General features: G+C 59.7%; 42 protein-coding genes, 1 tRNA gene and 1 pseudogene. 22 read left to right on the plus strand and 22 right to left on the minus strand.

Features of this window, described 5'->3' with window-relative positions; all coding sequences use genetic code 11:
• Window positions 1–1,047, minus strand: a pseudogene (locus QZR30_RS26925) (type IV secretion protein Rhs); the annotation flags it as partial.
• Between the two features lie 237 nt (window positions 1,048–1,284).
• On the opposite strand from QZR30_RS26925, the gene QZR30_RS26930 reads away from it, so the two are divergent.
• Together QZR30_RS26930 and QZR30_RS26935 are read left to right on the plus strand one after the other, a co-directional pair.
• Entirely contained in the window at window positions 1,285–2,370 is a 1,086-nt protein-coding gene (locus QZR30_RS26930) for a DUF1615 domain-containing protein (protein WP_311904672.1), read from the plus strand.
• Window positions 2,371–2,475: 105 nt separating this feature from the next.
• A complete protein-coding gene (locus QZR30_RS26935) occupies window positions 2,476–2,898 on the plus strand; it encodes a PaaI family thioesterase (RefSeq protein WP_311904673.1) in 423 nt (140 codons plus the stop codon).
• 225 nt (window positions 2,899–3,123) lie between these two features.
• Here QZR30_RS26935 and QZR30_RS26940 read toward each other — a convergent pair whose 3' ends face one another.
• Genes QZR30_RS26940 through QZR30_RS26950 form a run of 3 tightly spaced genes read right to left on the minus strand, consistent with a single transcriptional unit; the run spans window position 3,124 to window position 5,706 of the window.
• Window positions 3,124–4,305 (minus strand): acetyl-CoA C-acetyltransferase, encoded by a 1,182-nt coding sequence (locus QZR30_RS26940; RefSeq protein ID WP_311904675.1) that lies wholly within the window; start codon window positions 4,303–4,305, stop codon window positions 3,124–3,126.
• An 11-nt stretch (window positions 4,306–4,316) separates the two neighbouring features.
• On the minus strand, window positions 4,317–4,976 hold the full coding sequence (locus tag QZR30_RS26945; protein WP_311904676.1) for a CoA transferase subunit B: 660 nt from the start codon (window positions 4,974–4,976) through the stop codon (window positions 4,317–4,319).
• A gap of 31 nt (window positions 4,977–5,007) precedes the next feature.
• Window positions 5,008–5,706, minus strand: a complete 699-nt coding sequence (locus QZR30_RS26950; RefSeq protein WP_046071977.1) for a CoA transferase subunit A — start codon at window positions 5,704–5,706, stop codon at window positions 5,008–5,010.
• Between the two features lie 133 nt (window positions 5,707–5,839).
• Here QZR30_RS26950 and QZR30_RS26955 point away from each other — a divergent pair, with 133 nt between their 5' ends.
• On the plus strand, window positions 5,840–6,742 hold the full coding sequence (locus tag QZR30_RS26955) for a LysR family transcriptional regulator (protein ID WP_046071978.1): 903 nt from the start codon (window positions 5,840–5,842) through the stop codon (window positions 6,740–6,742).
• A gap of 63 nt (window positions 6,743–6,805) precedes the next feature.
• On the opposite strand, the gene QZR30_RS26960 is transcribed toward QZR30_RS26955, so the two are convergent.
• The 6 genes from QZR30_RS26960 to QZR30_RS26985 all read right to left on the minus strand — a co-directional run bounded on the left by QZR30_RS26960 (window position 6,806) and on the right by QZR30_RS26985 (window position 14,723).
• Complete coding sequence (locus tag QZR30_RS26960) at window positions 6,806–7,135, minus strand: hypothetical protein (protein ID WP_046071979.1); 330 nt, start codon at window positions 7,133–7,135, stop codon at window positions 6,806–6,808.
• Between the two features lie 572 nt (window positions 7,136–7,707).
• The gene (locus QZR30_RS26965) at window positions 7,708–8,550 is read right to left on the minus strand and encodes an NAD-dependent protein deacetylase (RefSeq protein ID WP_311904677.1); all 843 of its coding nucleotides are present in this window, start codon (window positions 8,548–8,550) and stop codon (window positions 7,708–7,710) included.
• 8 nt (window positions 8,551–8,558) lie between these two features.
• Entirely contained in the window at window positions 8,559–8,999 is a 441-nt protein-coding gene (locus QZR30_RS26970; protein WP_003190337.1) for a CBS domain-containing protein, read from the minus strand.
• Window positions 9,000–9,128: 129 nt separating this feature from the next.
• Entirely contained in the window at window positions 9,129–11,078 is a 1,950-nt protein-coding gene (locus tag QZR30_RS26975; protein WP_311904679.1) for a DNA topoisomerase III, read from the minus strand.
• Window positions 11,079–11,318: 240 nt separating this feature from the next.
• Window positions 11,319–12,941, minus strand: coding sequence for an MFS transporter (locus tag QZR30_RS26980; protein WP_311904680.1), 1,623 nt, complete (start codon window positions 12,939–12,941; stop codon window positions 11,319–11,321).
• A gap of 114 nt (window positions 12,942–13,055) precedes the next feature.
• Complete coding sequence (locus QZR30_RS26985) at window positions 13,056–14,723, minus strand: GMC family oxidoreductase (RefSeq protein ID WP_311904681.1); 1,668 nt, start codon at window positions 14,721–14,723, stop codon at window positions 13,056–13,058.
• Between the two features lie 129 nt (window positions 14,724–14,852).
• Between QZR30_RS26985 and QZR30_RS26990 the strand changes: the two genes are divergently transcribed.
• Window positions 14,853–15,746, plus strand: coding sequence for a LysR family transcriptional regulator (locus QZR30_RS26990; protein ID WP_311904682.1), 894 nt, complete (start codon window positions 14,853–14,855; stop codon window positions 15,744–15,746).
• Between the two features lie 60 nt (window positions 15,747–15,806).
• On the opposite strand, the gene QZR30_RS26995 is transcribed toward QZR30_RS26990, so the two are convergent.
• The 4 genes from QZR30_RS26995 to QZR30_RS27010 form a co-directional block, all read right to left on the minus strand.
• Window positions 15,807–17,666: a DUF3857 domain-containing transglutaminase family protein gene (locus QZR30_RS26995; protein WP_311904683.1), complete on the minus strand. Its 1,860-nt coding sequence runs from the start codon at window positions 17,664–17,666 to the stop codon at window positions 15,807–15,809.
• 147 nt (window positions 17,667–17,813) lie between these two features.
• Window positions 17,814–18,914: a DNA alkylation repair protein gene (locus QZR30_RS27000; RefSeq protein WP_311904684.1), complete on the minus strand. Its 1,101-nt coding sequence runs from the start codon at window positions 18,912–18,914 to the stop codon at window positions 17,814–17,816.
• A 21-nt stretch (window positions 18,915–18,935) separates the two neighbouring features.
• On the minus strand, window positions 18,936–20,282 hold the full coding sequence (locus QZR30_RS27005) for a glutamine synthetase family protein (protein WP_046071986.1): 1,347 nt from the start codon (window positions 20,280–20,282) through the stop codon (window positions 18,936–18,938).
• Window positions 20,283–20,293: 11 nt separating this feature from the next.
• Window positions 20,294–20,851 carry a helix-turn-helix domain-containing protein gene (locus QZR30_RS27010; RefSeq protein WP_046071987.1) on the minus strand — a complete coding sequence of 186 codons (558 nt, stop codon included), beginning with the start codon at window positions 20,849–20,851 and terminating at the stop codon, window positions 20,294–20,296.
• Here QZR30_RS27010 and QZR30_RS27015 point away from each other — a divergent pair.
• Both QZR30_RS27015 and QZR30_RS27020 read left to right on the plus strand, forming a co-directional pair.
• Window positions 20,850–21,260: a nuclear transport factor 2 family protein gene (locus tag QZR30_RS27015; protein ID WP_311904685.1), complete on the plus strand. Its 411-nt coding sequence runs from the start codon at window positions 20,850–20,852 to the stop codon at window positions 21,258–21,260. The two genes, QZR30_RS27010 and QZR30_RS27015, sit on opposite strands and share 2 nt — an antisense overlap.
• A gap of 103 nt (window positions 21,261–21,363) precedes the next feature.
• A complete protein-coding gene (locus tag QZR30_RS27020; protein ID WP_046071989.1) occupies window positions 21,364–21,672 on the plus strand; it encodes an RcnB family protein in 309 nt (102 codons plus the stop codon).
• A 38-nt stretch (window positions 21,673–21,710) separates the two neighbouring features.
• Here the strand turns inward: QZR30_RS27020 and QZR30_RS27025 are convergent, their stop codons facing one another.
• Together QZR30_RS27025 and QZR30_RS27030 are read right to left on the minus strand one after the other, a co-directional pair.
• The gene (locus tag QZR30_RS27025; RefSeq protein ID WP_046071990.1) at window positions 21,711–21,983 is read right to left on the minus strand and encodes a DUF1652 domain-containing protein; all 273 of its coding nucleotides are present in this window, start codon (window positions 21,981–21,983) and stop codon (window positions 21,711–21,713) included.
• Window positions 21,984–22,085: 102 nt separating this feature from the next.
• A complete protein-coding gene (locus QZR30_RS27030; protein ID WP_046071991.1) occupies window positions 22,086–23,582 on the minus strand; it encodes a PAS domain S-box protein in 1,497 nt (498 codons plus the stop codon).
• A gap of 203 nt (window positions 23,583–23,785) precedes the next feature.
• Here QZR30_RS27030 and QZR30_RS27035 point away from each other — a divergent pair, with 203 nt between their 5' ends.
• The 8 genes from QZR30_RS27035 (at window position 23,786) to QZR30_RS27070 (ending at window position 35,335) form a co-directional block, all read left to right on the plus strand.
• Window positions 23,786–24,754 carry a hypothetical protein gene (locus QZR30_RS27035; protein ID WP_046071992.1) on the plus strand — a complete coding sequence of 323 codons (969 nt, stop codon included), beginning with the start codon at window positions 23,786–23,788 and terminating at the stop codon, window positions 24,752–24,754.
• A 78-nt stretch (window positions 24,755–24,832) separates the two neighbouring features.
• Complete coding sequence (locus tag QZR30_RS27040; RefSeq protein ID WP_056846090.1) at window positions 24,833–25,453, plus strand: transglycosylase SLT domain-containing protein; 621 nt, start codon at window positions 24,833–24,835, stop codon at window positions 25,451–25,453.
• 334 nt (window positions 25,454–25,787) lie between these two features.
• A complete protein-coding gene (locus QZR30_RS27045; RefSeq protein WP_311904687.1) occupies window positions 25,788–26,132 on the plus strand; it encodes an FKBP-type peptidyl-prolyl cis-trans isomerase in 345 nt (114 codons plus the stop codon).
• A gap of 562 nt (window positions 26,133–26,694) precedes the next feature.
• Window positions 26,695–29,400, plus strand: a complete 2,706-nt coding sequence (mgtA, locus tag QZR30_RS27050; protein WP_311904689.1) for a magnesium-translocating P-type ATPase — start codon at window positions 26,695–26,697, stop codon at window positions 29,398–29,400.
• Window positions 29,401–29,529: 129 nt separating this feature from the next.
• On the plus strand, window positions 29,530–30,246 hold the full coding sequence (locus QZR30_RS27055; RefSeq protein ID WP_043050227.1) for an MgtC/SapB family protein: 717 nt from the start codon (window positions 29,530–29,532) through the stop codon (window positions 30,244–30,246).
• A gap of 289 nt (window positions 30,247–30,535) precedes the next feature.
• A complete protein-coding gene (locus QZR30_RS27060; protein ID WP_046072000.1) occupies window positions 30,536–31,162 on the plus strand; it encodes a response regulator transcription factor in 627 nt (208 codons plus the stop codon).
• Between the two features lies 1 nt (window position 31,163).
• Entirely contained in the window at window positions 31,164–34,778 is a 3,615-nt protein-coding gene (locus tag QZR30_RS27065) for a transporter substrate-binding domain-containing protein (protein WP_311904690.1), read from the plus strand.
• Between the two features lie 134 nt (window positions 34,779–34,912).
• The gene (locus QZR30_RS27070; RefSeq protein ID WP_046072001.1) at window positions 34,913–35,335 is read left to right on the plus strand and encodes a chemotaxis protein CheY; all 423 of its coding nucleotides are present in this window, start codon (window positions 34,913–34,915) and stop codon (window positions 35,333–35,335) included.
• A gap of 226 nt (window positions 35,336–35,561) precedes the next feature.
• Here the strand turns inward: QZR30_RS27070 and QZR30_RS27075 are convergent, their stop codons facing one another.
• Window positions 35,562–36,644 (minus strand): 3-deoxy-7-phosphoheptulonate synthase, encoded by a 1,083-nt coding sequence (locus QZR30_RS27075; RefSeq protein WP_046072002.1) that lies wholly within the window; start codon window positions 36,642–36,644, stop codon window positions 35,562–35,564.
• Window positions 36,645–37,261: 617 nt separating this feature from the next.
• On the opposite strand from QZR30_RS27075, the gene QZR30_RS27080 reads away from it, so the two are divergent.
• The gene (locus QZR30_RS27080; RefSeq protein ID WP_311904691.1) at window positions 37,262–38,011 is read left to right on the plus strand and encodes a carbon-nitrogen hydrolase family protein; all 750 of its coding nucleotides are present in this window, start codon (window positions 37,262–37,264) and stop codon (window positions 38,009–38,011) included.
• Window positions 38,012–38,458, plus strand: coding sequence for a GNAT family N-acetyltransferase (locus QZR30_RS27085; RefSeq protein ID WP_046072004.1), 447 nt, complete (start codon window positions 38,012–38,014; stop codon window positions 38,456–38,458).
• A gap of 35 nt (window positions 38,459–38,493) precedes the next feature.
• On the opposite strand, the gene QZR30_RS27090 is transcribed toward QZR30_RS27085, so the two are convergent.
• Window positions 38,494–38,733: a DNA-binding protein gene (locus QZR30_RS27090; RefSeq protein ID WP_046072005.1), complete on the minus strand. Its 240-nt coding sequence runs from the start codon at window positions 38,731–38,733 to the stop codon at window positions 38,494–38,496.
• An 82-nt stretch (window positions 38,734–38,815) separates the two neighbouring features.
• Between QZR30_RS27090 and QZR30_RS27095 the strand changes: the two genes are divergently transcribed.
• From QZR30_RS27095 to QZR30_RS27115, 5 genes are all read left to right on the plus strand, one after another.
• Window positions 38,816–39,181 carry a helix-turn-helix domain-containing protein gene (locus QZR30_RS27095; protein ID WP_046072006.1) on the plus strand — a complete coding sequence of 122 codons (366 nt, stop codon included), beginning with the start codon at window positions 38,816–38,818 and terminating at the stop codon, window positions 39,179–39,181.
• A 151-nt stretch (window positions 39,182–39,332) separates the two neighbouring features.
• On the plus strand, window positions 39,333–39,974 hold the full coding sequence (gene gacA / locus QZR30_RS27100) for a response regulator transcription factor GacA (RefSeq protein ID WP_003190387.1): 642 nt from the start codon (window positions 39,333–39,335) through the stop codon (window positions 39,972–39,974).
• 1 nt (window position 39,975) lies between these two features.
• Complete coding sequence (uvrC, locus tag QZR30_RS27105; protein WP_043050236.1) at window positions 39,976–41,799, plus strand: excinuclease ABC subunit UvrC; 1,824 nt, start codon at window positions 39,976–39,978, stop codon at window positions 41,797–41,799.
• A 32-nt stretch (window positions 41,800–41,831) separates the two neighbouring features.
• Window positions 41,832–42,392, plus strand: coding sequence for a CDP-diacylglycerol--glycerol-3-phosphate 3-phosphatidyltransferase (pgsA, locus tag QZR30_RS27110; RefSeq protein WP_034119069.1), 561 nt, complete (start codon window positions 41,832–41,834; stop codon window positions 42,390–42,392).
• A gap of 60 nt (window positions 42,393–42,452) precedes the next feature.
• Window positions 42,453–42,528: transfer RNA gene (locus QZR30_RS27115), tRNA-Gly, on the plus strand.
• A gap of 22 nt (window positions 42,529–42,550) precedes the next feature.
• Here QZR30_RS27115 and QZR30_RS27120 read toward each other — a convergent pair.
• Entirely contained in the window at window positions 42,551–42,772 is a 222-nt protein-coding gene (locus tag QZR30_RS27120; RefSeq protein ID WP_046072007.1) for a hypothetical protein, read from the minus strand.
• Between QZR30_RS27120 and QZR30_RS27125 the strand changes: the two genes are divergently transcribed.
• Entirely contained in the window at window positions 42,681–42,866 is a 186-nt protein-coding gene (locus QZR30_RS27125) for a DUF2165 domain-containing protein (protein WP_233518751.1), read from the plus strand. The two genes, QZR30_RS27120 and QZR30_RS27125, sit on opposite strands and share 92 nt — an antisense overlap.
• Here QZR30_RS27125 and QZR30_RS27130 read toward each other — a convergent pair.
• From QZR30_RS27130 to QZR30_RS27140, 3 genes are all read right to left on the minus strand, one after another.
• Window positions 42,805–43,104, minus strand: a complete 300-nt coding sequence (locus QZR30_RS27130; protein WP_056846083.1) for a hypothetical protein — start codon at window positions 43,102–43,104, stop codon at window positions 42,805–42,807. The two genes, QZR30_RS27125 and QZR30_RS27130, sit on opposite strands and share 62 nt — an antisense overlap.
• 979 nt (window positions 43,105–44,083) lie before the next feature.
• A complete protein-coding gene (locus QZR30_RS27135) occupies window positions 44,084–44,341 on the minus strand; it encodes an RHS repeat domain-containing protein (RefSeq protein WP_068966854.1) in 258 nt (85 codons plus the stop codon).
• 372 nt (window positions 44,342–44,713) lie between these two features.
• On the minus strand, window positions 44,714–45,352 hold the full coding sequence (locus QZR30_RS27140) for a DUF6708 domain-containing protein (RefSeq protein WP_311904695.1): 639 nt from the start codon (window positions 45,350–45,352) through the stop codon (window positions 44,714–44,716).
• Window positions 45,353–45,373 lie beyond the last annotated feature (21 nt).

Consider the following 45,373-nt stretch of genomic DNA (forward strand, 5'->3'; position numbering starts at 1 on the left):
CACATGCGGCCCCAAACCCGGCCCCACAAGCTGCTTGGCCAGCATCTCCAACAACGCCCGCGCTCGCCCGGACCTGATAGGGCTGAGCACCTGAGCCCCCAACCGCGCCGCCACGCCCATCGCCCCCAAGACGCGAATCAGCAGCAACCCGATCAGTACCTCACCGGTGATTTCGCCCCACAGCTCACTCATGTCCGGCGGCGGCAACATGCGCATCCAGCTGACCATCGCCGCCACGTAGATAAACAACAGTGGCTCATCACTGAGCACCAGCAGGCCCTGGGCAATCGCGTCTGTACCCAGCGTCAACAGCTCATCCAATTGCGCTTGAGACAGGTATTGCAGCAGCTTCTCGCTGTTGGGCTTGAGATCGGCCAACAGGTCGTACAGCTGGGTAACGTTGTCCCACAGGCTGTAAAGCGCCTTGCCCATACCACTGAGAAACGCCGTTTCCAGCAACTGACGTCGGTCAAGCGGTGTCGCGTCCGTGTAGCCCTTCCACTGCGCCTGGAACCTGCTGTCCCACGTTTCACGCAGACGCACTTCCAGCCCGCCGATGACTGACTGATAAGACGCATACAGCGCCTTGACGTGATCGCGGGAAACGTTGGGGTAAAAACTGACCCGATATTGCTGGTTGCGATCACACTCGTTGATCTCGAGAATGCCGCTCGGGCCGATGGTCTTGTGGATGGGGTCGCCCAGTGCGCCGCCGTTTGGATCAACGCGTTGCAACATCACCGGCGTGTTGCCGACAGGTACGAACCGGGTGCTCTGGAACATATGCACCAGGGTCAGCGTCCCGCTGGCCGGGCATGTGGCGACGGTGCTGCTGGGAAGCAGGGAACGGTTGATCGGTGCAACGAGCGCCACTTCATCCCCGACCTTGAACACCTGCTCCACATCCAGCGCCGAGAAGCTCCAGAAACTCTCGGCCCAGGCGTCAAACGTATTCAGGCAATCGCGGAAATCGCGCAGAACCCCCTCAGCGTTGGGCGTCTGCACATCCATCGGGGTCAGGGCCAGCCTGCCGATGGCCGGGTTCAAGCAACAGCCCCGACAACCGGGGCTCTAACGAAAAAAGCCATCTGCAATCCCTCGCACTGTTCAATCAGGCGAGGAACTTTGCAGCGGTTCCCGGGGCAGGGGGGTAGAGCTTATCCGGCAGTTATGTGGGATGTTTCAGCTACGACCAGGCAGCCGGTTCTGCACACCGACGAACCCCGGTTAGACTTACCTGTCGATATCTGCACTGTCCGGCCCGTCGTTCATCAAGGAAGCCCCATGTATTCAAGCCGTCTGCTCCTCTGCCTCATGCCTTTGCTGGTGCTCGCCGGTTGTTCCACTTCACGCGGCCCGCAGCAGCCTGAGCGCAGTGAAGCCGAGGTGAAGGCGCAGATCGTGCGCCTGCTGCCGGCCAAGGTGGCGGACCGCAACGGTTGGGCCCAGGACATCTACACCGCCTTCGACACCCAAAAGATCTACCCCAGCACTGAAAACATCTGCGCCGTACTGGCGGTGACCGAGCAGGAGTCCACTTTTCAGGTCGACCCACCAGTGCCCGGCATGGGCAAGATCGCCCAGGATGAAATCCTGCGCCGTGCCGGCAAGGTGCATGTGCCCGCGTTCGTGGTACGCAGCGCGTTGCAATTGCGTTCGCCCACTGGCAAGACCTATGCCGACCGCTTGAATGCCGCCCGCACCGAGAAGGACCTGAGCGCGATCTTCGATGACTTCATCAGCATGGTGCCCCTGGGCAATACGCTGTTTGGCGGCTTCAACCCGGTGCACACCGCAGGCCCGATGCAGGTCAGTATCGACTTCGCACAAAAGCAGGCGCGGGGTTATCCCTACACGGTGGACGGCACGATTCGCCGCGAAGTCTTCACCCGTCGCGGTGGTATGTACTTCGGCATCGCCCATTTGCTCGGCTACCCGGTGAGCTACGACCAGCCGCTGTACCGCTTTGCCGATTTCAATGCCGGTTGGTACGCCAGCCGCAATGCTGCGTTCCAGGCCGCGGTCAGCCGCGTGACGGGCAAAGAGCTGGCGCTGGATGGGGACTTGATCCGCTATGGCTCCCTGCTGCCCGGCACCACCGAACTGGCGGTGCGCTCACTGGGGGCGAAGCTGGATATGCGCAACCCGAGCATCCGCAGCCAGTTGGAGCATGGCGACCAGTTGGACTTCGAGGACACCACGTTATACAAGCGCGTCTTCAGCCTGGCCGATCAGGCCGCGGGCAAGCCGCTGCCACGGGCGATCCTGCCGGGCATTGTGCTCAAGAGCCCGAAGATCACCCGCAACCTGACCACGGCATGGTTCGCCAAGCGCGTGGATGAGCGCTATCAGCGCTGCATGAAACGCTGACGCAGCAACTCGCCACGCATGGCGGGGAATTTGCGCGGATGATGGTAATGGCGGCTGCGTGACGCTTGGCGTACACCTTAACGCTCGTTCGCAGGAAGAGCCGCCATGACCACCCATGCCATTCCTCAAGGCTTTGTTCCATTACCTCGCAGCAGCCCATTACTGGACCTGCTCGGCCCGGCGTACTGCCGGGGCGAAGGCTTGCAGCTTGAAGTCGGCCTGCGCGCCGATAACCGTCACGCCAATGGGCGCGGTACGGTGCACGGTGGGGTGCTGGCAACCCTGGCGGATATCGGCATGGGTTACGCCATGGCGTTTTCCAGCGAGCCGCCGTTACCGTTGATTACCGCCAGCATGACCTTGGATTACCTGGGTGCCGTGCAGGTAGGGGAGTGGATGGTGGTACGCTTGGACAGCCATAAGCGCGGGAGGCACATGGCGTTTGCCACCCTGAGTTTGCAAGTGGATGAGCGCGTTGTGCTGCGGGCGAGTGCGGTGTTTGCGGTGCCACAAAGTGACAGGCAATGAGATCGAATGTGGGAGCAGGCAAGCCACACATTTTGACCGAGTTCATTCAGGGGTATCGATAAAAGAAAAGGCGTGGCTTTTCGTGGAGCCAGGCCTTTTCTGTATTGCTCGTTATGTCTCACCTGTAGGAGCGAGCTTGCTCGCGAAGAACTCGCAGGCAACACGTTCTAACAGGAGCGCTGCGTGATCGTTGACGATTTTCGCGAGCAAGCTCGCTCCTACAGGTCAGCTGCGTTCGAGCGCCAGGGCCACGCCTTGGCCGCCGCCGATGCACAGCGTCGCCAAACCTTTCTTGGCGTCGCGCTTGATCATTTCATGCAGCAGGGTCACCAGCACGCGGCAACCTGAGGCGCCAATCGGGTGGCCGATGGCGATCGCGCCGCCGTTGACGTTGACTTTATCGGCGTCCCATTCCAGCTCTTTGCCCACTGCCAAAGATTGCGCAGCGAAGGCTTCGTTGGCTTCGATCAGGTCCAGGTCTGCCAACTGCCAGCCGGCCTTGTCCAGGCAGCGGCGGGTGGCCGATACCGGACCGATGCCCATGATGGCCGGGTCCACGCCCGCATTGGCGTAGCTGGCGATACGCGCCAGTACTGGCAAGCCGAGGGCGCGGGCTTTGTCGGCGCTCATCAGCAGCACGGCGGCGGCGCCGTCGTTGAGGCTGGAGGCGTTGCCGGCGGTGACGCTGCCGTCTTTCTTGAACGCCGGCTTGAGCTTGGCCAGGGATTCGGCCGTGGTACCGGCGCGGGGTTGTTCGTCCACCGCGAAAGCCACCGGGTCGCCTTTGCGCTGGGGAATCAGGATCGGGGTGATCTCGTCGGCAAAACGTCCGGCCTCAATAGCGGCGGCGGCTTTTTGCTGGGAGGCGGCGGCGAAGGCGTCTTGGGCTTCACGGCTGATGCCGTACTTGTCCACCAGGTTCTCGGCGGTGATACCCATGTGGTAATCGTTGAACGCATCCCACAGGCCGTCGGTGATCATGCTGTCGATCATCTTTGCATGGCCCATGCGCAAACCGGTGCGCGCGGCGGGCAATACGTACGGGGCCAGGCTCATGTTTTCCATGCCGCCGGCAATGATCACCTCGGCGTCGCCGCAACGAATGGCCTGGGCGCCCAGGTGCAGGGCCTTGAGGCCCGAGCCGCAGACCTTGTTCAGGGTCAGGCTCGGCACGGCATGGGGCAGGCCGGCGAGGATCGAAGCCTGGCGCGCCGGGTTCTGGCCTGAACCTGCGGTGAGCACCTGACCGAGGATCACTTCATCGACTTCGACCGGGTCCAGGCCGGTCTGTTCCAGCAGGCGGCGGATCACCGCGGCGCCCAGTTCCGGGGCCGGAATGCTCGCCAGCGAACCTTGGAAGCTGCCCACGGCGGTGCGGGTGGCAGCAACAATCACGACGTCTTGCATGGAATCTGTCCTCACTGGAAGTGCATTTCTGGAACGTGGTCCGGGACGATCAGTTTACCGGCGGTCTTGCTCACAATCTCTTCAACGCTGACGCCAGGTGCGCGTTCCTTGAGGACAAAAGCGCCATTTTCGATTTCCAGGTACGCAAGGTCCGTCAGTACACGCTTGATGCAGTTCGCGCCAGTCAGAGGCAGGCTGCACAGGCTGAGCAATTTGGACTCACCGTCCTTGGATGCGTGGGTCATGATCACGATGATATTTTCCGCGCCGGCCACCAGGTCCATGGCGCCGCCCATGCCCTTGACCAGCTTGCCGGGGATCATCCACGAGGCGATGTTGCCTTGTACGTCCACTTCAAATGCGCCGAGCACGGTGAGGTCGACATGCCCGCCGCGAATCATCGCGAAGGACTCGGCAGAGGAGAAGATTGACGCGCCGATGCGCGCAGTGACGGTTTGCTTGCCGGCGTTGATCATGTCGGCATCGATAGTGTCTTCGGTAGGAAACGGCCCCATGCCGAGCAGGCCGTTTTCCGATTGCAGCATCACTTCCATGCCGTCGGGGATGTAGTTGGCCACCAGGGTCGGAATGCCGATGCCCAGGTTTACGTAATAGCCGTCCTGCATTTCGCGGGCGACGCGTTGAGCCATTTGTTCGCGGGTAAGCGCCATGGTGATTTCCTCTTATTGTTCTGGACGTGGATTATTTGCGGACGGTGCGCTGTTCGATGCGCTTCTCGAAGGTGCCGCAAATGATCCGGTCGACGTAGATGCCAGGGGTGTGGATCTGCGCCGGGTCCAGCTCGCCCGGTTCGACGATTTCCTCGACTTCGACCACGGTGATCTTGCCGGCGGTGGCGGCCAGCGGGTTGAAGTTCTGCGCGGTGTGGCGGTAGATGACGTTGCCGAAGTGGTCGGCCTTCCAGCCTTTGACGATGGCAAAATCGCCGGTGATGGATTCTTCCATCAAGTAGGGGCGGCCATTGAATTCGCGGGTTTCCTTGCCTTCGGCAACCGGGGTGCCGACGCCGGTGGCGGTGAAGAAGGCCGGGATACCGGCGCCGCCTGCGCGCATTTTTTCCGCCAGGGTACCTTGGGGAGTGAGCACCACTTCGATTTCGCCGCTGAGCAGCTGCTTTTCGAACAAGGCGTTTTCACCTACATAGGAGGCGATCACTTTGCTGATCTGTTTTTCTTCCAGCAGCACACCCAGGCCGAAGCCATCGACGCCGCAGTTGTTGGAAACCACCGTGAGGTCGCGGGTGCCTTTGCGCTTGATTTCGGCGATGAGGTTTTCCGGAATGCCACACAGGCCAAAACCGCCGGAGAGCACGGTCATGCCATCTTCCAGGCCTGCCAGCGCTTCTTCATAGGACTCCACGCGTTTATCGAAACCTGCCATATGCACCTCTTTTATTGTTTGTGGTCCAGCCAGTGAACCGAGTGTTGCGCTGATGGATTGATTTGTTAAGTTGTTTTTTAAGGTTGATTGATTTAGAAAACAGCATAGTCGATCCTTCGTCCGGAGCAGCCCCATGACCGTTAAACAGATGCGTGCCTTTCTCGCTGTGGCCCAGAGCCTGAGCTTTGCCGCGGCCTGCGAGCGCCTGCACCTTTCTCAATCGGCGCTGAGCCTGACGATCAAGGGGCTGGAGGAGGGCTTGGGTGGCCGCTTATTCAGCCGTAACACACGCAATGTCGCGCTAACCCCCGAAGGTGAATCGCTGTTGCCCCTGGCACGTCGATTGATTGCTGACTGGGACAATGCCGAGGACGAACTGCGCCAGCGATTCACGCTGCAACGGGGGCGGGTAACGGTAGCGGCGATGCCATCGTTCGCCGGCAACCTGTTACCGCCGATCCTGAAGATATTCCGCGCACGTTACCCCCAGGTGAATGTGACGGTGCATGACTTGATCAACGAGCAAGTGCTGGAGATGGTGCGTGATCGGCAAGTCGAGCTGGGCGTGGCATTCGAGCCGTCCGAAGGTTCGTCATTGGCCTTCACGCCGCTGTACCTGGACCGCTTTATTGCCGTGGTGCCGGGTGATTCGCCCTTGGCGCAATGCGCTGAAGTCGATTGGAAAACCCTGTTGGAGCATCCGTTCATTACCTTGCAGCGGCCATCTACAGTGCGGGTGATGCTGGAAGATCACTTGGGTGCTTTGCAAATGAAGCTGCCCGTGGCGTTGGAAAGCCATCAACTGGCGACGGTGGGCAAGATGGTTGCCAGTGGCTTGGGGGTCAGCGCAGTGCCGGCGTTATGTGCACGGCAAATGGAGGAAGCGGGGGCCCATTGCATTACTTTGAGCGGCCCGGTGATCGAGCGGCCGATAGGAGTATTGACCAAGCCCGGGCATGAACTATCGGCAGCGGCCCAAGTATTGTTTGATATCTTTTGCGATGAGGCGAGGAAGGGCAGGTTTCCAACTTTTTGAACAGGTCACAAAAAAGTGTGGGAGCTGGCAAGCCAACTCCCACACTTGATCGAGTGATGCTTATTAGTAGTAGCGATCGATCACTTTAACCTGCGAGTTATCCTTGAAAGATGCCCAGGCATTGTTAAGGGTATCGAACACCTGCTCGATAAAATTGCGGTCGGCCGCGGCTTTCTTGCCGACATAACCCTGGCCTCGGCGATACATCTTCAGGCGCGCCGCCAGCTCACGGTTATTGCGGTCGAACTCGGCCTCTTTGGTGTTGGGAGCCAGGCAGTCAATTTGCACTTCGCCAGATTTGCCAATCCACAGGATATGGTCGTCGAGTGTGTCTTTCTGCGCTGCGAACATCTCAGCCAATTCATCAATAGTTGGTTGGTTGTTCAGATTCATGTGTAAGCCCCTTGACCAGTTGGCGATCTATCAATTGATTCGTTAAAACGCTTTAGTTGTCTCCGGTTCGGAAAACCGGGCGTCAGTGACGGTCTGCCGAATACGGGCAGGGTCTTGAGCCTGATGCATGTAGTCTTGCTGATGAACTGCTACGCAATGCTTTCATAACGAAGACAAGCAGCGTTCAGGCTCCTTGTACCTGTCCCTTTCGGGGCTGGTCAGCTTCATCAATCCGCCTTGTGGGCAGTGCACATCCGGAAAAACAGCTCGGCGGTCAGACGAGCCTGTTCAAAACGCTTGTTACCAACGCTCCCGATCCGGGAGACGTTTAGATCATGCAAGGACAAAAAGCGTACGTCAACGATTATGTAGTGATTATTTTTGCTCACTACATAAATCGTTGTGGGGGCGGGAGAATGCGGAAAAACGTGACTTGGGCGTCATTTTTGGAGTTGCTGGTCGAGCGTTTAACTCCCTGTAGGAGCGAGCTTGCTCGCGAAAATCGTCAACGATGACTCGGAACACCTGACACCCACGCGGTGCGCTCAGGTTTTTCGCGAGCAAGCTCGCTCCTACATTCGTTCGACAAGCAACGGCAGTAGCTGCTCGCAGGAGGCCTGGATTTTAACCTGCAGCAGTTCGTCCCCTCGGGTCTTGCCCAGGTTGATCGCAATCACCGGCTTACCCTGTTCGACCATCGCCTTGCACAAGCGGAACGCCGAATAGGCCATCAGCGACGACCCCACCACCAGCAAACCGTCAGCATGGTCTACCGCCGTCATCGCCTTAAGCGCAGTTGCCGGTGCAACGTTCTCGCCAAAGAACACCACGTCAGGTTTGAGACGTTCGCCATTGCAATGGGGGCAGCGGGGCACCTGGAAGCGCTGTTCGAGCGCGGTGTCGAGCAAGCTGTCGCCATCCGGCGCCTGCACGGCATGGACTTGTGCCATGTGCGGGTTATCGACCTCCATCTGCCGCTGGATCCCATCACGTGCGCTGCGCAGTTGGCAATCCAGGCACAGCACCCGATGCAGGCTGCCATGCAGCTCAATCACATCGTGGCTGCCGGCCTGGTCATGCAGGGTGTCGACGTTTTGCGTGATCAGCCCACTGATCAGCTCGCGCTGTTGCAGCGTCGCCAGCGCCCGGTGGGCCTTGTTTGGCTGGGCAATGCGCACCCGCGGCCAACCCAGCATCGCCCGCGCCCAGTAACGGCGCCGCGCCTCTGGGGTGGCGAGGAATTCCTGGTACATCATTGGGGCCTTGCCGCGGCGCACACCCTCACTGTCGCGGTAATCAGGGATGCCCGACGAGGTGCTGATCCCTGCACCGGTCAGCACCACAAAGTGTCGTCCGGCCATGGCCCGGTGCAGGGTGTCGAGGTGGTCTTCCTGATGTACCAAGGTGTCGAGCATGGGTTCCCCTATTCGCCGCGGATGTACTGCTCCAACTGCTGGATCAAGGCTGCTTGTTCGGCAATGGCTTCCTTGACCAGGTCGCCGATGGACAGCAGGCCAAGCAGTTTGCCGTCTTCGACCACCGGCAGGTGACGCAGGTGACTGTCGGTCATGATGTTCATGCATTCCTCGACACTTTTATGGGTGTCTACCGTTATGACTGGCGAACTCATCACCTCATGGACCTTGGTGGTGACCGACGACAGGCCCTTGAGCATGATTTTGCGCGCGTAATCACGTTCACTGATGATGCCTACCACCACGTCATCCTTGACCACCGGCAGAGCCCCGACGTTTTTTTCCGACATCCGGACCAAGGCTTCAAAGACGGTGTGATCCCATTTGATCGTGTGGACGTCCTGGTTTTTTTGGTCCTTGGCTTTAAGCAATTGTGCGACGGTCTTCATGGCGGCCACTCCGGTGTTGTTGTAGGTAGTCCAGATCCCCTACAGAATCCTAGACGGCCCACGGCAGGGCAAGACCCAAAGCGGCGTTAAACCCGTCGAAAAACGTCATTTGCCGGATTTTTTCCGGTATTACCCCGCCGTTGTCGGTTTTTTCGCCCGCTTGGGGCTGGCTGCCGTCTTACGTGGGGCGCTCTTGCGTTTCTTCTTCCAGGGTGTGGCGCCTCGGCCTGCGGGGCTGGCTGGGCCAGTGATGGTCATGCGCATGCCGTTGCAGCGCGCCACCTGCTTGCTCATCCACGCCGCTTGCTTGGCGACGAATTCCTCAAGGCTCATTTCGCCGCTTTGCACCATGTCCAGCGCCTGCTCCCAGATGGCGGTGGTGCCTGGGTCGGCGATGGCGCGGGGTACTGCGTCGATCAGGCTGAACGCCGCCGGGGTGGCCGACAGGGCCTTGCCGTTCTTCACCAGGTAACCACGGTCGAGCAAGCCCTGGATGATCCCGGCGCGGGTGGCTTCGGTGCCGATGCCGGTGGTGTCCTTGAGCTTTTGCTTGAGCAATGGGTCTTCCACCAGCTTGGCGACGTTTTTCATCGCCTTGATCAGGTCGCCTTCGGTAAAGGGTTTGGGCGGTTGGGTCCACAAGTCCTTGAGATTGACTTTGGCTACGGCGTAGTCCTGGCCCTGCACCAGTGTCGGCAAGGCCTGTGGCGCGGGCGCTTCTCGGCCTTTGGCGGGGGCCAGGGCTTCGGGCAATGCGCGTTTCCAGCCTGACTCGATAATGACTTTGCCTACCGCGCGCAATGCCTGGCCCGCACAGTCGAAGTCCGCCTGGGTGCGGTCATATTCATGGTTGGGCAGGAACTGCGCCAGGTAGCGCGCACGTATCAGGGTATAGACCGCACGGTGCTTGCCGGTCAGTTGGCTTAAATCCTTGCCCGCCCCGGTGGGGATGATGCCGTGGTGGGCGCTGACCTTGGCGTCATTCCAGGCCCGCGAGCGGCGCTGGGGGTCGATATGCGGCATCAGCTCGTTGACTGCCGCATCCGCACGGCCCAGGGCCGCGAGAATCTTCGGTGCTTCACTGTGCTGGCTCAGCGGCAGGTAGCCGCAATCGCTGCGCGGGTAGGTGATGACCTTATGGGTTTCGTAGAGGGACTGGGCGATATCCAGGGTTTCCTGAGCGCCCAGGCCGAGCTTCTTCGAGCAGATTTCCTGCAGCGTGCCGAGGTCGAAGGGCAGGGGCGCCACTTCGCGCATGCGTTCGGTGCGCAGCTTCACCAGCCGCGCAGTGGCGGCATTAAGCATGGCGTCGGCGGCGTCCCGCGCCAATTGCGGGTTAAGGCAGCGGCCCTGATCGTCGCAGGCATCGTCATGGGCGCGCCACTGGGCAGTGAAGATCATGCGCTCGTGGCGCAGGTCCACATCGATAGCCCAATACGCCACCGGCACGAAATCGGCGATGCTGCGGTCGCGGTCCACCACCAGGCGCAGGGTCGGGGTTTGCACCCGGCCTACCGGCAATACGCCCTGGTAACCGGATTGGCGCCCCAGCAGGGTAAATAGGCGGCTCATGTTCATGCCGATCAGCCAGTCGGCGCGGGAGCGGCCCAGCGCCGAATGATACAGGCTGAAGGTTTCTGCACCGGGCTTGAGCGCAGCCAAAGCCTTGCGAATGGAGGCGTCGTCCAGTGCCGACAGCCACAAGCGCTGGATCGGCCCGCGATAGCGGCAATGCTCCACCAGTTCGCGGGCGATCATCTCGCCTTCGCGGTCGGCATCGGTAGCAATTACCAACTCCTGGGCTTCCCCCAGCAAGCGCTTGACGGCCTTGTATTGGCTGGCGGTCTTGGGCTTGACCAGCATCTTCCATTTTTCCGGCACGATCGGCAGGTCGGCCAGCACCCAGCGTTTGTACTTGGCGTCGTAGGCGTCAGGCGGAGCGGTTTCCAGCAGGTGGCCGATGCACCAGGTGACGGTGACCCCATTGCCCAGCCAGCAACCGTCGCCGCGGCGGCTGGCGCCGAGCACGGCCGCGATATCCTTGGCCTGGGAGGGTTTTTCACAGAGGTACAGCCGCATGGTCATCCCATCAGATTGGATTGATGCCTTGCAGGATGCTCAGTCAGAGGGATTTGAGCAACCATTATCTGTATGGATGTACAGCAATATGTGTGAGCAACAACAACCGAATGTGGGAGGGGGCTTGCTCCCGATTGCGGTGTGTCAGCCATGAAGATATTGACTGAACCACTGCTATCGGGAGCAAGTCGAATCGTCGCACCGCCCCTCCCACAGGGGATCTCCAATGTTCAAACGAACTCAGTTGTTATCGATATCTACATGCCGGGTTTCTTTAAGACAGAACAACCCGACAACCAGGCTAACCCCCGTCACCACCACTGGGTACCACAGGCCATAGAAGATATCGCCGGTGTACACCACCAGGGCAAACGATACCGTCGGCAGGAACCCGCCAAACCAGCCGTTGCCGATATGGTAGGGTAGGGACATCGAGGTGTAGCGGATGCGTGTTGGAAACAGCTCCACCATCAGCGCCGCCAATGGCCCGTAGCACATGGCCGCGATCAGGATCAGCACGACGATCAGCACCACTACCATGACCTTGTTGACCTGGGCCACGTCCGCCGATGTGGGGTAGCCAGCCAGGGCCACTGCGCCACGCAGGGCCGCCTCATCAAAGCCGTCGATACGCACATCGCCCACGCTCACCTGCACCGGGCTGCCCGCTGGGGCGGCGGCGCTGCTATAGGGCAGGCCCTGTTTGACCAGGAAGGTCTTGACCTTGTCGCACGGGCTGTCAAAACGTGCCTTGCCCACCGGGTCGAACTGGAAGGTGCAGGTGGCCGGGTCGGCCAGTACGGTAATCGGGGCTTGACGGCTGGCCTGGTCCATCGCCGGGTTGGTGTAGTGCGCCAGGCCCTTGAAGATCGGGAAGTACAGCGCGGTCGCCAGCAGCAGGCCAAGCATCAGCACTGGTTTACGCCCGACTTTGTCTGACAGCCAGCCAAACAGGATAAAGAACGGTGCACCAATTACCACGCTGATGATCAGCAGCATATTGGCCAGGGCAGGGTCCATCTTCAGGAACTGGGTGAGGAAGAACAACACATAGAATTGCGCCGCGTAAAAGGTCACGGCCTGCCCGCCGTTAATGCTGAACAGTGCGATCAGCACCACCTTGAGATTTTCCCATTTACCGAATGACTCACGGATCGGCGCCTTGCTGGCCTTGCCTTCCTCTTTCATTTTCAAGAAGGCCGGCGACTCGTGCAGGCTCATGCGGATCCAGGTCGAGATGCCCAGCAGCACGATGGAAAACAGGAACGGAATGCGCCAGCCCCACACTTCAAACTGATCGCCCGTGAAGTAACGACAGGCCAGCACCACCAGCAACGACAGCAACAGGCCGAGGGTGGCGGTGGATTGAATCCAGCTGGTATGCAGCCCGCGCTTGCCCGGCGGCGCGTGCTCGGCCACATAGGTGGCCGCGCCACCGTATTCGCCGCCCAGAGCCAGGCCCTGCAGCATGCGCAGCACGATCAGGATGATCGGCGCGGCGATACCGATGCTGGCGTAGGTGGGTAGCAGCCCGACGCAGAAGGTCGCCACGCCCATCAGGATAATGGTGACGAGGAAGGTGTACTTGCGCCCGATCATGTCGCCCAGGCGGCCGAACACCAACGCACCGAATGGCCGCACCACAAAGCCTGCGGCAAAGGCCATCAAGGCGAAGATAAACGCCGTAGTGTCGTTGACCCCGGCGAAGAACTGCTTGCTGATCACCGCCGCCAGGGCGCCATAGAGGAAAAAGTCATACCACTCGAACACCGTCCCCAGGGACGAGGCGAAAATGACCTTTCTTGATTCTTTGGCGGTGCTTGCTCTGGCCGCCGAGCCCAGGGGTTGAGCATGTTCTGACATCGGGTGTCCCTCACAGTGATTATTTATTGTTGTTCCACTGTCGGCGCCAGCCTCAGCGCCGCTATTTCTCAATTTCCATGTAGGAGCGAGCTTGCTCGCGAAAATCGTCAAGTGTTACGCGGGGTGCCCTGTAGTGCGCGGTGCTGGTGGGTTTTTCGCGAGCAAGCTCGCTCCTACAGTAGTCGGTGAAAGGATCAGCTGCGCGGCCTTCTCCGCGATCATCAGCGTGGGTGAGCAGGTATTGCCGGAGGTGATGCGCGGCATGATCGACGCATCGGCAACGCGCAGGCCGGGAATGCCGTGCACGCGCAGTTGGCTATCGACCACGGCGTCCTGGTCATTGCCCATGCGGCAGGTGCCAACCGGATGGAAGATGGTGGTGCCGATACGGGCAGCGGCTTCGTGCAGTTGTTCTTCGGTTTGCAGCGCGTCGCCGGGCAGGTATTCCACCGGTTTGAACTGGCTCAGGGCCGGTGCGGCGACGATGCGTCGGGTCAGGCGGATGGCGTCGGCGGCCACGCGCAGGTCCTCGGGATGGCTGAGGTAATTGGGTTGTATCAGCGGCGCATCCGCCGGATTGGCCGAGTGAATATCCACGCGGCCGCGGCTTTGCGGGCGCAGGTCGCAGACCGATGCGGTAAACGCCGGGAAGCCGTGCAACGGCTCGCCAAAGCGCTCCAGGGATAGCGGCTGCACATGGTATTCAAGGTTGGCCGAGGTCTGCTCCGGACCGGAGCGAGCAAACGCGCCCAGTTGGCTCGGCGCCATGGACAACGGGCCGCTACGGTCATACAGGTAGCGCAGGCCCATGCCCATTTTGCCCCACAGCGTGCCGGCAATCTGGTTGAGAGTGCGGGCATTTTCCAGCTTGTAGATCAGTCGCAGTTGCAGGTGATCCTGCAGGTTGCCGCCGACCCCAGGCAATTCATGCACTACGCCAATGCCCAGTGGTTTAAGCACATTGGCGGGGCCGATCCCCGAACGTTGCAGAATGCCCGGCGAGCCGACGGCGCCAGCGCACAGTACGATTTCCTTGCGTGCTTTCCAGCTTAGCGGCTGGCCGTGTTGACGGCCCAGCACCTGCGACGCGCGGCCATTTTCCAGCAGCACCCGGTCAACTTCCACGTCAGTCAACACGGTCAGGTTGGGCCGCTGGCGGACTGGCTTGAGAAATGCCTTGGCCGCATTCCAGCGCACACCGGCCTTTTGATTGACCTGGAAGTAGCCGCAACCCTCGTTATCGCCCTGGTTGAAGTCATTGATATTGGCGATGCCGCTCTGGGCTGCCGCTTCACGAAACGCATCGAGGATCGGCCACGACAGGCGCTGTTGTTCGACACGCCACTCGCCGCCATCGCTGTGGAATTCAGAACCGCCGGCAAAGTGGTTTTCGCTGTGCTTGAACAGCGGCAGAACGTCCTTCCAGGCCCAGCCGGTGTTGCCTGCCGCCGCCCAGCCGTCGTAGTCCTGGGCCTGGCCGCGCATGTAGATCATGCCGTTGATTGACGAGCAGCCGCCGAGCACCTTGCCCCTTGGGTAACTCAAGGCGCGCCCTTGCAGGCCGGCCTGGGCTTCGGTCTTGAAGCACCAGTCGGTACGCGGGTTACCAATGCAGAACAGGTAACCGACTGGAATGTGGATCCAAGGGTAATTGTCGCGGCCACCGGCTTCCAGCAGCAGGACGCGGTGGGCGGGGTTGGCGGACAGACGATTGGCCAGCAGGCAACCGGCGGGGCCGGCGCCGACCACGATGTAATCGTATTCAGCAGTTGCAATGGGCATCTGGGGTCTCGCTTGTTTTTCTTATTGCCCCCATCCTAGTTGTTAGTTTTCGTCTTAAAAATGTTAGTTTTTACCCAGCTGCTGTGCGTTTTTAAACAGCGTAGGCCGGGTTCAGGCAAGGGAGGCGACATGTTCGACTGGAATGACCTGCGGTTTTTTCTCGAGTTGCAGCGCAGTGGCCGCCTGCTCACCGCCGCGCAACGCTTGAAGACCACGCATGCCACCGTGGCCCGGCATATCGAGGCTATCGAGAAAAGCCTCGGTACTGCGCTGTTCGTGCAGCATGCCCAGGGTTATGAGCTGACGCCTTCCGGCGAAGCGCTGCTCAAGCATGCCGAAGCCATGGAAAACCTGGCGCTGCTGGCCGAAGACGAACTTACCCACTCCGCTGCGCCCCTGGGCAAGATCCGCCTCGGTGTCGCCGAAGGCCTGGGCGTGATGTTCCTTGCGAGCCGCATGGGTGGATTGTTCGAACGTTACCCGGGTTTGGAAGTGGAGCTGGTCGCGGTGCCGCGCTTTGTCAGCATCCTCAACCGCGAAGCGGAGATCAGCATCCACTTGGAACGCCCCAGCGTCGATCAACTGGTGACGCGCAAACTCACCGACTACCGCCTCGCGCTATATGCCAGCCGCGCTTACCTTGCGCGCAACCCGCCCATCGAAAAACGCGAAGACCTCGCGGCCCATGCCTGGATCGATTACGTGGATGATTTGCTGTTCAGCCAGGAACTGAAATTTCTCAGCAGCTTCTGCCGTAACCCCAAGGTGGTGTTCCACAGCACCAGCGTCATTGCCCAGCACCAGGCGGCGCGTTCTGGGTTGGGCATTGCCGTGCTGCCGTGCTTCATGGCGGCTGGCGATGCGGACTTGGTGCCATTGCTGCCGGGGGAGAGCATCCAGCGCAGCTACTGGATCAGCTCGCGCCGGGAGCTGCACAAGTCGGTGCGGTTGCGGGTGTTGTGGGATTATGTGGTGGAGTTGTGTGCCCGGGAGCAGGGTTTGCTGCTCGGCGAATCCCACTGACGGAACGGGGAAAATGTGGGAGGGGGCTTGCCCCCTCCCACATTTGATCTGAGTTTAACTTTAGAGCTTCACGACTTGATGCACCTGCTCGGCACACGCCCGAGCCTCGTCAATCATCTTGCCGAACGCATCACTGGCCACTTCCTCATGGGTCAGCCAGCGCTTCTTCTGGCTCAGGCGAGAGTGATACCGCAGCGAACCCTCCTCCAGTTTCCCTTCCAGGTCGAGGTCGTACCATGGCGAGCGTACCTTGCAGCCGGGGATGGCTTTTTCCATGCGCCCGCCCGCGAGGGTGTAGGTGTAGTCATAGGTTTCAGGGTTACCCAGGTAGAGGTCGGCCTGTTGTCCGTGGCGGCGATAGTTGATGTAGCCCTCCCAGCGGTCTTTCAACGACGGGTCGGTGTAGACGTAGTCATTGGCCAGTTTTTCCAGGGCCCGCTGGTCGTTCATCCGTGCGGTGACGCTGTAGCCGTCATGCACCACAAAACCGGTGGGTTCACGGGTGATCTGGCAGCCGCTGATGTCATTGCCGAAGTTGGCGCAGATGTCTTGGTCGGTGGCGGTGGCGCCTTGTCGGCGGTCGGCGGCGCTCAATTGCATCAGCCACAGGCGGCTGAAGGTCACGGTGGCCTCGACAGCGCCATCGCCTTCCTTACCGAACTGCACATGTTTGTCCAGGCGCACCACGACCTCGGGGCGCTCCAGCGGGATATGTTCTTCGCGCACCTGGCCCTGGGCATCGTTGACCAGCACCCAGCGGTCCTGGATATCGGGCATGGTCTGGCCGGGGGCGAAGACCGGGTTGGTGGGGTCGAGCCACCACACTTGCCCATCCACTTCGGCACGCACGATGGCGTGGTTTGGCGCCTGGGGGCCAGGGATCAGCAAGGCGGCTGCTACATCGCCACGGCTCACCCATGCGGTCTCGGCCTTGATGCCACTGGCCTTGAGCATGGCGGTCAGCAGGGTTGCCAGGTCTTTGCAGTCGCCGTAACCGTGCTGCTCGATTTCCGCCAGGCTAAATGGCACGTAGCCACGCTCGGTGGCGCGCCAGTCACCCAGGTAGCGGTAGTGATCATTGATGTGCTGCATCAGCGCAGCCACTTGTTCGGCCGGTGCCAAGCTGCGTGCGGCGGTCACGGCGGCGGCGGCTTGCGCCGGCAGGCTGGCACCGAGGATCTGGTTGTAGCGCTGGGCAAAATCACCGAAATAGGCTTGGCGATCCACCGCGCTGCCCACTTCCAGACGTGGAATGCGCAGCAATCCGGCGGCGGAAGATTCATTGATGTAGTTGACGAAGATCGGCGCTTTGAGCACCACATCCAGGGTCTTGCCGTTGCTCGAAGGAGTGACCTTGAAACCGTCGAGCATCTCACTGCGCCATTGGATCGGCCGTTCGGCGGTGAAGCGCGCCTTGAAGCGATCGCGGCGGACCGCGCGGGGGCCGAATTTGAGCACATAGTGGAACTGGGTCACCAGCGGCTTGGCTGGGTAGTGCTCGCGTACGGTGTAGCGGATCTGTGTGCCCACCCGCAGGTTGGGGAAGGCCAGGGAGGTTTGCTTGTCGCGGCCGAAGCCCTGGTCCGGGTTGGGTGCGGTGCGCGTGTCAATTTGCGTGTCGGCCAGGGCCACCGGCTTGGCGCCAGGCTGGGTGGACTGCGCGCTGATCACTTTGAAGGTGTCACCTTCGGAGTAATCGAAGTCGATGCGCGAGAGCATTTCGCGGCCGCTGGGCTTGAGGATGGTGTAGTGCTCGGTGGTGGTGCAGTCGGTGCTGGCGTCGCGGTTGAAGTGGCAGTGCAGCTCGGTGTCGCTGGCCAGCGGAGCTTCGGCCATGGGCTGCAGTGCAGCACAAACAGAATGGCTGACCAGCCCCAGGCTGATCGCGATCAAAGGGCGGTGAAACGAAAAACGGTACATGGGCGCCTCGGGTGACACATTGAAACAACTACCCTGCGGGTAGCGAGAAGGCGCCGGATGATAATGGATCTCAACGGTGAAAGCCAGGATTGTTCGACAATTTATCCGGCTGAAAGGCCCGTGCTAGAGCCTTTTGTTTGATTCAGATCAAGGTTTTAGCAGTTCGAATTGCGCGCTGGCGAGGCGCTCGCCGTTGATCAAGACATGCACCCGATGTATGCCGGGATAGTGCTTGCGCGTGGTCAATTCGCGGATGTGTTGCTCGCGGTTGATGCGCTGCCGCGCGCCTGCGCCCAAGGTAAAGGCTTTGAGCTTGAACACTTTGGACGCGCTATGGCCAGCACTTTTGACGTAGTCGATAGCGTAATCCACCACCAGTTTTTGCGCGTGGGGTGCGGTGGATGCCAGGTTGAACGACAGATTGATGCGCTCGCCCAAGCGGATCGCTGCCGGGGTGACACTCAACTGATCAATCGTCACCTCGGCCTTGGCCCCGGCGCCCATGATCGTCAGTGCGCGGGTGTTGCCTTGCTTGATCAGACTGCGCAGCGCATGGCGGGCGATCCAGGCAGTGTGCGGGTTGTCCAGGTCCCAGCCTTCGATCAGGCTGAGCACCCAGCCCGGATGGTCCTTGGTGATGTCATTGAGGTGGTTGGCCACCGACTTGCGCACGTAGAGGCTGCTGTCGGCCTTGAGGTTATCCAGGACCGACGCACACAGCTGGGGGTTGGCTTGCACGTTGGCCAGGCGAAACGACCAGGGCAGGCGAGGGCGAGAGCCTTCGCTGGCCAGGCGGCGTACGTGTTCGTTGGCATCCAGCGACCATTGCTGCATCACCGCCAACGTGCGCTCGAAGTCGTGCAGCAAGAAATGGCGAATGGCGAACTCGGCCGAGCCAAAGGTGGTGAAAAATTTCAGCGCCGCCATGGAACGCTTGAAGTCACCTAGGCCATAGCTCGCCACATAGTGCGGCAAAAACAGACTGACAAAACCACTGTTGATACGCGGCGCCAAGGCGTGAAGGAGCTTGAGGGTTTGCGCGTAATCCAGGGGGATCACCGCGTGCAGGCTCTCGCTGACCCGCGCCATGCGCTGCATCACCGACAGCTCGGCCAGTCCGGCTGTGGCGTGCGTGAGAAAGCCCTTGGCGTCGAACGCCGGGTACACCGCGCTCATCTCGGAGGCGATATGTTGCAGGCGTTCGACGTTGAAGAGTTCCTTGAGGGCCGGGGCGCTTTGGTCGGTCATCGGTGCTTCCGTGGGGTTGAGTCAGAGAAACCAGCGGTATTCCCGCGCATGGATTTCCTGCTGAAAGGCCAGGTGATCCTGGCGTTTGTTTTCGCAATACACATCGACAAATTCTGCGCCCAGCTTATCGCGCAATAGCGGTTGATGCTGCATGGCGCGCACGGCATCGAGCATTTCCACCGGGAAGTCGGTGCCGCTGCTGCGGTCCTCGTTCAGCGGCGCTATGGGTTCACGCTTGGCTTCGAGCCCATGCTCCAGCCCCGCCAGAATCGCTGCCAGTACCAGATAGGGGTTGGCATCGGCGCTGGCCAAGCGGTGTTCGATACGCAGGTTGCGCGGGTCAGATTCGGGAATGCGCACGCAGGCGTCACGGTCTTCAAAGCCCCAGCTGGCCCGTGTCGCGGCGTTGACGGTGCCACCCAGGCGACGGAAGGCGTTGTGGTTGGGCGAGAAGATTGGCATGCAGTGGGGCAGCAACTCCAGGCAGCCGGCCACCGCATGGCGCAACGCCTGCTGTTGATGAGCCGCGAGCAGGTTATTGCCCGCCGCGTCGTAAAGGCTGACATGCACGTGCATGCCGCTGCCGGGAAATTGCAGGTAGGGTTTGGCCATGAAGCTGGCGCGGTAACCGTGCTTGAGCGCCACGCCACGGGTGCTGCGGCAGAACAGGGCGGCCCAGTCGGCGGCGCGCAGGCCATCGTCGCAGTGGCCGAAATTGATCTCGAACTGGCCGGGACCGATTTCGGCGGTGATCACCGTGATGTCGATGCCCTGGGCCTTGGCGGTTTGCGCCATGTCGTCCAGCACTTCGCTGAAACGCGAAAGCCGTTCGATATGCAGGTTGGGCTGGTCGTCGGCGTCATCGCTCAGCGGATCGCGGGCAAATTGTGGCAGGCCGTTGTCGAGCTTTTTATCGAACAGGTAGAACTCCAGTTCAAACGCTACTACCGGGTGAATGCCCTTGTGCTGCAAGCGTTCCAGCACCTTGGCCAGGACTTCGCGGGGTTCGAACTCGATCGGTGCCTCGGTGCCGTCCGAGGTGATGAGCATTTGCCCCAATGGCTGCGACTCCCAGCTCACCGGCTTGAGCGTACCGGGCACCAGTCGCCGGTTGGCATCGGGGTCACCATCGTTGAAGCAGTAGTCGCCAATCTTGAACAACCCACCCTGGGCCCCCAGCAACACGGCGTTCTGTGGCAGCTTCAACGGGCTGCCGGCGGCAACTTTCTCAAGCATCTCCACCGGGTAGCGCTTGCCGTAGAAATGCCCGGGGATGTCCAGGGCGATCAGGTCGACATAGCGCACGTCGGGATGGTTCTGGCGAAAGCTCCGTACTTCGGCCAGCAACGTGGAGGAATGGCTTTTCACGGGTGCAGCTCCTAGTTGTAGACCCACAGGACGCGGGCGGGCAGGTCGGTCAGGTTGGCGTAGCGGCAGTGGGCGAAACTGGCCAGGTGGAAGCTGTCGCCGGGGCCGAGGGTGACCGGGTCGGCCTCACCGTCCACCCACAGGGTCAACTCGCCTTCCAGCACAAAGCCGGCCTGTTCGGCGCGGTCACTCATGCTTTGTTCGCCGCTGTTGGCGCCGGGGGCCAACAGGCTATCGAGCATCGAAAACGCGCCGTTCATGCTCGGCGACACCAGGATGTCGGTGATGCCATTGGCGTAATACACCGTGCGCCGCTCGTTAGGGCGGGTGACCCAGTCCACGGCCTTGGGTTTAGGCAGGCTGTAGAAATAGGTGGTCGGTACGTCAAGGGCGTGGCTGATGGCAGTCAAGTCGGCCACGGTCGGACGCGACAGGCCGCGTTCGACCTGGGATAGGAAACCCACCGACCGCTCGATTTTTTGCGCGAGTTGGGCCAGGGTGAGCTTCTTGTGTTTGCGCAGGTCGTGGATCAGCGCTGCGAGGGTGGCGAGTTCTTCTTGTGGGGTCATGAAATTTGTATCGGATAATTTCATGAAAAATTACAGGATTAATTTCACGGAGGCAACGGTGATGGAACTTGAAGCGCATTTATTCGCGCTGGAACAGGAGCTTCAGGCGTGTACGACGCGCTCTGATGCACACCGGCTGGGGCAACTGCTTGCGGATGATTTCGTTGAGTTTGGTGCCAGTGGCACTGTCTGGGGTAGCAAGGCCGAGGTGATTGCCGGGTTGCAGGATGAGGTGTTTTCCGAGCGGCGCATGACTGAATTTGCGCTGAAAATGCTCAGCACCAACGTGGCGCTGGTGACCTATCGCGGTCATCGCCAAGGCGTAGGGAGTTCATTGCGCAGTTCGGTGTGGCGCGAAGAGCAAGGGCAGTGGCGGATGGTCTTTCACCAAGGCACACCTGCGCAGTGACTCCTGCCTTGTGGTAGGCGCTTGCTGCAAGGTGAGCAGGCTGAATGATTCTGTGTCGTTGCGGTCGGACACTGGGTACGCACCATTAATTGAAGGAGCACCCATGAAGTCTAAAACCCTAGCCGCCTGCCTGCTGGTCGCCGCCGGCCTGTCCACCGCCAGCTTTGTCGTGCAGGCCGGTGATACACCCCAGGAAACCGTGCAACCTTCAAACATCAATGCCCGGGACCTGAAAGAAGGTGACCGCGCCCCGGATATGCTGATGCGCAAGGAGTCAGCGGTCAGCGATTGGAAAAAGCGCGGTCTGAAGGCTCCGGGGGATGATAATCAGTGGGCGCGGGTAGGCGACAAGTTCGTGCTGCTCAAGACCACCAACGGCACGATCCTTGAGATCACCCCGGTGAAGAAATAATCCACCACCACCACCTGCTGCTTTGCAGGTGTTCTATTTCATAGCCGCGTCGATGAAGGCAAATCATCGAGGGTGAGCTTGCCGACGTTGTTGCTCTGCAGCTCGTAACGCAGCTCATCCACCATCTTTTCCACTTCTTGTGGGGTCTGCAGGCGGTTAGTGCTGATGCCGGTGACCACCAGGTCGACCCGGCCGGTCTCGGCGTCGTAGACCTTGAGGGTCAATGACGCATCCCGGCACAAGGTGAATTCGCACGTCAGCGGTGACAGGCCTTCTTCGATGCAGTTGCGCAGTTGGGAGAGGGTAAACATGCGGGTTCCTTCAAGGCAAAAGTACGATCCCTTGAAGGTTATTGATTGCACCGCCGCTCAATAAGGCGAATTCGCACTAGGTGGACTAGTGCATTTGTATGTTCAGCGTTTGTTTTTAACCCGCAATTCGCCGGCAAACAGCCCGCGTTCACGGGCCCAGACGATGGCTGCACTGCGGCTGTGCACCCCCAGCTTTGAATACACCGTAGCCACATGGTTACGCACGGTATTGGGTGCCAGTTTCAGGCGCGATGCGATCTCTTTGTCGGCCAGACCCTCGCAGATCAGGCCCAGCACATCACGCTCCCGGGCGGTCAGGTCGGTGAAGGCTACATTGGGCAGGTTTGGGCTATTGACGCTTTTGGCGTTGGCCAGTTTTTCGATCAGGGTCTGGCTGAACCATGATGCGTCCTGCATCACCTCCTCAATGGCCGCTACCAGCTCAAGCTCAGAGCGTTTGCGTTCGGTGATGTTCATCAGCACCATCAGGTAGCAGGGCACGTCCTGAATGATCACGGTATCGGCGGACACCACGCAATCGATCACCTCGTTGCCTTTCTTGCGCACCTTGAGGTCCTGGCCGTCGAGGTTGCCGGCTTTCTCCAGTGTGGCAAACAGTTGCGCACCGGCCTGGGGGCTGTCGATAAAGTTGATTTCTTCGATGGATTTGCCGATCAGTTCCTCACTGATATAACCGGTGATCGTCATGAAGGCTTCGTTGATATCCACTACTTGGCGGTTGACGGCGCTGCACACCAGGGTCGGCACTGGCGTCAGGCGGAAGGATTTGGCGAAGCGCTCTTCACTCTGGCGCAGGGCAATTTCCGCTTTGCGCCTGGGCTCCAGGTCGGTAAAGGAAAACAGCATGCAGTCTTCCTCGTTCATGTCCAATGGCTGACCGGCCACAATCACTAGTTTGCTGCCGCCTTCGGGCAGTTTCAGTTCGGCCTGCATCTGCGGGATGGTCGCGCCTTCGCCCAGGCGCTCGATGGCCAGGTCCTTGCGCTCTGCTTGCTCCAGCACATCCAGTTCATACACGGACTTGCCGATGACCTGGTCGCGGTTGTAGCCGGTCATCTCCAGGAAGCCCTGGTTGACCTTGATATAACGCAGATCGCTCAAGCGACAGATCACTGCAGGCGCCGGGTTGGCGTTGAAGGTTTTCTCGAAGCGCTGCTCGGCGCTGGCCCATTCGGTGGCGTCGCTGAGGATCAGCACCAGCAGCTCCGGCTCGCCCTTGGCGTCAGTCAACACCAGGCTGCGCAAACGATGTACCCAGTGACGACTTTCATCTGCGGCGGGGGTGACCTCCACCACCACATCGCTGAACTCTTCACCGGCTGCTACGCGGCTTAAGGGGTAGCTGTCCAGCTGTAACGGATGATTGTTGCGATAGCGCAGAGCGAAACGCTCGGCGTACGCCTCGGTGTTCGCGCCGAGCTCCTCGACTTCGCTGACTCCATGCATGGCCAGCGCGGCCTCATTGGCCCAGAGGATGGTCTGGTCGACCTCGGCCAGAATCACGCCGTCGGACAGCCCGGAGATGATCTGCTGCAATTGACGGCGGTTGGTTTCTTTGGCGAGAACATCCTGGGTCATAACTTCTCCGTGAGGGCGTGTCTAGGGCGCATGGGACTACGACATCCCGGCTTCAGGATAGTGCAGAGCAATTAACCCAGGGGCAGTGCGAATGCACTACCTGGCCTGGTGCATATGGCCCACGACTGAACGTATGTCGTTTCGCCACACTCCCACTCCACAAGGCGCATTGCCTTGCTCCTGAAACTGAAAAGGACCTTTGTATGACCACTGTCTATGAAACCAATCGATCGCTATTCCGTGTGTCGTGGAGTTCGGTACTGGCCGGTAGTGCAATCGCACTGGTGACCTACCTGGTATTGAGTGTGTTGGGTACGGCTATTGGCGCCAGCGCTGTGGACCCCATGGAAGCGGGTAACCCCTTGAACGGTTTCGGCACCGGCGCGGGCATCTGGCTGTTTGTCTCGACGTTGGTGGCTGTTGCGCTGGGTGCCTTCGTGGCCGGGCGCACCGCACCGGATCGTGGTGGCCTGCACGGCGTATTGACCTGGACCCTGACCACTTTGCTCACTACCTGGCTGCTGGCTGGTTTGGCCGCCAGCGTTGTCGGCACTGCCGGCAACGTAGTGGGCAAAGGCCTGTCAGCTGCCGGCAGTGGCATTGCCGCCGCTGCGCCGGGGATCGGCAACAGCCTCAAGCAGCAGTTGAACGAGCAAGGCATCCAGCTTGACTGGAACAGCCTGCAAGGCCAGTTGGACACCTTGCTCAAGCAGAGTGGCAAGGCTGAACTGGACCCGGCTAATGTCGAGCAGAAAGCCGACCAGGCTGGCGCTGATGGCAAGCAATCGGCTACCGATGCAGCGACCAACCCTGCCCAGGCCGGCGATGAGTTGAAGCAGTGGTTCGAACGTGTCAAAGCCTCCGGCGAACCGGCGCTGAATGCGGCGGATAAAGAAGCATTGGTCAACATCGTTGCTGCCCGCACCGGCAAGAGCAAAGAAGAAGCGACGCAGATCGTTGATAACTATGCCCAGGCTTATCAGCAAGCCATGCAGAAGGTCGAGCAGCTCAAGCAACAGGCTGAGCAGAAAGCCCGTGAAGCCGGTGAAGTAGCGGCCAAGCAACTGTCCCGCGCCGCCTGGAGCACCTTGGCTATGCTGCTGTTGGGCGCGGCCTTGAGCTTCTTTATCGGCCGTATCGCGTTGACTACCCGTCGCGTGCCATTGGCTTAAAACTGTCTGCGGCAAGGACGCCGCCTGTGTGAACGGGTAAAATGCTGGCATTTTACCCGTATCACGCAAAGGTGCACCTTGAGCGCAGGCAAAGCCGCAGGACTGTTATTACTCACCTCTCTGTTGGCGGCGTGCGGCACCTCGCCGCCGCGCACGCCGAACGATATCTGCGGCATCTTTCGCGAAAAGGATGACTGGTACGACGCCGCCAAGGTCACGCAAAAGCGTTGGGGCGTACCGATCCAGGTGCCGCTGGCCATCATGTATCAGGAATCGGGCTTTCGCCACGACGCCAAGACCCCGCGTAAATACCTGCTGTGGATCATCCCCTGGGGCCGCGTGTCCACCGCTTCGGGCTACGCCCAGGCCAAGGATGAAGTGTGGAACGACTACCGCAAAGCCACCGGCCGCAGCGGCGCTGATCGCGAAGACTTCGACGACGCCATCGACTTTATCGGCTGGTACATGGACAAGACCTACACCATCAATGGCGTCTACAAATACGACGCTTATGGCCAATACCTGAACTACCACGAAGGCTGGGGCGGCTACCGCCAGCGCACCTACGCCAGCAAAGCCTGGCTGCTACCGGTGGCGAGCAAGGTGCAGGCGCGTTCGCAGATGTACGCACGGCAATATGCCGGGTGCAAGAATGAGTTGGGGCGCGGGTTCTGGAGCCGGTTCTGGCATTGGTTGTAAAGGCCGACACAGCGACCTTTGGATGCAGGCAGATTAAATGTGGGAGGGGGCTTGCTCCCGATAGCAGAGTGTCAGCCAATGATGAGGTGGCTGATGCGCCGCCATCGGGAGCAAGCCCCCTCCCACAGTAGATTGCGGTACGACGCTGGATCTGTGGCGAGACTGTTGGCAACGAAGACTAGCCACGCAATGTGAGCGGCGCAAGCGGTTGGGATTCTCTCGGAAACGTCCTTCAAGTTAAAGGGAAATGTCATTGTTCCGACTGTTCCTACACTTGCCAAACCCAGCCGATTCTGGGAAAACCTCAGCCTTTCACGCCTTCAACGAGCCCCCTATGAGCAACGACGAACTGCAGATCACCGACATCCGCCCGGGCACTGGAAAAACCGTGGTCAAGGGCGCGCTGATCACGACCCAATACACCGGCACCCTGGAAGATGGCACCGAGTTCGATTCTTCGTGGGAGCGGGGCAAGCCGTTCCAGTGCGTGATTGGCACCGGTCGCGTGATCAAGGGCTGGGACCAGGGGTTGATGGGTATGCAAGTCGGCGGTGTACGCACGTTGCATGTACCGGCGCACCTGGCCTACGGCGAGCGCTCCATGGGCGCGCATATCAAGCCCAACAGCGACTTGCGCTTTGAGATCGAGTTGCTGGAAGTGCTGACCCGGGATGACTGAGTAGCGCCTATAAGGGTGGGAGGGGGCTTGCTCCCGATGGCGTTGCATCAGTCATCACATCATTGGCTGACACTCTGCTATCGGGAGCAAGCCCCTCTCACATCCAAACTTCAGTGGTTTCAAAAATACAATTCCTGAACCCATCCTGAAGAATCTTCTTATTCCTCACGCGGTAACTTTCCTACGGTTTACTCCGCTCAGATCGCGGCGTAAGCTTCGCGCGTTTTCATCAATAGCGGAGACCCTCAGTGGGTACTTGTTCGAGTGACAGTTGTCGGCCGGTCTCGGTAACCGGCGCATACTTGGCAAGATAACGCGCATGTTCCAGATGCCGTTGTCTCGCCTCACAAAGCGAGAAGCGGCATCCCGGCAGTGGCCAGTCCTGGCGCCTGCCTGAATCCCTCTCATCGACGCTGACCAGCACCTGGGTAACCTCGGGATGCTACGGACGCGCCTGCCTTTTTTACGGTGGGCGGGCCAGGTTCGGCTGTGCCTGTGTGACGGGCGCGGTGCGGATGGGCAGTACCTGCACGACGGGTTTTCCTCGCGCAGGAGTAACATCATGAACCTCACGCTGCTCAAAGAGTTCTTCGCCGGCTTCCTGCGGACCCGGCATATCGCCCGGCATTTTCGCCGGCTGGCAATGCTCGAAACCGTTACCGACGCCAGCGTCAGCCGCGAAGTCCCGCCAAACCTGGCGCACACCCTGGTGGCTGCGGCCAATGGCAGTGCCGTGCAGTTGCTGGGTGTGCTGGGCAGTCATTCGGCGGGGCTCACTATCCAGGAGGCCGACGCCCTGCGTGTGCAATACGGCCTCAACGAAGTCGAGCATGAGCAGCCGCTGCCGTGGTGGGTGCACCTGTGGCACTGCTACAAGAACCCGTTCAACCTGCTGCTGACGTTGCTGGCAGTGATCTCCTGGCTGACCGAGGACATGAAGGCCGCCACGGTGATTTTTTCCATGGTGGTGCTGTCGACCCTGTTGCGCTTTTGGCAGGAGGCCAAGTCGAACAAGGCGGCCGACGCCTTGAAGGCCATGGTGAGCAACACCGCCACCGTACTGCGCCGCGATGCCGCCAAGCGTATTGAACTGCCGATCAAGCAACTGGTGCCGGGCGACCTGATTGTATTGTCGGCCGGTGACATGATTCCCGCTGACTGCCGCGTGCTCAGCGCCAAGGACCTGTTCGTCAGCCAGGCGGCGATGACCGGTGAATCCATGCCGGTGGAGAAATTCACCCACCAGCAGGATGCCCATACCCGCAACCCGCTGGAGTTGGAGAACATCCTGTTCATGGGCACCAACGTGGTGTCCGGCGCCGCTACTGCGGTGGTCCTGGCTACCGGCAACAATACCTATTTCGGTGCGTTGGCCCAACGTGTCACGGCCACTGATCGCGCGACCACTTCGTTCCAGCACGGGGTCAACAAGGTCAGCTGGTTGCTGATCCGCTTTATGTTCGTGATGGCGCCGCTGGTGTTGTTCATCAACGGTTTCACCAAGGGCGATTGGACCGAGGCGCTGTTGTTTGCGCTGTCGATCGCCGTCGGCCTGACCCCCGAAATGCTGCCGATGATCGTCACCTCGACCTTGGCCAAGGGCGCGGTATTCCTGTCGCGCAAGAAGGTCATCGTCAAGCGCCTGGACGCGATCCAGAACTTCGGCGCCATGGACGTGCTGTGCACCGACAAGACCGGCACGCTGACCCAGGACAAGATATTCCTGGCGCGCCATGTGGACGTGTGGGGTGAGGAGTCCGACGACGTACTGGAAATGGCCTACCTCAACAGCTACTACCAGACCGGCCTGAAAAACCTGCTGGACGTGGCGGTGCTTGAGCACGTGGAAATCCATCGCGAGCTGAAAGTCGGCACCGCGTTCCATAAGGTCGATGAGATCCCCTTCGACTTCAACCGCCGCCGCATGTCAGTGGTGGTGGCCGAGCAGGACCGGCCGCACCTGTTGATCTGCAAAGGTGCGGTGGAGGAGATCTTGTCGGTGTGCACCAGCGTGCGCCACGGCGACGTCAATGAAGCTCTGAGCGAAGAACTACTGGCGCGCATTCGCCAAGTGACCGCGGCCTTTAACGAAGAAGGGCTGCGTGTGGTGGCGGTGGCGGCGCAGCCGATGCCGGCCGGGCGTGACACCTACAGCCTGGCGGATGAAAACAACCTGACCCTGATCGGCTACGTGGCGTTTCTCGACCCGCCCAAGGAAAGCACCGCACCCGCCCTCAAGGCCCTGAAAGCCCATGGCGTAGCGGTGAAAGTGCTGACCGGTGACAACGAACTGGTCACGGCTAAGATCTGCCGCGAAGTGGGCCTGGAGCAACAAGGCCTGCTGATGGGCAACGATATCGAAGCCATGGACGACGCCGAACTGGCCCAGGCTGTGGAAACCACCAATGTGTTCGCCAAGCTCACGCCCAGCCACAAGGAGCGCATCGTGCGCCTGCTCAAGGTCAATGGGCATGTGGTGGGGTTTATGGGTGACGGCATCAACGACGCCCCGGCATTGCGCACGGCCGATATCGGTATTTCGGTGGACGGCGCGGTGGACATCGCCAAGGAAGCCGCTGACATCATCCTGCTGGAAAAGAGCCTGATGATTCTGGAGGAGGGCGTGCTGGAAGGTCGGCGTACCTTCGCCAATATGCTCAAGTACATCAAGATGACGGCCAGCTCCAACTTCGGCAACGTGTTCTCGGTGCTGGTGGCCAGCGCGTTCATCCCGTTCCTGCCGATGCTGCCGATGCATTTGCTGGTGCAGAACCTGCTGTATGACATTTCCCAGATTGCGATTCCGTTCGATAACGTCGATGACGAAATGCTCGCCACGCCGCAACGCTGGCAGCCAGGGGAGGTGGGGCGCTTCATGCTGTTTTTCGGGCCGATCAGCTCGATCTTCGACATCACCACGTTCGCACTCATGTGGTATGTGTTTGATGCCAACACCCCGGACCACCAGACCCTGTTCCAATCCGGCTGGTTCGTGGTGGGGCTGCTGACCCAGACCCTGATCGTGCACATGATCCGTACCCCGAAAATCCCCTTCCTGCAAAGCCGCGCGGCGCTGCCGTTGATGCTGATGACCGGGGTGATCATGGCCGTCGGGATTTTCCTGCCGATGGGGCCGCTGGCGCACTACTTCAAATTGCAGGCGCTGCCGTCGCTGTATTTCGTATTTTTGCCGGTGATTCTGCTGGCGTACATGGCGCTGACCCAGGCGGTGAAGGGCTTTTATATCCGCCGGTTCGGCTGGCAATAACCCTGTAGGAGCGGGCTTGCCTGCGAGAATCGTTAACGATGACGCGGGCCTTCTGACGCACCGCGCCGCCCTCAGGTTTTTCGCGAGCAAGCTCGCTTCTACAGGTCATCAGGTCATGGAGATCTTTTTATGCAGGCAATCAACAACATCAACCTCAACTCCCTGGTCGACACGGTAGTCAGCCTCAGTGCGGCGTTTATCCTCGGGGGCCTGATCGGCTTCGAGCGCCAGTACCGCCAGCGCACCGCTGGCTTGCGCACCAACGTACTGGTGGCGGTCGGCGCGGCAATTTTTGTCGACATGGCCAACCGCCTGGGCGGCGCGGAAGGCGCAGTACGCGTGGTCGCCTACGTAGTGTCGGGCATCGGCTTCCTCGGCGCCGGCGTGATCATGCGTGAAGAAGGCAATGTGCGCGGGCTCAATACCGCCGCCACCCTTTGGGCCTCGGCGGCAGTGGGTGCCTGTGCCGGCGCCGACCTGATCCTTGAGGCGTTGCTGGGCACGTTATTTGTGCTGGCGGCCAACACCTTGCTGCGGCCGATCGTCAATAACATCAACCGCCAGCCGTTGGACGTGGTGTCGGCGGAGGTTACCAACATCCTCTATGTGATTGCGCGGCGCAGTCAGCAACAGGCGGTGATGGTGTTGCTGGAAGCCGAGTTGGCCCGCTGCAACTACCCGGCCAGCGATGTCGACGTGCGACCGTTCGGCAGCGAAGAAGTGGAAATCGAGGCCACCCTGGCGGCGACGTCAGTCGATGGCGACGAGCTGGATGCGCTGGTGGCGCGCATCTCGACCTCGACTCTGGTGGTACAGGCATTCTGGAGCCCGAGTACCACCGACTGAGCGTTATGGATATGCCGCGGGTGGCTAAACTTGATCGTGGAAAAATCCTACAAGTAGTCAGGATTATCCCTTCAATCTAAATATTTATGCATTGTTAAGGTTGGGCACTTACAGCTGGAGGGCCCACAAGGCCCGGCTGCTGTGCGTGTGGTGTTGCAATTGAATGGGCCTGGCATCGCTTGGTTATCTTCCTGAGTTTGCGCAGTGCCGTTGGTCGGAACTGTTATTTCTCACAGGTACCCAGGCCCGATGTGATGTGTAAGGGTATTTTGTCCGTATAGGGAAGTTTATGAGCAAAGCATTAATTGTGGACGACCATCCGTTTATCCGTGCAACGGTCAAGCATCTGCTGCAGTTGGAAGGGTTCGACAACATCTATCAGGCAGGTGATGGTGCAGATGCCATGCAGTTGGCAAGGGAACAGCGCCCAGATTTGATCATCCTCGACCTGGCGATGCCAAAGCTGGGTGGGCTGGAAGTGATCCACCGCATCAAGACCCAGGGCCTGCCGTGCCGCATCTTGGTGCTCACCTCTTATCTTGCGGTGTTCTTTTCCACCCGCTGCATGCGCGCCGGAGCCATGGGGTTTGTGGCCAAGACCGGCGAGTTGGACGAGTTACAAAAGGCCATTAAGGCGATCATGTCGGGCTACAGTTGCTTCCCCAGTTTGCCGACCAGCTCGGTACGCCGTGACGACTTGCAAGAAACGGAGCGACAGATGATCGAATGCCTGTCTGACCGTGAATTGACCGTACTGCAAAAACTGGCCCTGGGGCTGGGCAACAAGGAAATTGCCGAGCAGATGCTGTTGAGCCACAAGACCATCAGCACTTACAAGACTCGACTCAAGGAGAAGTTGCGTATGTCCTCGGTAGTGCATTTATCCAAGTTTGCCCAGCGCAACCATCTGATCTGAAATGATCACCACCGCGTTTACGAGGTTCGCCACGATCCTTTGGATGAGCCTGTTACCCCTGATCGCGGTGGCCCTTGACGAGCCCCACGCTTTGCGACTGCTGGGGCATTCTCATATTGAAACCCCCGAAGTGACACTGGACGAGGCAGATTGGCGTTGGCTGCGCGAGCGGCGCACGCTGTTGATGGGGGTTTCCGCCCCCGATTACGCGCCTTTTGACCTGACCAATAACAACCACGAACTCGAAGGCATAACTGCCGATTTTGCCGCACTGATCGGCCAGGCTCTGCATATCGCCGTCGAAGTCCGGCGCTACGACACCCGGGATGAAGTGATCGAAGCCCTCAAACAGGGGGCCGTGGATTTTCTCGGGTCTGCCAACGGCTACGAAGCGGCCGACCCGCAACTGCATCTGTCTCGCTCCTACGCCAATGATCAACCGACCCTGGTCACCCGCACCGGTGAAAGCCAGGTGTTGAGTGACGACCTGGCGGGCAAGCGTGTGGCGATGCTGTACCACTACATGCAGCCCGACGCTGTACGCGCCTTTTACCCCGATGCCCAGTTGGAGCTGTTTGCGTCGACCTTCGAAGCCATCGGCGCCGTGGCATTTGGTCGTGCCGATGTGTATCTGGGGGACGCCATCAGCACCAATTACCTGATCAACCGTAACCACCTCAATAATGTGCGCATGGCCGATTTTTCGACCCTGGAAGTCAACCCGTTTGCCTTCGCCGTGGCTCGGGACAATACACGTCTATCGCCCATCCTCAACGCCGCGCTGGAGGCGATTCCTGCCAGTGAGCAGATGGAAATCCTGCGTCGTTGGAGTGGGGGCAACCTCGGTATCGTCGGCGTTGATCGGTTGCAACTGAGTGCCAGTGAGCAGCGCTGGGTGCAGAAGCATCCACGGGTCAAGGTCGCAGTGCTGAACAACTTCCTGCCGCTGTCATTCATCAATGATCAAGGGCAGTTCGAAGGGTTGAGTGCTGAGGTGTTGGCGCGTATCAGCTTGCGTACCGGCTTGAAGTTCGATGTGGTGCCGGGCACCTCGTTACCGCGCCAGATCAATATCGTCAATGCGGGCACGGCGGATATGCTGGCGGTCGTGACCCCCAGTGTCGAGCGCGCCGAGAAGGTGCGGTTTACCCGTCCCTACCTCACCAACCCCTTTGTGCTGGTGACACGTGGCGGAGACTACAGCCCGGCCACCCTGGAAGATATGCTCGGCAAACGCCTGGCAATGGTAACCGGCAACGGCCTGCACGATGAAATCGCGCAGAATTTTCCCGGCATCGCGTTTGTGGATGTGGAAAACCCGGAGCAAGCCATGGCGTTGGTGGCCAAAGGCGACGCCGACGGCGCGGTAAACTCGCTGATCAGTGCGCGCTATGTGATAGCCCGGGATTATCGCGACCGTTTGCGTATCGCCAGCACTGTCGGCACCGAGCCGGCACGCGTGACATTCGGGGTCAATCGCAGTCAATTGGAGCTTTATTCGATCCTGGACAAGGCGCTGCTGAGCATCACGCCGCAAGAAATGGACGAGCTGATCGGGCATTGGCGCAATGAGATCATCATCGAGGACAGCTATTGGTTGCGCCATCGCAACGTCATCCTCCAGGGCTTCGGGCTGGCAGCACTTTTGCTGGTGATCACGCTGGGTTGGGTCATCTATCTGCGCAGCCTGATTCATAAGCGCGTGCAGGCCGAGCGGGCGTTGAGCGACCAGATGCGTTTCATGAGCGTATTGATTGACGGAACCCCGCACCCGATTTATGTGCGCGACCGCCAAGGGCGGCTGATGGCCTGCAATAACGCTTATCTCGACGTTTTTGGGTACAAGCTCGAAGACGTGATCGGCAGGACCGTGGTGGAAACCGACACCAGCAACCTGCCCCAGGCCCAGTCGTTTCATGAGGATTATCTGCGCCTGATGGCCGGTGGCGAGCCGCAGATTCATGATCGGATACTCAAGGTGCCCAGTGGCGAGATCCTGACGATTTACCAGTGGATGCTGCCGTACCGCGATGGCGACGATAAGGTGGTGGGCATGATTGCCGGCTGGGTGGATGTGAGCGAGCGGCAGCGCTTGCTTCGCCAGTTGCAGGAAGCCAAGGACGATGCCGACGCTGCCAGCCGGGCCAAGACGACCTTTCTGGCAACCATGAGCCATGAGATTCGGACGCCAATGAATGCCGTGATCGGCATGATCGAGCTGGCTCTGAAAAATGCCGAGCAGGGGCGCGCCGACCGGGATGCGCTGGAGGTGGCATCGGTGGCCTCGCGCGGCATGCTGGAATTGATCGGCGATATTCTCGATATCGCGCGAATCGAGGCTGGGCATTTGTCCCTGGCCCTTGAACCAGCCAACCTGCAAGAACTGCTGGCATCGCTGGCACGTGTGTTCGAAGGGTTGGCGCGGGCCAAGGGGCTGGCGCTGCAGGTGGAACTTGACCCATTGATTGATCGGGTGGTGCTGGTCGACCCGCTACGCTTCAAGCAGGTGGTGTCGAACCTGCTGAGCAATGCGATTAAATTCACGGCCAATGGCCAGGTAACACTTGGGGCCAAGGCAGGCCTGGAAGGCGAGCGATTGCGCTTGCAGTTGTGGGTGCAGGACACTGGCATTGGTATCAGTGTCCAAGACCAGCAGCGATTGTTCAGCCTCTTTATCCAGGGCAGCAACAACGAGCAGTCGGCGCGCAGCGGTTCTGGGCTGGGCTTGGTGATCAGCCGCAATTTGTGCGAAATGATGGGTGGCCAACTGCATTTGAACAGTGTGCTGGGGCAGGGCACCCGGGTGGATGTGACGTTGGCATTGGCCATGACCAATAGAGTGCCCGCGCACGCTGCGCCAATGGAAGACTTGGCCCCCCCGAACCGCGCGCTGAGCATCCTGGTGGTCGATGACTATCCGGCCAACCGTTTGTTGCTGGCCCGGCAATTGAGCTTCCTCGGGCACCGCATCATCACCGCCGAGGATGGTGTACAGGGGCTCGAACAGTGGCGCAGTGGTCAGTTCGATTGCGTCATTACCGATTGCAATATGCCCTACAAGAACGGCTATCAGTTGGCACAGGATATCCGTGCACAAGAACGCGAGCGGGGATTGTCGCCTTGCCTGCTGTTGGGGTTCACCGCCAACGCACAACCGGAAGAAACCGAACGCTGTCGGCAAGCAGGCATGGATGGCTGTCTCTTCAAGCCTACCGGGCTTGACGATTTGCGATCAGCGTTGGCGACGCGCGCGACCGAGCCTGCTGCCCTGCACCTGGCGGCTTTTGACTTAAGTTCGCTGATTGTGTTGACAGGTGATGACCGCCCCGCGCTTATCGAGTTGCTGGCGCCGTTGCTCGAGAGCCTGAAGGCCGATCGTGCCTTGCTGGCCCCGCTGCAAAGCCACGCAGACTTCGCCAAGCTCCACGATCTGGCCCATCGCGCCAAAGGCGGCGCTCGGATGGTCAAGGCTCAGGGGTTGATCAGCTGTTGTGAGGCATTGGAACAGGTGTGTGAACAGCAGGACCGTCAGTCATTGGGGCCGACGGTCGAGGAAGTGGGTGAAGCGATTGATACCTTGCATCATGGCCTGAGCGTTTATTGCAATCAGCCTTGACTGCGGTGGATCACCATTCGGAGAATTTGGGAGAACTCCTACGTGAACGGGGAATATGCCTGATTTTGTCGTCGGCATATGTCTGGAAAATGGGTCGCGCTCACTGCCGAGCACAGCCTGTCCAGGGGTTTGCCATGCCGAACAAAGCACTGACCATCCTGATTGCCGATGAGCAGCATCTGCAACGTTTATACATCGAGAAAATGCTCAACCAGTTGGGGTATTACCGGATTGTGCCGGTGCAAACGCTCGAGGAGGTGCAGATCCTGACCGCCATTCCGGCCGAGCCCTTCGATGTACTGATCATCAACGCGAGGCTGATGACCCCTATCTGTGAGCCTAAGGCCCAGGTGCGCCATGTATTGGTCTATGACCACCCGCAATCGAATACGCCCACGGGCCTAATGCCAGGGCTGCGGGTACGCCTGCCCGGGGTGCCGGATAACCTCAGGCTCGAACACTTCATGGACATCATCGACCCACCCGAGGCCAGTCAAGGCCTGCGGGTATTGCCGTGGCTGCGGGAGTTGTCCCGTATGCCGGTGGCCGGGGCCTAGTCCCACTTCGGCGCGATGCCCTTGGGGCTGGTCAAGCGATGGCCACGCTCCAGGTCGGCAATCTGCTGGCGCGTCCTGTAGGAGCGAGCTTGCTCGCGAAAAAACGTCAACGATAACGCGGGCTTTCTGAATGAACGCGGCGCCGGTAAGTTTTTCGCGAGCAAGCTCTCCCTACAAAAAGCTCTAACTGACTGACATCAGGGCAAGCCTCACATTTTGCCCTGCGTCAATCTGCTGTTTTGTGGTGTTCGCGCAAGCGCTCTGCCGCAGTGCGCAGCAGTTGCTCGGTAGCGTCCCACCCCAGGCAACCATCGGTCACCGATACGCCGTATTTCATCGACGCGCTCAACGGCTGGCAACCCTCGAACAGGTGGCTTTCAAGCATCATGCCGATCAGCGATGTATCGCCCTGCAAGCGCTGTTCCAGTACCTCGTTGAATACTGCCGGTTGACGCAACGGGTCCTTGCCGCTGTTGGCATGGCTGCAATCGACCATGATCCGCGCAGCCACCTTGGACTTGGCCAGGTCATGCTTGATATGGGCGACGCTTTGCGCATCGTAGTTCGGCCCACGATGACCGCCGCGCAGCACCAAGTGGGTGTCGGGGTTGCCCGGGGTCTGGATGATCGCCGGATGGCCCTGGCTGTCGACGCCGAAGTGGCGGTGGGGGTGTGAGGCGGAGCGCATCGCATCACAGGCAATCGCGACGCCCCCGTCGGTGCCGTTCTTGAAACCCACAGGCATGCCCAGCCCGCTGGCCATCTCGCGGTGGATCTGCGACTCAGTGGTGCGTGCACCAATCGCGACCCAACTGAGCAGGTCATCGAAGTAGCCGGCGGCCATGGGTTGCAGCAGCTCGGTAGCGACCGGCAGGCCCAGGCGCAGCATTTCGCGCATCAGCTCCCGCGAGAGCCTCAGGCCGGCGGCCATGTCATCGCTGCCATCCAGGTGCGGATCGTAGGCCAGGCCTTTCCAACCGATGGTGGTGCGGGGTTTTTCGACGTAGGCACGGATTACCAGCAGCATCTGGTCGCTGACTTCAAGCGCGAGCTTCTTCAGGTTGCGTGCGTATTCCATGGCAGATTCCGGATCGTGGATCGAGCACGGTCCGACAATCACCAGTAAGCGTGAGTCTTCGCCATTGAGGATGGCGCGCGTAGCTTGGCGATGGGCGTGGATCTGTTCATTGAGGAACGGGCTGAGGGGCAACTGATGCTTGAGCTCCAGGGAGCTGGGCAGGCGCTGGGTCAAGGCTTCATTGGCGCTGTTCAGGGCAGAGACGGGCAAAGCGGCGACGGAGGAGTTCATATTCAAGGCTTCCTGGGCAAGCGGCGGGTGATTCCCGCACGCTTGGCCTACTGGGGTGTTCGACAATTGGCCGTATCGGCTGTACGTGTTGGCTTGCCACCAAGAGGTGACCGGTCGGAGGCGGCAGGCTGTCCCGAACGGAGCTGGCTAAATCGCCATGCAGTGCAAGTGTCGTAGCGGTAATAAGTGGTGTAGTTCATGGCGCGGTTCCTTTAAGTTCTTGATCAAACAAAATAAAAAGAGGCTGAAAAAACAAAACCCCCGGTCGGGGAGCCGACCGGGGGTTTAGATTTCTCTGGTAGGCGACCCCTTGAGTAGTGGGCGCCGATTTCAGGTATCAGGCGCGCCAGTGGCTAAACCAATACCCAAAATAAAAGCCAGCCAGTGCGCTCGAACCGTTCACGCGGGTAGCCGACACCGAGCGCGAGGCGCTGGCAGCAGGGCAAACCTGAGTGTGGGTGAGTTGCAACATGAGTAGCTCTCCAAATGTTGGGGGGAGCTTACTAGAGGCGTACGGTTGGATTCAATCAGTAATTTCTATTGCGTGGGGGACTTACGACTATGGGTGTGTGCCGATATGCTGATGACACTTAAACAATGATTGCCAGGACGCGACCATGACTGCCTTGACCCTTGCTGCGGCGCAAACCCTTTCCATTGCGGGCGATGTTGCGGCCAATATCCAACGGCACCTGGTCATGATGCAGGCTGCGGCCGAGCACGGTGTGCAATGGTTGGTGTTTCCGGAACTGTCGTTGACGGGCTATGAACCATTCCTGGCGGCGGACCTGGCTATCGCCCCCGAGAGTGACGTATTGGCTCCGTTGCGTGAAATGGCGCGGGAGTTGCGTATGACAGCTGTGGTGGGCATGCCGGTGCAGTTGGCGCCACAAGCGGGTGTACTGATTGGTGCGCTCGTGCTGGGAGCGGACGGTTCAATTGGCGTCTACACCAAGCAGCATCTGCACTCTGGAGAAGAGCTGGCATTTACGGCCGGGCAGGGTGGCGAGATTCTGGGATGGGAAGATGAGCGCATTGCGCTGGCGGTGTGTGCGGACTTTTCCCACGCCAGTCACCCACGCCTGGCGGCGGAATCGGGCGCCACGGTATATGCCGCCGGAGTGCTGGTCAGCGAGGGTGGGTACGCGGCGGACAGCGCGCTGCTTCAAGGCTATGCGGCTGAGCATGGCATGCTGGTACTGATGGCTAATCATGGTGGCCCTTCGGGAGGCTGGGTTTGCGCAGGCCGCAGTGCGGTCTGGAGCGCAGATGGCAATTTGCTTGCCGCTGCGCCCGGTGTCGGCGACGCGTTGGTGATCGCCCGTCGCGAAGGCGGGTTGTGGACTGGCCAAGTGGTAGCCCTCTGAATGACGTTTCACTTGCGCCAGGCGACGGACCAAGACCTGCCCTTTGCCCGAAGCCTCACCTATGAAGCCATGAACCGCTATTACCTGCAGTACGGCTTGTTGTGGTCCAACGCCGGCTTCGATACTGCATGGGCGGGTCGCGAAAACTGGCTGGTGTGCAACGATGATGGCGTAATGGGGTTTGTCAGCCTGAGTCGCGACGAGAAAGCTCTGTATATCCGCGAGCTGCACATGCTGGAGCGCTGCCGCAAGCAGGGGGCGGGCAGTTGGGTGCTGGAGCAGATGGCGCTCAAGACACATACCGAGGGCCTGGGCTTGTTACGCTTGACGGTATTCAAGACCAACCCGGCAAGAGGGCTGTATCAGCGCCAGGGGTTGAGTATCGTGGGTGAAGAGGACTGCTTCTGGCGCATGGAGCGTGAGTGTCGGGCACTCACCTCGGACTAAAACAGTCACGCCGTGCGAATAAGCGCATACTGCTGTCAGTTAACGCCTTGCTGATCTTGGGTTCGAGCTTCTGGCTCATCCACGATAATCCCTTCTTTCATGCCCAACAGGACCGCCACCTTATGGGCCTCTCCACGCCGTCCCTTTTTTCGCCCAGCGAGCACTTGATAGGTGGTTGCCGGGTCCACGCCATGCTCCCGGGCAAACGCTTGAACTGACTTTCCTTGGTGTTCAAGCCAAGCCTTGGCTTGTGCAGCAGTGCGGATACCGGGCATAGTTCAAAACCGTTCAAGTTTGTTTAACGAAGTGATGGTGTGTCACCTCTTGGGGTGTGCCAATCTAGGATCATACATCCAAATGAGTGGAATCGGTTCGCGCTTAAGGCAAGAAAGAGAGCGGCTTGGCCTGTCGCAGAAAGTTTTTGGTGAAATAGGAGGCGTGGAAGCCAACGCACAAGGCAAATATGAAAATGGCGGTCGTGCACCCAAGGCCGACTATCTGTCTCGTGTCGCCGAAAGAGGTGTGGACCTCCTTTACGTGTTGACCGGCAGCCCAACGCCAATCCAACTGGATAACCTCAGCCAGGTCGAAGAAAAAGTATTGGGTAACTACCGCGCCATGTTCAAGGAAGACCAGGATGCAATCCGTCGCTTGACCAGCACATTGGCCGAGCATTCATCCGTATTGAACGGAAAATCCAAGCCTACCGCCCCGGATTCCTGACCTTTCACCCAGGAAACAACGCTGTTTGCCTCCCGGCAAACAGCCGCAGCGCGTCAAAACTCTATATATATGCCACTTGCACCTAGGTCTGCGCCTTGGTTTTTTGCTAAGGTGTTCAGCAATCTATAAGACCATATCGCGAGGTGTCTGCTTGATTAGGGTGCTAGTAGTCGATGACCATGATCTCGTTCGTACAGGCATTACACGAATGCTGGCTGACATCGACGGCCTGCAAGTAGTCGGCCAGGCCGAGTCCGGGGAGGAATCCCTGATCAAGGCCCGAGAGTTGAAACCCGATGTGGTGTTGATGGACGTCAAGATGCCGGGCATCGGCGGCCTGGGCGCCACGACCAAATTATTGCGCAGCCATCCCGACATCAAGGTCGTGGTGGTGACGGTGTGCGAGGAAGACCCGTTTCCGACTCGCCTCTTGCAGGCCGGTGCAGCCGGTTATCTCACTAAAGGCGCGGGCCTGGCGGAGATGGTGCAAGCCATTCGCCTGGTGTTTGCCGGCCAACGCTATATCAGCCCGCAGATTGCCCAGCAATTGGCCATCAAGTCTTTCCAGCCCACCAGCGATTCGCCGTTCGATGCGCTGTCGGAGCGGGAAATCCAGATTGCCCTGATGATCGTCGGTTGCCAGAAGGTGCAGACGATCTCCGACAAGCTGTGCCTGTCGCCCAAGACCGTCAACACCTACCGCTATCGTATCTTCGAGAAGCTCGCCATCAGCAGTGATGTTGAATTGACCCTGCTCGCGGTGCGCCACGGCATGGTGGACGCCAGCGCCTGACATGACCACACCGTTTGATCCAAGTGCCTTTCTCTCGACCTGCAGTGGCCGCCCCGGCGTGTATCGCATGTTCGACAGCGAGGCACGCCTGCTGTACGTGGGCAAAGCCAAGAACCTGAAGAACCGTCTGGCGAGCTACTTCCGCAAGACCGGCCTGGCGCCGAAAACCGCCGCTTTGGTGGCGCGCATCGCCCAGGTGGAAACCACCATCACCGCCAATGAAACCGAGGCGCTGCTGCTTGAGCAGACGCTGATCAAGGAATGGCGGCCGCCCTACAACATCCTGCTGCGCGACGATAAATCCTATCCCTATGTGTTTCTATCGGACGGCGATTTCCCACGCCTGAGCATTCACCGTGGGGCGAAGAAGCAGAAGGGCAAGTACTTCGGCCCCTATCCCAGCGCGGGCGCGATTCGTGAAAGCCTGAGCCTGCTGCAAAAAACCTTTTTTGTGCGCCAGTGCGAAGACAGCTTCTACAAGAACCGCACGCGGCCGTGCCTGCAATACCAGATCAAGCGCTGCAAGGCGCCCTGCGTAGGCTTGGTGGAACCGGCAGAGTACGCCGAGGATGTGCGCCACTCGGTAATGTTCCTCGAAGGGCGCAGCAATGCGCTCACCGATGAGCTGTCCGTGGCCATGGAGCAAGCCGCCAGCACTCTGGATTTCGAGAAGGCCGCCGAACTGCGCGACCAGATCTCTTTGCTGCGCCGGGTCCAGGACCAGCAAAGCATGGAAGGCGGCACCGGCGACGTCGATGTGATCGCCGCCTTCGTCAACCCGGGTGGTGCCTGCGTGCACCTGATCAGCGTGCGCGCTGGCCGGGTGCTAGGCAGCAAGAACTTCTTCCCGCAGACCGGTATCGACGAAGACGTCGCTGAGGTGATGGCCGCGTTCCTTGGTCAGTACTACGTCAGCAGCCCCGAGCGCGACCTGCCGTCGGAACTGATCGTCAACGTGGTACATGAAGACTTTCCCACCTTGATTGAGGCCATCCACGAGCTGCGCGGCCGTGAGCTGGACATCAGCCATCGCGTACGCGGCACCCGCGCGCGCTGGCAGCAATTGGCGGTGACCAACGCCGAACAGGCCCTGGGCGCACGCCTGGCCAATCGACAGCACGTTGCCGCACGCTTCGAAGCCTTGGCCGAGGTCCTCAACCTGGACGAGCCGCCCCAGCGCCTGGAATGCTACGACATCAGCCACTCCAGCGGTGAGGCCACGGTCGCCTCTTGCGTGGTGTTCGGGCCGGAAGGGCCGATCAAATCCGACTACCGGCGCTACAACATCGAAGGCGTTACCGCCGGGGACGATTACGCGGCGATGCACCAGGCCCTCACGCGGCGTTTCAGCAAATTAAAGGACGGGGAGGGCAAGCTGCCCGATATCCTGCTGGTAGACGGCGGCAAGGGCCAGTTATCCATGGCGCGAGACGTGCTCAACGAATTGGCCGTGCCCGACCTGATCCTGCTCGGCGTGGCCAAGGGCACCACGCGCAAGGCCGGTTTCGAGACGTTGTACTTGAATGATGCCGCCCATGAGTTCACTTTGAAGGGCGACTCACCCGCGCTGCACCTGATTCAACAGATCCGCGACGAAGCCCACCGTTTCGCCATTACCGGCCACCGGGCGCGGCGTGGCAAAACCCGGCGAACCTCAACCCTGGAAGGGGTTGCCGGGGTAGGTCCGACACGGCGTCGCGACTTGCTTAAACATTTTGGTGGCTTGCAGGAGCTGTCCCGTGCCAGCATTGACGAGATAGCCAAAGCACCCGGTATCAGTAAAAAGCTCGCTGAGCTGATTTATGCAAACCTGCACAGCGAATAGAATGCCTTCTCACCTCGTAGCCAGTTGTGCCGATGAATATCCCTAATCTGATTACCGTTCTACGCGTCCTGCTTATCCCGATTTTCATATTGTTGTTTTATTTGCCGTATGAATGGAGCTATGTAGCCTCAAGCTCCGTGTTCGCCTTCGCAGCCGCCACCGACTGGCTCGACGGCTACCTGGCCCGCCGCCTGGAACAGAGCACGCCCTTTGGCGCGTTCCTCGACCCGGTGGCCGACAAGCTCATGGTGGCGGTCGCCCTGGTGCTGCTGGTGCAGGAGCACGGCAACCTGTGGCTGACCCTGCCGGCTGCGGTGATCATCGGTCGCGAGATCGTCGTCTCGGCCCTGCGCGAATGGATGGCCGAAATCGGCGCCCGCGCTCACGTCGCCGTGTCGAACATGGGCAAATGGAAAACCGCCGCGCAGATGCTCGCGCTGGTCATCCTGCTGGCCAACCCATCGGACTTCTCGTTCTGGGTCCTTACGGGCTACGCCTTGCTGCTGATCGCCGCCGGCTTGACCCTGTGGTCCATGCTCCAATACCTGCGCGCCGCCTGGCCCCACCTACGTACCACCGTTGAAAAGAAATAAAACTTTTTTGAATCAAGGGCTTGACGGGTGCTGAGGATTCTATACAATGCGCATCACCAAGCGGGAATAGCTCAGTTGGTAGAGCACGACCTTGCCAAGGTCGGGGTCGCGAGTTCGAGTCTCGTTTCCCGCTCCAAGCATTAAAGAAAAAAGCCACTCTAACGAGTGGCTTTTTTTTGCCCGTGATTTGTGAAATAGACGCTTTGGCGTCTTTTTTGTTGTTGGAGCAAAACGCTCGTTCCGGCAGTAATGGGCATCTTACTGTCAGCGGCCTTCGCCGCGCTGGCGGTGTTCAATAACCTCACCGCCAGCACCTCAAATTTCAACTTCGACCAGCAATTACTGAGCCTGGACGCCACTTTCTCCGGCAGGGTCGTCATGTCGCACGCGATGCCCGCACCGGATGTCGGGCTTACTTCGTGCAGGTCAGGCGCGAGTACGTCGGCGGCTCAAGCAGGATGCCCGGGGTCATGAATGTCGAGCAGTTGAATACGCGTCCTTTTGCTGTCGTGGCTTTAAACGTCAGTTCAGCACCACCTAGGAAGTCTTCCTTGCCTTTGGTCACTGGGCCCATAGTCAGCTCATCCGTTGAAGCGAGGCCGATCGCCTCGGCGGTGACTTTGTGCATCTGCAGAACATTGGGGGTGGTGGAGCAGCCTGTTAGCAGGCTGGCCAGTACAAACAGTAAGAGAGTGGTTGAGGTTCTGGTCACGGGTGTGGCTCCTTGCGAGTGGCGGCGGCAGCGAGCAGGGAGTTTTGCTACATGCCGCTTGTTCGAATCTTCGAAGGGACAGGGATTTGCCCTACGGCTGCGGAGTCTAGGAACACGTAATTGCTCCCACAATCACTTGGACGAAATCGAGACGGAACCCACGGCAGATATTTCTGGAGCTGTAGGAAATCAGCTACAGCAGGGTTTAGCGGCCCGTTGTTGCTTATCGGTCACGCGGCGGACGCTGATTGATCAAGCTATGGAAACGGCCCATGTCTGATTGAAATGAGCGCGTTGTCATGTTCAACCGACGGGGCTTTGCGGCATAGAAATTGGGCTAGGTGAGCGTCGTGTTTATACCCAGCGAGCCCGCATCGTGAACGGGGCAAAAAAAGACAGGGAGTTACACAAGGAGCAAGGAACGGCTCGCAACGGTTATCGACTTCTGGACGGGAGGGTGTTGGCGACAGGCTCCCGGCAACGTATCCAACCCCGCAGATACTTCATCGTCCGCCGCCCCATGACGGCGTCACTTTTTATGGGTGAGGGCATTCGGACCCGCTGGTTTCCCTGACCGCAAACATCAGGCATCGCACCGCTTCACGATCCTGTTCCGACAAGCAACGGTAGTTGCGCACCAGTTGCTCTTCCTCTCGAGTGAGCTGGTGGGGGTGCAGGGATGTACCGGGGGCAGTACGCAGTGTGGGAGAGTGTGGAGTACTTGGCATGATCCTGATTCTTCATGAGGTGAATGGAGACGTGGGCTTCTTGCCCAGTACAACTGAATACATAACGTTTATTTTGGAAAAGAGCTCGTTATTTTTCGTGACTGTTGGGTATTTCAGATGGGGCCGTCGGAAGTGCTTGGCAAAGATGTAGGAGCGATCTTTCAATGGAGGTGGAAAACACGCGATGAGGGGGACGCTACCGCAGATCGGGTCCTATGCAGTGCCTGAGAGGTCCGGGTGATGGCTTTCGATCAGGTAGCCGCGGGCGTCATCCCGATAGTGAATGTGCTCGCAACCAGCGGATCTTCTTCCCAGAGCAGGTTGCCCTGGGCATCGTAGCTGGAGCGATAGGTACGCCCGGCAGTGTTGGTGACTTCGACAGGCAATGCCCAGTGCCGCAGGTAGCGGATGTGTTCGCTACGCCCCAATGGATCGCGCGTCTCGATCAGGCGGCCGATGTCATCATAGCTGTAGTGCCATTCGCCGCCCTGTGGATCGACACTCTTCATCAATTGCCCGGCGATGATTTCCTCCTGCCAGCAATTGCCGAGGGGATCAATATGCTTGTAGATCTCGTAGAACGGGCCCCAATAGTAATGGTCCTGACGACCGAGGTTGTCGGTGACGTAGGTTTCACCCCGTTCCAGGTCGTATTCGAATTGGTACTCTTCGCCGTCGCTACCCCAATGGCGAATGACGCGCCATTCGTGATCGGGTTGTGGCTCTAATAGAAGCGGAAGTTGGTACGGGCTGCCGTCTGCACGCTTGGGTGGGTGCTGATATACGCGATTTGGCCGACCGCGCTGCTGTGGAGGATTTCCAGCGAGTAGGGCGGCGCCAGGTCGTGAGGGATATAGACTGCTTCGATTGATGGCTTGTATTCAGGGCGCGGTGCGTGACTCGAGGTCTATTTCGGCTGGCCATCGCACTTTGGGGGCCAAGCGACGCGCGAGGTTGAAGGTCACGTTTTCGTTGTTCCAGTCACGAGGTGGGCGGGGGAAGGTAGGCAGGGCTTGCGGGCCCTGTTGCATGAACAGTTGGACCATGGCCCAGTACATTTCGCCTTGTTGAATTTCGTGGGCGAAATGAAAACGATCTATTACCTGGTGGGTGCCAGGTTTGACCACGGCGAGGGTGACGGTTTCGATGAGGCCGCCACTGCCCATGGGGCCGTACACGTTGCAGGCTTCGGCACGCAGGTTATCCCAGTCATAGACTTCGGCCCGAACGCCCCAGGCGGTGCGGCTGAAGGGTCTGAGGCCGTCGCGGTAAAAGCGGTAAACATAGACTTTGCGTCGGAAGCGGTTAAAGCGGATGGGTTCGTCGCGGGGAGGGGCAACGTCCATTCGCCAGAAGTAACTTCCTAGCCATAAGCCGATGCCTATCGGGATAAGCTCCAATAATTTGGATAACAAAGACGAAGGTGTTGGAGAACTGGCGTGAATCATTATTAGGAACATTGTTAAGGACAGTGTCATTGCAAATAGGAATGCGGCACACCAAATGCCCACGCCACGCATTCTCACTGTAGCGCGTGCCAG

Origin of the sequence: Pseudomonas sp. rhizo25 (assembly GCF_031931935.1) — a bacterium.
Lineage (GTDB): Bacteria > Pseudomonadota > Gammaproteobacteria > Pseudomonadales > Pseudomonadaceae > Aquipseudomonas > Aquipseudomonas synxantha.

Excerpts from the sequence above, each read along its gene's own strand:
- pgsA (WP_034119069.1), top strand. The coding sequence starts at position 41,832 with ATGAATATCCCTAATCTGATTACCGTTCTACGCGTCCTGCTTATCCCG.
- QZR30_RS27085 (WP_046072004.1), top strand. The coding sequence starts at position 38,012 with ATGACGTTTCACTTGCGCCAGGCGACGGACCAAGACCTGCCCTTTGCC.
- QZR30_RS26960 (WP_046071979.1), bottom strand. The coding sequence starts at position 7,135 with ATGAATCTGAACAACCAACCAACTATTGATGAATTGGCTGAGATGTTC.
- QZR30_RS27140 (WP_311904695.1), bottom strand. The coding sequence starts at position 45,352 with ATGCGTGGCGTGGGCATTTGGTGTGCCGCATTCCTATTTGCAATGACA.
- QZR30_RS27095 (WP_046072006.1), top strand. The coding sequence starts at position 38,816 with ATGAGTGGAATCGGTTCGCGCTTAAGGCAAGAAAGAGAGCGGCTTGGC.
- QZR30_RS26970 (WP_003190337.1), bottom strand. The coding sequence starts at position 8,999 with ATGAAGACCGTCGCACAATTGCTTAAAGCCAAGGACCAAAAAAACCAG.
- QZR30_RS26935 (WP_311904673.1), top strand. The coding sequence starts at position 2,476 with ATGACCACCCATGCCATTCCTCAAGGCTTTGTTCCATTACCTCGCAGC.
- QZR30_RS27020 (WP_046071989.1), top strand. The coding sequence starts at position 21,364 with ATGAAGTCTAAAACCCTAGCCGCCTGCCTGCTGGTCGCCGCCGGCCTG.
- uvrC (WP_043050236.1), top strand. The coding sequence starts at position 39,976 with ATGACCACACCGTTTGATCCAAGTGCCTTTCTCTCGACCTGCAGTGGC.
- QZR30_RS27025 (WP_046071990.1), bottom strand. The coding sequence starts at position 21,983 with ATGTTTACCCTCTCCCAACTGCGCAACTGCATCGAAGAAGGCCTGTCA.
- QZR30_RS27135 (WP_068966854.1), bottom strand. The coding sequence starts at position 44,341 with ATGAAGAGTGTCGATCCACAGGGCGGCGAATGGCACTACAGCTATGAT.
- QZR30_RS27080 (WP_311904691.1), top strand. The coding sequence starts at position 37,262 with ATGACTGCCTTGACCCTTGCTGCGGCGCAAACCCTTTCCATTGCGGGC.
- QZR30_RS26945 (WP_311904676.1), bottom strand. The coding sequence starts at position 4,976 with ATGGCGCTTACCCGCGAACAAATGGCTCAACGCGTCGCCCGCGAAATG.
- QZR30_RS27070 (WP_046072001.1), top strand. The coding sequence starts at position 34,913 with ATGCCGAACAAAGCACTGACCATCCTGATTGCCGATGAGCAGCATCTG.
- QZR30_RS27060 (WP_046072000.1), top strand. The coding sequence starts at position 30,536 with ATGAGCAAAGCATTAATTGTGGACGACCATCCGTTTATCCGTGCAACG.
- QZR30_RS27055 (WP_043050227.1), top strand. The coding sequence starts at position 29,530 with ATGCAGGCAATCAACAACATCAACCTCAACTCCCTGGTCGACACGGTA.
- QZR30_RS26950 (WP_046071977.1), bottom strand. The coding sequence starts at position 5,706 with ATGGCAGGTTTCGATAAACGCGTGGAGTCCTATGAAGAAGCGCTGGCA.
- QZR30_RS26940 (WP_311904675.1), bottom strand. The coding sequence starts at position 4,305 with ATGCAAGACGTCGTGATTGTTGCTGCCACCCGCACCGCCGTGGGCAGC.
- QZR30_RS27090 (WP_046072005.1), bottom strand. The coding sequence starts at position 38,733 with ATGCCCGGTATCCGCACTGCTGCACAAGCCAAGGCTTGGCTTGAACAC.
- QZR30_RS26995 (WP_311904683.1), bottom strand. The coding sequence starts at position 17,666 with ATGTACCGTTTTTCGTTTCACCGCCCTTTGATCGCGATCAGCCTGGGG.
- QZR30_RS26930 (WP_311904672.1), top strand. The coding sequence starts at position 1,285 with ATGTATTCAAGCCGTCTGCTCCTCTGCCTCATGCCTTTGCTGGTGCTC.
- QZR30_RS26975 (WP_311904679.1), bottom strand. The coding sequence starts at position 11,078 with ATGCGGCTGTACCTCTGTGAAAAACCCTCCCAGGCCAAGGATATCGCG.
- QZR30_RS27065 (WP_311904690.1), top strand. The coding sequence starts at position 31,164 with ATGATCACCACCGCGTTTACGAGGTTCGCCACGATCCTTTGGATGAGC.
- QZR30_RS27030 (WP_046071991.1), bottom strand. The coding sequence starts at position 23,582 with ATGACCCAGGATGTTCTCGCCAAAGAAACCAACCGCCGTCAATTGCAG.
- QZR30_RS26955 (WP_046071978.1), top strand. The coding sequence starts at position 5,840 with ATGACCGTTAAACAGATGCGTGCCTTTCTCGCTGTGGCCCAGAGCCTG.
- QZR30_RS26980 (WP_311904680.1), bottom strand. The coding sequence starts at position 12,941 with ATGTCAGAACATGCTCAACCCCTGGGCTCGGCGGCCAGAGCAAGCACC.
- QZR30_RS26965 (WP_311904677.1), bottom strand. The coding sequence starts at position 8,550 with ATGCTCGACACCTTGGTACATCAGGAAGACCACCTCGACACCCTGCAC.
- QZR30_RS26985 (WP_311904681.1), bottom strand. The coding sequence starts at position 14,723 with ATGCCCATTGCAACTGCTGAATACGATTACATCGTGGTCGGCGCCGGC.
- QZR30_RS27000 (WP_311904684.1), bottom strand. The coding sequence starts at position 18,914 with ATGACCGACCAAAGCGCCCCGGCCCTCAAGGAACTCTTCAACGTCGAA.
- QZR30_RS27035 (WP_046071992.1), top strand. The coding sequence starts at position 23,786 with ATGACCACTGTCTATGAAACCAATCGATCGCTATTCCGTGTGTCGTGG.
- QZR30_RS27045 (WP_311904687.1), top strand. The coding sequence starts at position 25,788 with ATGAGCAACGACGAACTGCAGATCACCGACATCCGCCCGGGCACTGGA.
- QZR30_RS27015 (WP_311904685.1), top strand. The coding sequence starts at position 20,850 with ATGAAATTTGTATCGGATAATTTCATGAAAAATTACAGGATTAATTTC.
- QZR30_RS27120 (WP_046072007.1), bottom strand. The coding sequence starts at position 42,772 with ATGACGACCCTGCCGGAGAAAGTGGCGTCCAGGCTCAGTAATTGCTGG.
- QZR30_RS27075 (WP_046072002.1), bottom strand. The coding sequence starts at position 36,644 with ATGAACTCCTCCGTCGCCGCTTTGCCCGTCTCTGCCCTGAACAGCGCC.
- mgtA (WP_311904689.1), top strand. The coding sequence starts at position 26,695 with ATGAACCTCACGCTGCTCAAAGAGTTCTTCGCCGGCTTCCTGCGGACC.
- QZR30_RS26990 (WP_311904682.1), top strand. The coding sequence starts at position 14,853 with ATGTTCGACTGGAATGACCTGCGGTTTTTTCTCGAGTTGCAGCGCAGT.
- QZR30_RS27010 (WP_046071987.1), bottom strand. The coding sequence starts at position 20,851 with ATGACCCCACAAGAAGAACTCGCCACCCTCGCAGCGCTGATCCACGAC.